The 54,155-nt window shown below is 65.2% G+C and carries 53 protein-coding genes; 32 read left to right on the forward strand and 21 right to left on the reverse strand.

Translation table 11 applies throughout. From position 1 onward, the window contains the following. Positions 1-325 precede the first annotated feature (325 nt). Both CLN94_RS05900 and CLN94_RS05905 read left to right on the forward strand, forming a co-directional pair. Entirely contained in the window at positions 326-4,018 is a 3,693-nt protein-coding gene (locus CLN94_RS05900; protein ID WP_096432097.1) for a vitamin B12-dependent ribonucleotide reductase, read from the forward strand. 95 nt (positions 4,019-4,113) lie between these two features. Further along, positions 4,114-4,359, forward strand: a complete 246-nt coding sequence (locus CLN94_RS05905) for a hypothetical protein (protein WP_096432099.1) — start codon at positions 4,114-4,116, stop codon at positions 4,357-4,359. Between the two features lie 133 nt (positions 4,360-4,492). On the opposite strand, the gene CLN94_RS05910 is transcribed toward CLN94_RS05905, so the two are convergent. Further along, positions 4,493-5,389: a LysR family transcriptional regulator gene (locus CLN94_RS05910; protein WP_096432101.1), complete on the reverse strand. Its 897-nt coding sequence runs from the start codon at positions 5,387-5,389 to the stop codon at positions 4,493-4,495. Positions 5,390-5,512: 123 nt separating this feature from the next. On the opposite strand from CLN94_RS05910, the gene CLN94_RS05915 reads away from it, so the two are divergent. The 4 genes from CLN94_RS05915 (at position 5,513) to CLN94_RS05930 (ending at position 7,822) form a co-directional block, all read left to right on the forward strand. Further along, positions 5,513-6,088: an NADPH-dependent F420 reductase gene (locus CLN94_RS05915; protein WP_096432253.1), complete on the forward strand. Its 576-nt coding sequence runs from the start codon at positions 5,513-5,515 to the stop codon at positions 6,086-6,088. A gap of 21 nt (positions 6,089-6,109) precedes the next feature. Beyond that, positions 6,110-6,532: a DoxX family protein gene (locus CLN94_RS05920; RefSeq protein ID WP_096432103.1), complete on the forward strand. Its 423-nt coding sequence runs from the start codon at positions 6,110-6,112 to the stop codon at positions 6,530-6,532. 60 nt (positions 6,533-6,592) lie between these two features. Continuing rightward, complete coding sequence (gene ygiD, locus CLN94_RS05925; RefSeq protein WP_096432105.1) at positions 6,593-7,417, forward strand: 4,5-DOPA-extradiol-dioxygenase; 825 nt, start codon at positions 6,593-6,595, stop codon at positions 7,415-7,417. 186 nt (positions 7,418-7,603) lie between these two features. Next, positions 7,604-7,822 (forward strand): hypothetical protein, encoded by a 219-nt coding sequence (locus CLN94_RS05930; RefSeq protein WP_143598880.1) that lies wholly within the window; start codon positions 7,604-7,606, stop codon positions 7,820-7,822. Positions 7,823-7,915: 93 nt separating this feature from the next. On the opposite strand, the gene ilvN is transcribed toward CLN94_RS05930, so the two are convergent. Then, a complete protein-coding gene (ilvN, locus tag CLN94_RS05935) occupies positions 7,916-8,476 on the reverse strand; it encodes an acetolactate synthase small subunit (protein ID WP_096432109.1) in 561 nt (186 codons plus the stop codon). A 74-nt stretch (positions 8,477-8,550) separates the two neighbouring features. After that, positions 8,551-10,296, reverse strand: a complete 1,746-nt coding sequence (locus CLN94_RS05940) for an acetolactate synthase 3 large subunit (protein WP_179300246.1) — start codon at positions 10,294-10,296, stop codon at positions 8,551-8,553. Between the two features lie 575 nt (positions 10,297-10,871). Between CLN94_RS05940 and CLN94_RS05945 the strand changes: the two genes are divergently transcribed. The 3 genes from CLN94_RS05945 (at position 10,872) to CLN94_RS05955 (ending at position 13,785) form a co-directional block, all read left to right on the forward strand. Further along, positions 10,872-11,441, forward strand: a complete 570-nt coding sequence (locus CLN94_RS05945) for a TRAP transporter small permease subunit (protein ID WP_096432113.1) — start codon at positions 10,872-10,874, stop codon at positions 11,439-11,441. Further along, positions 11,441-13,198, forward strand: coding sequence for a TRAP transporter large permease (locus CLN94_RS05950; protein WP_096432115.1), 1,758 nt, complete (start codon positions 11,441-11,443; stop codon positions 13,196-13,198). The genes CLN94_RS05945 and CLN94_RS05950 overlap by 1 nt, the downstream gene beginning before the upstream one ends. A 179-nt stretch (positions 13,199-13,377) precedes the next feature. After that, complete coding sequence (locus tag CLN94_RS05955) at positions 13,378-13,785, forward strand: GFA family protein (protein WP_096432255.1); 408 nt, start codon at positions 13,378-13,380, stop codon at positions 13,783-13,785. A gap of 67 nt (positions 13,786-13,852) precedes the next feature. Here the strand turns inward: CLN94_RS05955 and CLN94_RS05960 are convergent, their stop codons facing one another. From CLN94_RS05960 to CLN94_RS05975, 4 genes are all read right to left on the reverse strand, one after another. Beyond that, positions 13,853-14,956: a TRAP transporter substrate-binding protein gene (locus CLN94_RS05960; protein ID WP_096432117.1), complete on the reverse strand. Its 1,104-nt coding sequence runs from the start codon at positions 14,954-14,956 to the stop codon at positions 13,853-13,855. A gap of 208 nt (positions 14,957-15,164) precedes the next feature. Continuing rightward, a complete protein-coding gene (locus CLN94_RS05965; protein ID WP_096432119.1) occupies positions 15,165-15,995 on the reverse strand; it encodes an arginyltransferase in 831 nt (276 codons plus the stop codon). A gap of 142 nt (positions 15,996-16,137) precedes the next feature. After that, positions 16,138-16,614, reverse strand: a complete 477-nt coding sequence (locus tag CLN94_RS05970) for a DUF2852 domain-containing protein (protein ID WP_096432121.1) — start codon at positions 16,612-16,614, stop codon at positions 16,138-16,140. Between the two features lie 111 nt (positions 16,615-16,725). Beyond that, positions 16,726-17,193 (reverse strand): YbaK/EbsC family protein, encoded by a 468-nt coding sequence (locus CLN94_RS05975; RefSeq protein WP_096432123.1) that lies wholly within the window; start codon positions 17,191-17,193, stop codon positions 16,726-16,728. A 119-nt stretch (positions 17,194-17,312) separates the two neighbouring features. Between CLN94_RS05975 and CLN94_RS05980 the strand changes: the two genes are divergently transcribed. Both CLN94_RS05980 and CLN94_RS05985 read left to right on the forward strand, forming a co-directional pair. Further along, positions 17,313-20,087: a bifunctional [glutamate--ammonia ligase]-adenylyl-L-tyrosine phosphorylase/[glutamate--ammonia-ligase] adenylyltransferase gene (locus CLN94_RS05980; RefSeq protein WP_096432125.1), complete on the forward strand. Its 2,775-nt coding sequence runs from the start codon at positions 17,313-17,315 to the stop codon at positions 20,085-20,087. Between the two features lie 19 nt (positions 20,088-20,106). Further along, positions 20,107-20,373, forward strand: coding sequence for a hypothetical protein (locus CLN94_RS05985; RefSeq protein ID WP_096432257.1), 267 nt, complete (start codon positions 20,107-20,109; stop codon positions 20,371-20,373). On the opposite strand, the gene eda is transcribed toward CLN94_RS05985, so the two are convergent. Continuing rightward, complete coding sequence (eda, locus tag CLN94_RS05990; RefSeq protein ID WP_096432127.1) at positions 20,370-21,011, reverse strand: bifunctional 4-hydroxy-2-oxoglutarate aldolase/2-dehydro-3-deoxy-phosphogluconate aldolase; 642 nt, start codon at positions 21,009-21,011, stop codon at positions 20,370-20,372. The genes CLN94_RS05985 and eda overlap by 4 nt on opposite strands. Positions 21,012-21,115: 104 nt before the next feature. Next, on the reverse strand, positions 21,116-22,942 hold the full coding sequence (gene edd, locus CLN94_RS05995; RefSeq protein ID WP_096432129.1) for a phosphogluconate dehydratase: 1,827 nt from the start codon (positions 22,940-22,942) through the stop codon (positions 21,116-21,118). Positions 22,943-23,154: 212 nt separating this feature from the next. Between edd and CLN94_RS06000 the strand changes: the two genes are divergently transcribed. The 7 genes from CLN94_RS06000 (at position 23,155) to pgi (ending at position 30,105) form a co-directional block, all read left to right on the forward strand. Then, entirely contained in the window at positions 23,155-23,850 is a 696-nt protein-coding gene (locus tag CLN94_RS06000; protein WP_096432131.1) for a DUF6778 family protein, read from the forward strand. 62 nt (positions 23,851-23,912) lie between these two features. Next, a complete protein-coding gene (locus CLN94_RS06005; protein ID WP_096432133.1) occupies positions 23,913-25,127 on the forward strand; it encodes an RSP_2647 family RNA methyltransferase in 1,215 nt (404 codons plus the stop codon). Continuing rightward, positions 25,127-25,705, forward strand: a complete 579-nt coding sequence (locus CLN94_RS06010; protein WP_096432135.1) for an RSP_2648 family PIN domain-containing protein — start codon at positions 25,127-25,129, stop codon at positions 25,703-25,705. Before CLN94_RS06005 ends, CLN94_RS06010 begins: the two co-directional genes overlap by 1 nt. Further along, entirely contained in the window at positions 25,702-26,211 is a 510-nt protein-coding gene (locus CLN94_RS06015; protein WP_096432137.1) for a DUF2478 domain-containing protein, read from the forward strand. Before CLN94_RS06010 ends, CLN94_RS06015 begins: the two co-directional genes overlap by 4 nt. A gap of 141 nt (positions 26,212-26,352) precedes the next feature. Beyond that, the gene (gene zwf, locus CLN94_RS06020; protein WP_096432139.1) at positions 26,353-27,828 is read left to right on the forward strand and encodes a glucose-6-phosphate dehydrogenase; all 1,476 of its coding nucleotides are present in this window, start codon (positions 26,353-26,355) and stop codon (positions 27,826-27,828) included. Further along, the gene (gene pgl, locus CLN94_RS06025) at positions 27,825-28,496 is read left to right on the forward strand and encodes a 6-phosphogluconolactonase (RefSeq protein WP_096432141.1); all 672 of its coding nucleotides are present in this window, start codon (positions 27,825-27,827) and stop codon (positions 28,494-28,496) included. Before zwf ends, pgl begins: the two co-directional genes overlap by 4 nt. Before the next feature lies 1 nt (position 28,497). Beyond that, a complete protein-coding gene (gene pgi / locus CLN94_RS06030) occupies positions 28,498-30,105 on the forward strand; it encodes a glucose-6-phosphate isomerase (RefSeq protein WP_096432143.1) in 1,608 nt (535 codons plus the stop codon). Between the two features lie 2 nt (positions 30,106-30,107). On the opposite strand, the gene CLN94_RS06035 is transcribed toward pgi, so the two are convergent. The 3 genes from CLN94_RS06035 to CLN94_RS06045 all read right to left on the reverse strand — a co-directional run bounded on the left by CLN94_RS06035 (position 30,108) and on the right by CLN94_RS06045 (position 32,208). Beyond that, on the reverse strand, positions 30,108-30,698 hold the full coding sequence (locus CLN94_RS06035) for an HNH endonuclease (protein WP_096432145.1): 591 nt from the start codon (positions 30,696-30,698) through the stop codon (positions 30,108-30,110). A gap of 218 nt (positions 30,699-30,916) precedes the next feature. Next, a complete protein-coding gene (locus CLN94_RS06040) occupies positions 30,917-31,579 on the reverse strand; it encodes an alpha/beta hydrolase (protein ID WP_096432147.1) in 663 nt (220 codons plus the stop codon). Then, the gene (locus CLN94_RS06045) at positions 31,576-32,208 is read right to left on the reverse strand and encodes a DNA-3-methyladenine glycosylase family protein (protein WP_096432149.1); all 633 of its coding nucleotides are present in this window, start codon (positions 32,206-32,208) and stop codon (positions 31,576-31,578) included. Before CLN94_RS06045 ends, CLN94_RS06040 begins: the two co-directional genes overlap by 4 nt. Before the next feature lie 64 nt (positions 32,209-32,272). On the opposite strand from CLN94_RS06045, the gene CLN94_RS06050 reads away from it, so the two are divergent. Beyond that, the gene (locus CLN94_RS06050) at positions 32,273-33,499 is read left to right on the forward strand and encodes an MFS transporter (RefSeq protein ID WP_096432151.1); all 1,227 of its coding nucleotides are present in this window, start codon (positions 32,273-32,275) and stop codon (positions 33,497-33,499) included. A 112-nt stretch (positions 33,500-33,611) separates the two neighbouring features. Here CLN94_RS06050 and CLN94_RS06055 read toward each other — a convergent pair whose 3' ends face one another. The 6 genes from CLN94_RS06055 to CLN94_RS06075 all read right to left on the reverse strand — a co-directional run bounded on the left by CLN94_RS06055 (position 33,612) and on the right by CLN94_RS06075 (position 38,511). Beyond that, the gene (locus tag CLN94_RS06055; protein WP_096432259.1) at positions 33,612-35,084 is read right to left on the reverse strand and encodes a SulP family inorganic anion transporter; all 1,473 of its coding nucleotides are present in this window, start codon (positions 35,082-35,084) and stop codon (positions 33,612-33,614) included. A gap of 116 nt (positions 35,085-35,200) precedes the next feature. Further along, entirely contained in the window at positions 35,201-35,887 is a 687-nt protein-coding gene (locus CLN94_RS06060; RefSeq protein WP_096432153.1) for a DUF1638 domain-containing protein, read from the reverse strand. Beyond that, complete coding sequence (locus CLN94_RS13960; protein ID WP_179300247.1) at positions 35,884-36,042, reverse strand: hypothetical protein; 159 nt, start codon at positions 36,040-36,042, stop codon at positions 35,884-35,886. The genes CLN94_RS06060 and CLN94_RS13960 overlap by 4 nt, the downstream gene beginning before the upstream one ends. A gap of 101 nt (positions 36,043-36,143) precedes the next feature. After that, positions 36,144-36,842: a corrinoid protein gene (locus CLN94_RS06065; protein WP_096432261.1), complete on the reverse strand. Its 699-nt coding sequence runs from the start codon at positions 36,840-36,842 to the stop codon at positions 36,144-36,146. A 112-nt stretch (positions 36,843-36,954) separates the two neighbouring features. Continuing rightward, the gene (gene bmt, locus CLN94_RS06070; protein ID WP_096432155.1) at positions 36,955-37,971 is read right to left on the reverse strand and encodes a betaine--homocysteine S-methyltransferase; all 1,017 of its coding nucleotides are present in this window, start codon (positions 37,969-37,971) and stop codon (positions 36,955-36,957) included. Positions 37,972-38,199: 228 nt separating this feature from the next. After that, the gene (locus tag CLN94_RS06075) at positions 38,200-38,511 is read right to left on the reverse strand and encodes a DUF1476 domain-containing protein (protein ID WP_096432157.1); all 312 of its coding nucleotides are present in this window, start codon (positions 38,509-38,511) and stop codon (positions 38,200-38,202) included. A gap of 240 nt (positions 38,512-38,751) precedes the next feature. On the opposite strand from CLN94_RS06075, the gene purC reads away from it, so the two are divergent. From purC to CLN94_RS06105, 6 genes are all read left to right on the forward strand, one after another. Beyond that, positions 38,752-39,513, forward strand: a complete 762-nt coding sequence (gene purC, locus CLN94_RS06080) for a phosphoribosylaminoimidazolesuccinocarboxamide synthase (RefSeq protein ID WP_096432159.1) — start codon at positions 38,752-38,754, stop codon at positions 39,511-39,513. 14 nt (positions 39,514-39,527) lie between these two features. After that, a complete protein-coding gene (gene purS / locus CLN94_RS06085) occupies positions 39,528-39,767 on the forward strand; it encodes a phosphoribosylformylglycinamidine synthase subunit PurS (protein WP_096432161.1) in 240 nt (79 codons plus the stop codon). Positions 39,768-39,837: 70 nt separating this feature from the next. Further along, positions 39,838-40,506: a phosphoribosylformylglycinamidine synthase subunit PurQ gene (gene purQ, locus CLN94_RS06090; RefSeq protein ID WP_096432163.1), complete on the forward strand. Its 669-nt coding sequence runs from the start codon at positions 39,838-39,840 to the stop codon at positions 40,504-40,506. 132 nt (positions 40,507-40,638) lie between these two features. After that, positions 40,639-42,354, forward strand: a complete 1,716-nt coding sequence (locus tag CLN94_RS06095; protein ID WP_425439444.1) for a sensor histidine kinase — start codon at positions 40,639-40,641, stop codon at positions 42,352-42,354. A 3-nt stretch (positions 42,355-42,357) separates the two neighbouring features. Further along, positions 42,358-43,692, forward strand: a complete 1,335-nt coding sequence (locus CLN94_RS06100; RefSeq protein WP_096432167.1) for a sigma-54-dependent transcriptional regulator — start codon at positions 42,358-42,360, stop codon at positions 43,690-43,692. Positions 43,693-44,271: 579 nt separating this feature from the next. Beyond that, on the forward strand, positions 44,272-47,049 hold the full coding sequence (locus tag CLN94_RS06105) for an Rne/Rng family ribonuclease (RefSeq protein ID WP_096432169.1): 2,778 nt from the start codon (positions 44,272-44,274) through the stop codon (positions 47,047-47,049). A 42-nt stretch (positions 47,050-47,091) separates the two neighbouring features. Here CLN94_RS06105 and CLN94_RS06110 read toward each other — a convergent pair whose 3' ends face one another. Then, positions 47,092-47,319, reverse strand: coding sequence for a sulfurtransferase TusA family protein (locus tag CLN94_RS06110; RefSeq protein ID WP_096432171.1), 228 nt, complete (start codon positions 47,317-47,319; stop codon positions 47,092-47,094). 92 nt (positions 47,320-47,411) lie between these two features. Here CLN94_RS06110 and CLN94_RS06115 point away from each other — a divergent pair, with 92 nt between their 5' ends. Then, positions 47,412-48,164 carry a cytochrome c biogenesis protein CcdA gene (locus CLN94_RS06115; protein WP_096432173.1) on the forward strand — a complete coding sequence of 251 codons (753 nt, stop codon included), beginning with the start codon at positions 47,412-47,414 and terminating at the stop codon, positions 48,162-48,164. 145 nt (positions 48,165-48,309) lie between these two features. On the opposite strand, the gene CLN94_RS06120 is transcribed toward CLN94_RS06115, so the two are convergent. Continuing rightward, a complete protein-coding gene (locus tag CLN94_RS06120; protein WP_096432175.1) occupies positions 48,310-49,098 on the reverse strand; it encodes an enoyl-CoA hydratase in 789 nt (262 codons plus the stop codon). Positions 49,099-49,152: 54 nt separating this feature from the next. On the opposite strand from CLN94_RS06120, the gene CLN94_RS06125 reads away from it, so the two are divergent. Continuing rightward, the gene (locus CLN94_RS06125) at positions 49,153-49,569 is read left to right on the forward strand and encodes a PaaI family thioesterase (protein WP_096432177.1); all 417 of its coding nucleotides are present in this window, start codon (positions 49,153-49,155) and stop codon (positions 49,567-49,569) included. A gap of 6 nt (positions 49,570-49,575) precedes the next feature. Here CLN94_RS06125 and CLN94_RS06130 read toward each other — a convergent pair whose 3' ends face one another. Further along, positions 49,576-50,172 (reverse strand): LysE family translocator, encoded by a 597-nt coding sequence (locus CLN94_RS06130; protein ID WP_096432179.1) that lies wholly within the window; start codon positions 50,170-50,172, stop codon positions 49,576-49,578. Between the two features lie 233 nt (positions 50,173-50,405). Here CLN94_RS06130 and rplM point away from each other — a divergent pair, with 233 nt between their 5' ends. The 5 genes from rplM (at position 50,406) to pssA (ending at position 53,591) form a co-directional block, all read left to right on the forward strand. Then, the gene (gene rplM, locus CLN94_RS06135; protein WP_096432181.1) at positions 50,406-50,867 is read left to right on the forward strand and encodes a 50S ribosomal protein L13; all 462 of its coding nucleotides are present in this window, start codon (positions 50,406-50,408) and stop codon (positions 50,865-50,867) included. 2 nt (positions 50,868-50,869) lie between these two features. Further along, on the forward strand, positions 50,870-51,361 hold the full coding sequence (gene rpsI, locus CLN94_RS06140) for a 30S ribosomal protein S9 (RefSeq protein WP_096432183.1): 492 nt from the start codon (positions 50,870-50,872) through the stop codon (positions 51,359-51,361). 82 nt (positions 51,362-51,443) lie between these two features. Next, the gene (locus tag CLN94_RS06145; protein ID WP_096432185.1) at positions 51,444-52,061 is read left to right on the forward strand and encodes an FMN-binding negative transcriptional regulator; all 618 of its coding nucleotides are present in this window, start codon (positions 51,444-51,446) and stop codon (positions 52,059-52,061) included. A gap of 81 nt (positions 52,062-52,142) precedes the next feature. Further along, complete coding sequence (locus CLN94_RS06150; RefSeq protein ID WP_096432187.1) at positions 52,143-52,841, forward strand: phosphatidylserine decarboxylase; 699 nt, start codon at positions 52,143-52,145, stop codon at positions 52,839-52,841. 12 nt (positions 52,842-52,853) lie between these two features. Then, positions 52,854-53,591, forward strand: a complete 738-nt coding sequence (gene pssA, locus CLN94_RS06155; protein ID WP_096432189.1) for a CDP-diacylglycerol--serine O-phosphatidyltransferase — start codon at positions 52,854-52,856, stop codon at positions 53,589-53,591. The last annotated feature ends 564 nt before the right edge of the window (positions 53,592-54,155 follow it).

The following is a 54,155-nucleotide window of genomic DNA, read 5'->3' on the forward strand; positions in this document are numbered from 1 at the left end:
CTTCGCGCAGGGCGTCATCCACAGCCTCGATTGTGGATGAATCGAAGGGTTAATTCCGGGTTTTTCCACACCTCCCCCGTCAACCGAAAAAACCGGTTTTTCACTATCAAAGATTTGTTGACCCTCTTGTGAACCTACGTCAGGTTGTGGGGGTCAGCCATGAAGCCACCAGATATAGTGGCGAAGGTCGACGGGGGGACATACCCAGTATCCATACCGATTCTCGGATCGCACGGCTCACCTCGGACGCAACTCCGGGGCTCCGTATGTCTTTGCCCGTCCCATGGCTTTTGGGTTTTTGAGAAAGATTGACGGGACAGGGCAGATGAAAATCGAACGCAAGTTCACCTCGGCAGACAGCGGCGCCTATGGCGAGATCGAGTTTACCACCACCGCTTCGGAAATTCGTAATCCCGACGGCAAGATTGTGTTCCGCAACGACTCGGTTGAGGTGCCCGAAGGCTGGTCGCAGGTGGCCTCGGACGTTCTGGCCCAGAAATACTTCCGCAAGGCGGGGGTTCCGGCGGCGCTGAAGCGCGTCAAGGAAAAGGGCGTGCCCGAGTTCCTGTGGCGCTCGGTCCCCGATACCGCGGCGATGGCGGGCCTGCCCGAAGAGGCGCGTTTCGGCGGTGAAACCTCGGCCAAGCAGGTGTTTGACCGTCTGGCCGGTGCCTGGTGCTACTGGGGCTGGAAGGGTGGCTATTTCACCACCGAGGAAGACGCGCGCGCCTATTACGACGAGATGCGCTTCATGCTGGCCGAGCAGATGGCCGCGCCGAATAGCCCGCAATGGTTCAACACCGGCCTGCACTGGGCCTATGGCATCGACGGTCCGTCGCAGGGCCATTATTACGTCGATCATACCACCGGCAAGCTGACCAAATCGGCCTCGGCCTATGAGCACCCGCAGCCGCATGCCTGCTTCATCCAGTCGGTGCGCGACGACCTCGTGGGCGACGGCGGGATCATGGATCTCTGGGTCCGGGAAGCGCGCCTGTTCAAATACGGCTCGGGCACGGGCACGAACTTCTCGTCGCTGCGCGCCGAGGGCGAGGCGCTCTCGGGTGGCGGCAAATCGTCGGGCCTGATGGGCTTTCTGAAAATCGGTGACCGCGCGGCGGGCGCGATCAAGTCGGGCGGCACCACGCGCCGCGCCGCCAAGATGGTGATCTGCGACATGGATCACCCCGATATCGAGCAATTCGTGAACTGGAAGGTGATCGAAGAGCAGAAGGTGGCGAGCCTCGTCGCGGGCTCCAAACTCCACGAGCGCGAGCTGAACAAGATCTTTGCCGCGATCCGCCAGTGGGATGGCGCGAGCGAGGATTCGGTCGATCCGGCGAAAAACCCGGCGCTGAAAGAGGCGATCAAATCCGCCAAGCGCGTGATGATCCCGGAAACCTATGTGAACCGCGTGCTGCAATATGCGCGTCAGGGCTATTCGAGCATCGAATTCCCGACCTATGACACCGATTGGGACAGCGAAGCCTATGTCACCGTGTCGGGCCAGAACTCGAATAACTCGGTGCGCGTGACCAATGCCTTCCTGCAGGCGGTCAAGGACGATGCCGATTGGGAGCTGATCCGCCGCACCGACGGCAAGGTCGCGAAAACCGTGAAGGCGCGCGAGCTTTGGGATCAGGTCGGGCACGCCGCCTGGGCCTGTGCCGATCCGGGCATCCAGTTCCACGACACCGTGAACCAGTGGCACACCTGCCCCGAAGACGGCGAGATCCGCGGCTCGAACCCGTGCTCGGAATACATGTTCCTCGATGACACGGCCTGCAACCTTGCCTCGATGAACCTCTTGACCTTCTTCAAGAATGGCGAGTTCGACGCCGAGGCCTATGTGCACGCGACCCGTCTGTGGACGGTGACGCTGGAGATCTCGGTGCTGATGGCGCAATTCCCGTCCGAGGAAATCGCGCAGCGGTCCTATGATTTCCGCACGCTGGGTCTGGGCTACGCCAATATCGGCGGTCTCCTGATGAACATGGGTCTGGGCTATGACTCGGACGAGGGCCGGGCGCTTTGTGGCGCGCTGACCGCGGTGATGACCGGCGTGAGCTACGCCACCTCGGCCGAGATGGCGGCGGAGCTGGGCGCCTTCCCGGGCTATGCCAAGAACGCGGCCCATATGCTGCGCGTGATCCGCAACCACCGCACCGCCGCCTATGGCAAGACCGAGGGCTATGAAGGGCTGGACGTTAAGCCGGTCGCGCTCGATCTGGTGAACTGCCCCGATCCGACGCTGGTCGTGCTGGCCAAGCAGGCCTGGGACGAGGCGCTGGAGCTGGGCGAGAAACACGGCTACCGCAACGCGCAGGTCTCGGTGATCGCGCCGACCGGCACCATCGGCCTCGTGATGGATTGCGACACCACCGGCATCGAGCCCGATTTCGCGCTGGTGAAATTCAAGAAGCTCGCGGGTGGTGGTTACTTCAAGATCATCAACCGCTCGGTTCCTGCCGCGCTTGAGGCGCTGGGCTATGGCTCGGCCCAGATCGAGGAAATCATCTCCTACGCGGTGGGCCACGCCAGCCTCGGTAACTGCCCGCATATCAACACCACCTCGCTGATCGGCCACGGGTTCGGCGCGGCGGAGCTTGCGAAGGTCGAGGCTGCGCTGCCGACCGCCTTCGACATCCGCTTCGTCTTCAACCAGTGGACGCTGGGCGAGGAGTTCTGCACCAAGACGCTGGGCATCCCGGCCGAGAAGCTGAACGACCCGACCTTTGACATGCTGCGCCATCTGGGCTTCACCCGCGCGCAGATCGAGGCGGCGAACGACCACGTTTGCGGCACGATGACCCTTGAGGGCGCGCCCTTCCTGAAGGACGAGCATCTGACCGTCTTCGACTGCGCCAACCCCTGCGGCAAGAAGGGCAAGCGCTACCTCTCGGTCGAAAGCCACATCACGATGATGGCGGCGGCGCAGAGCTTCATCTCGGGCGCGATTTCCAAGACGATCAACATGCCGAACTCGGCCTCGATCGAGGAAACGCTGGCGGCTTACGAACTCAGCTGGTCGCTGGGCATCAAGGCCAACGCGCTTTACCGCGACGGCTCCAAGCTCAGCCAGCCGCTGGCCGCGGCGCTGATCGAGGATGACGAGGAGGCCGAGGAAATCCTGGCGTCCGGCTCGGCGCAGGAAAAGGCCGCGGTGCTGGCCGAGAAGATCGTCGAGAAGGTGATCGTCAAGGAACTGGTGCGCTCGCATCGCGAAAAGCTGCCCGATCGCCGCAAGGGCTACACGCAAAAAGCCGTTGTGGGGGGCCACAAGGTCTATCTGCGCACCGGTGAATATGGCGATGGCTCGCTTGGCGAGATCTTCATCGACATGCACAAGGAAGGCGCGGGCTTCCGCGCGATGATGAACAACTTCGCGATCGCGGTCTCGGTGGGCCTGCAATATGGTGTGCCGCTTGAGGAATTCGTCGACGCCTTCACCTTCACCAAGTTCGAGCCCGCGGGCATGGTGCAGGGCAACGACTCGATCAAGAATGCGACCTCGATCCTCGACTATGTGTTCCGCGAGCTGGCCGTCAGCTATCTCGACCGCACCGACCTCGCCCATGTGAAGCCGCAGGGCGCGAGCTTCGACGATCTGGGCGGCGGCAAGGACGAGGGCAAGCGCAACGTCGAGGAGCCCTCGGAGGCGGCCGCGTCTAAATCGCTCGAGGTGCTGCGTCAGATCTCGTCGAGCGGCTACCTGCGCAAGCGCCTGCCGCAAGAGCTGGTGGTGCTGCAAGGGGGCGTGGGCGCGACCGCGCTGCATGGCGCCGCCGATCCGATCGCCGCGCTGAACACGCTGGTGCCGGAAACCGCCAAGGCCACCGGCACGGTGGGCTCGACCACGGCGCTGGCCACGGGCTCGGTGTCGATGGACGCGCGCGCCAAGGCGAAGATGCAGGGCTATGAGGGCGAGGCTTGCGGCGATTGCGGCAACTACACGCTCGTGCGCAACGGCACCTGCATGAAATGCAACACCTGCGGGGCGACCAGCGGTTGCTCCTGAGGGACAGGGGCCCCGGCAGTGCCCGGGGCCCCGACGAATTCCGGGGTGACCCGGGGAATGACAGGGCCCCAGCGGGCCGAGGAACGGAGCGGATCGTGGAACTGATCGTCGGAAACAAGCGGGTCGTACCCGAGGCGTTGCACCGGATCGCGGGCGGCGTCGAGGTGGAACTGGCGGGCGAGGCGCTGACCTCGCTGCTGGATGCGACCTTTGGCGGCGGCGGTTCGATCGAGCTGTGGGGAGAACATGGCCCCGAGGCGCTCGATGTTGCCGACATCCGCATGGTCGGTCGCGCCACCACGGTGACGCTGCACGCGCGCAAGGCGCTGGCCCTGCACTGAGATCGGGGGCGGGTGCGCTCGCCCCAGACGCCAAGAAGGCCCAGGCAAAACGACGTAAGCTCGGGCGGTCAATGAACGAGCCTGATTGGCGAAACTGGCCCCCTCCGGCAAGGAGGGGGTCGCTTTCATTTCGTCACAGGATATGCGCGGTCTTGATGTCTTCGGCGGCGAACTCAATTAGCGCACGCAGCTTGCGGGGCAGGGCGCGCCCTTCGAGATAGACGGCGGCGAGGGGGGTGCTGGGGCCGTGAAACGCCTCCATCACCCGCACCAATCGGCCGCTGGCCAGCGCCTCGCCCAATGCGAAACGCGGCGCATAGGCAATGCCCTGTCCGTTCTCGGTCAGCTGCACCACCGCGCGGGCGGAATTCACATGAAACCGGCCCTGCACCTGCACCACATGCGGCGTGCCCTCGGCCTCCAGCGTCCAGCGCCGGGGCGCGCGCCGGTTGGTGTCGACGATGCAGGCGTGTCGGCTCAGCTCTTCAAGGGTTTCGGGCCTGCCCTGCGCGGCAAGATAGGCGGGGCTCGCCACCAGGATCGCGCGCGTGGCCCCAAGCTTGCGCGCCTTGAGCGAGAGCATCTCGGAGCGGCCCATGCGAAAGGCCAGGTCCAGCCCCTCTTTCGCCAGATCGTCATAGCGGTCGCTGAGGCGCAGATCGAAGGTCAGGCCCGGGTTTTCGCGCCCGAACCGATCCAGCATCGGCGCGACATAGGTCTCGCCGAAAGTCACCGGCGCGGACAGCCGGATCACGCCGGAAAACCCGCGCGAGCCCTCGGCTACCTCGGCCAGGAGCCCGTCCAGATCATCCAGAAGCGCCGGCGCTCGTGCGAGCAGGTCTTCGCCCGCGGGCGTCATCCCGACCCGGCGCGTGGTGCGCTGAAACAGCCGAACGCCAAGCCGCGCCTCCAGCTCGGCCACATATTTCGAGGTCAGCCGGTTCGATACGCCCAGCTGCTCGGCCGCGGCTGTGAACGATCCGGTCTGGGCAGTGGCCACGAAGGCGCGCAACTCGTCAACGATATCCATGCTTAATTGCGAACGTTTTGAAGATAGTCATTCAATAAAGTCGCCATTTTGTTGAAGGTCGTCAAGCGCTAGTTTCTTCTCATGACGAACAGGCCACAACGGGTGGCGCAAGAGGACAAAGAGATGAAAATCGCTGTTATCGGAAATGGGAACATCGGCTCTGGCCTCGCCAATGTTCTTGGGAATGCGGGCCATGACGTGGAGGCTTTCGGGCGTGACGCGGATATCGCCGCGGCGGTCGCCCCGGCAGAAGTGATCATCCTGGCGACGCCCTATGGCGCGGCTGCCGGGCTGGCGGAACAGGCGGATTTCTCGGGTAAGGTGGTCGTTGACCTGTCGAACCCGGTCACCGCGGATTTCAGTGGCTTGCAGGTTGGCTTCGATACCTCGGCCGCCGAGGAAACCGCGTCGCTGCTCAAGGGCGCGTCGGTGGTCAAGGCCTTCAACACGATCTTCGCCCAGCACTATGCCTCGGGGTTGAAGCTTGGCGGCGTGCCGCTGCAAACCTTCATCGCCACTGATGACGATGCGGCGCGTTCCACCGTCGTGGCTCTGGCCAGCGATATCGGGCTGGAGCCCGTCGATGCCGGCCCGCTGCGCAACGCGCGTTACCTCGAGCCGCTCGGCTTCCTCAACATCCAATTCGGCTATGCGCTGGGCAAGGGCACGGAAATCGCGCCGCGCCTGCAGGCCGCCTGACCCCATCACAGGAGAAACGACATGACCAACTACACCAAATCCGACTATGCCGCCCTTGTTCTGCGTGTTTCGAGCGGCGTGCTGTTCCTTGCCCACGGGCTGCTCAAGGTGAACGTGTTCACCATAGCGGGCACGGTGGGCTATTTCGAAAGCCTCGGCCTGCCGGGTATCTTCGCCTATCTCACCATCTTCGCCGAGCTGGCGGGCGGTGCGGCGCTGATCCTCGGGGTTGCGACGCGGCTGGTGTCGCTTGCGCTGATCCCGGTGCTGCTGGGCGCGACCTGGGTGCATGCGGGCAATGGCTGGCTGTTCTCGAGCGAGGGTGGCGGCTGGGAATTCCCGCTGTTCTGGGCGATCATTCTGGTGGCGATCGCTCTGCAGGGCGCGGGTGCCTATGCGCTGCGTATCCCGGTTCTGCAAAAGACGCTGGGCCAGTTCGCCTGATCCGAAACTACCGGGCCGCCCTTCGGGGGCGGCCCGCGTGCCCGACCAAGGAGGACCGACATGAGCACCCTTTCCGATCTGCACGCTCTGCGTGACCGGTTTTCGCCCTCGCAGCGGATGCCTTTGGTATTTCTGGGCCATGGCAGCCCTATGAACGCGATCGAAGACACGGCCTTTTCCCGCGCCTGGTCCGATCTGGGCCGCAGCCTGCCGCGCCCGAAGGCGATTCTCGTGGTCTCGGCGCATTGGATGACCAAGGGCACGACCTTGGTCGATGTGTCGCGGATGCCGCGCACGATCCACGACTTCTACGGCTTCCCCGAGGCGCTTTACGCGCAGACCTATCCGGCGCCGGGCGCCCCTGAACTGGCGCGCGAAGTTGCGACGCTTCTGGCCAGCCATCACGGTGCCGAGGACGACCGCTGGGGCCTCGATCACGGGGCCTGGACGATCCTCAAATTCCTCTATCCCGAGGCCGATGTGCCGGTGTTCCAGGTCTCGATCGACATGTCGCGCGGGCTCGAACACCAGCTGGAAATCGGGCAGGTGCTGTCGCAACTGCGCGACCGGGGGGGGTTGATCCTTGGCTCGGGGAACGTGGTGCATAACCTGCGGGCGATGCGCCCGGGCGGCCAGCCCCTTGATTTTGCGCTGGAATTCGACACGCTCTTTGCGGATCGGCTGGAGGCGCGCGACTTTGCGGCGCTGACGGATCGCGATAGCCTCGGTTCTCTGCTGCGGATGGCGCATCCGACCGTTGACCACTACCTGCCGGCGCTGACCATCGCGGGTGCCTCGAATGAGGGCGACGAGCTGCGTTTCATGACCGACGCGATTGATCTGGGGTCTGTGTCGATGCGCTCCTTCGTGTTTCACGCCGCCTGAGCGTAATTCTGCAGGGCTGCCCGCGGGCGGCCCTGTGTCTTTGGCATATCCCAATTGCGAAAAGCGCCGGACCTTGATCAAAGTCGTTCTGGCGCGGTGGTAATAATGGTAAACGGCTTCCATGACGCGCGGGTTTTCGGACTTGCGGCATGGCGTTTTTGACGATGCGCGGAGGACCCCGCTTCGATGATTTCAGTTCTCGTGATGCGTTCGGCACGTGGAAAAGTGTCGTTTGTGCAGGCCCGTGAACTCGGGCTTCTGGCGTGGCAGGACAAGCGCCGCCTCTCGCCCGATACCCCCGCGATTTCCGCTTTCACGCAGGATCTGCTGCGGGCCGAAGTTCGGCTGCGCCTCGATCTGCTGCATTGCCATCGCGCCTCGAGCGATCAGCGCGGGGTGGTGTGACGCCGGACCCGGCGATCTTCATCGCGGGCGGACATGAAAAAGGGCAGGGCGAAGAAGATCGCCGCTGCCCTTTTCTAATCTTTCGCTCGGGGCTCAGGCGCCGCGCGGCAGGGCGGCAACGCCGGTGCGTGCCACGTCCTTGAGGCCCAAGGGGCGCATCAGCTCGGCGAAGGCGTCGATCTTGTCGGGCGTGCCGGTGATTTCGAAGACGAAGCTTTCCAGCGTCGAGTCGACCACATTGGCGCGGAAGATCTCGGCAAGGCGCAGCGACTCGATGCGTTTCTCACCCGTCGCGGCCACCTTGAACAGCGCCAGTTCGCGCTCGACCGGCTGCGCCTCGGTGGTCAGGTCGATGACCTGATGCACCGGCACGATGCGGCCGAGCTGCGCCTTGATCTGGTCGATCACCGCCATCGTGCCGCGCGTCACGATGGTGATCCGTGAGCGGTGGCCCTTGTGGTCGACCTCGGCCACGGTGAGGCTGTCGATGTTGTAGCCCCGGCCCGAGAACAGCCCGATCACGCGGGCCAGAACGCCCGCCTCGTTGTCCACGAGCACCGCCAGCGTGTGCGAGCTTTCCACTTCCGAGTGGAAATCGCGCAGGTCGTAGGCCGAATGGCTGGTGGCGCCTTTCTTGATGTTCAGAGCGGCCATTGCCTCTCTCCTTTTCTGCGTCTTCCGACGTGTTCCAGTTCCTGCGGGGGGCGGGCGGGCCGCCCCCGATCCGATCACACGAGCGCCGCGCCCGACGAGAAGGCCGCAGCATCGGCCGCCAGCAGCATCTCGTTATGCGGCTTGCCCGACGGGATCATCGGGAAGCAGTTCTCGTGCTTCTCGACGAGGCAGTCGAACAGCACCGGCCCGTCGTAATTGATCATTTCCATGATCGCATCGTCCAGATCCTTCGGATCGCTGACCGAGATGCCCTTCCAGCCGAAGCTTTCCGCGAGTTTCACGAAATCGGGCAGGCTGTCGGACCAGCTGTGCGAATAGCGCCCGCCATGCAGCAGGTCTTGCCACTGGCGCACCATGCCGAGGCGTTCGTTGTTCAGGATGAACTGTTTCACCGGGGTGCAGAACTGGGTCGCGGTGCCCATTTCCTGCATGTTCATCAGCCACGAGGCTTCGCCCGCGACGTTGATGACCAGCGCGTCCGGGTGCGCGATCTGCACCCCGATCGAGGCCGGGAAGCCATAGCCCATCGTGCCCAGCCCGCCCGAGGTCATCCAGCGGTTCGGCGCCTCGAAGCCGAGGAATTGCGCGGCCCACATCTGGTGCTGGCCCACTTCGGTGGTGATGTAGCGGTCGCGGTCCTTGGTCAGGGCCTCAAGGCGCTGCAGCGCGTATTGCGGCTTGATGACCTTGTCCGAGTTGGTGAAGGCGAGGCAGCGCACCTTCTTCCATTCCTCGATCTGGGCCCACCACTTGGCCAGCCCTTCCTTGTTCACCTTGCGCCCGCGCGCCTTCCAGATCTTCAGCGCGTCTTCGAGAACATGCGCCACGTCGCCCACGATCGGCAGGTCGACGGGAATGATCTTGTTGATCGAGGAGGCGTCGATATCGACATGCACCTTGGTCGATTTCGGGCTGAAATCGGCGATGCGGCCGGTGATCCGGTCGTCGAACCGCGCGCCGAGGTTGATCATCAGGTCGCAGCCATGCATCGCGAGGTTGGCCTCGTAGAGACCGTGCATGCCCAGCATCCCGAGCCAGTTCTTGCCCGAGGCCGGATAGGCGCCAAGCCCCATCAGCGTCGAGGTGATCGGGAAGCCGGTGGCATCGACCAGTTCGCGCATCAGCTGGCTGGCGGCGGTGCCCGAGTTGATGACGCCGCCGCCAGTGTAGAACACCGGCTTCGCGGCGGTTTCGATCAGCTCGACGAGCTTGGTCACCGCCTCGATGTCGCCCTTCACCTTGGGCTGGTAATGATCGACGCGCGCGGTTTTCGGCTCGGTATAGCGGCCGTTAGCGAATTGCACGTCTTTCGGCAGGTCGATCAGCACCGGACCGGGGCGACCCGAGGTCGCCACGTGGAACGCCTGATGGATGGTTTCCGCCAGCTTGTCGGTGTCTTTCACCAGCCAGTTATGCTTGGTGCAGGGGCGGGTGATGCCCACGGTGTCGGCTTCCTGGAAGCCGTCGGTGCCGATCATGAAGGTCGGCACCTGGCCCGAGAACACCACCAGCGGGATCGAGTCCATCAGCGCGTCGGTCAGGCCGGTGACGGCGTTGGTCGCACCCGGGCCCGAGGTCACCAGCGCGCAGCCGGGTTTCCCGGTCGAACGGGCATAGCCCTCGGCCATGTGGATCGCGGCCTGCTCGTGGCGCACGAGGATGTGCTTGATCTCGTTTTGCTGGAAGATCGCGTCATAGATCGGAAGCACCGCGCCGCCAGGATAGCCGAAAATAACTTCGACCCCGTGGTCCTTGAGCGCCTGCACCACCATTTCCGCGCCGGTCATCTGCCGTGCCATGTCTTTCTCCATCCGATCGGTCGCACGCGCGACCCGCCTTCACTTCGCAACAAAAAGCCCTCGCGTTTTCGGCGAGGGCGCATGGGAACCATCATGGTCAACCGTTACCGGCCCATGCGCCAACTCCCAACTACGACAAGAATCGCATCCATCTCGGTGCCTTCTGAATTTGCGTTGCGGCGGACATTATGTGCCGGGGCAGGGGGCGTCAATGCCAAATGGGTGCATTTTATGTCGCAGGCGGGCAAAAAACCTTTCCGAAAGTTGCGCGACCCTCTTCTGGCGGGAAATATTCCGAAAATCGCAGGGCGGTTCTCCGCGTCGCGTGCCGGGGGTCTGCTAAACTGCCGGATTACCTCGCGTTTCGCTTTATTTTCAGGGGGTTTCCGCCTAGCGTGAGGAGGATTGCCAGAGGACGGCAACGAAGAAGAGGTGAGAAAATCACTGCGGCCTTTGGTAAGAAAACAGAACCAATAAGCCAAAAAGCTTGACCTCTACGCGAGGCTCGGCCAAGGAAAACTATCAGCCGCGCCCGTGACTGGGCGTGGGGAGGAAACGGGAAGGGGAGGAGTGAAATGGGGGCGTTGATTACCCTCTCGCGCCTGATTGACCGGATTACCGAAGTGATCGGAAAGAGCGTCTCGTGGCTCATTCTGGTTTCGGTGCTGGTCTCGGCCGCGAATGCCACTATCCGCAAGGTGTTCAACACATCGTCGAACGCCTGGCTTGAACTGCAATGGTATCTGTTCGGCGCGGCGTTCCTGCTCGCGGCGGCCTATACGCTGAAGCAGAATGAACATATCCGCATCGACATCGTCTATGGCGCGTTCTCGCGTAAGGTGCAGCACTGGATCGACCTGTTTGGGCATGTCGTTTTCCTGATGCCCTTCGTGGTGCTGATGCTTTGGCTGCTGGGCCCCTATGTCACCAAGTCGGTGATCTCGGGCGAGGTTTCGACCAACGCGGGCGGGCTGATCATCTGGCCAGCCAAGGCGCTGCTACTGGCGGGCTTCTCCTTGCTGTTCGCGCAAGGGGTCTCCGAGATCATCAAGAAGATCGCAGTGATGCGCGGGCTGATCGAAGACCCCCATCCGCAGACCGGGCATCATGGTCATGACATGATCGCCGAAGAGGAGGCGCTGTGATGATGGAGCTCATCGCACAGAACATGGCGCCGATCATGTTTGTCTCGCTGATCGTGTTCCTGCTGCTGGGCTATCCGGTGGCGTTCTCGCTTGCGGCGAACGGCCTGCTGTTCTTCATCATCGGGGTCGAACTCGCGCCGCTTTCCAATGGCTCGATCTTCCTCGACTGGGCGCTTCTGGGGTCGTTGCCCGACCGCTTCTGGGGGGTGTTGAGTAACGACACGCTTCTGGCCATTCCATTCTTCACCTTCATGGGGATCGTGCTGGAGAAATCCGGCATGGCCGAAGACCTTCTCGACACGATCGGCCAGCTCTTTGGCCCGGTGCGCGGCGGTCTGGCCTATGCGGTGATCATCGTGGGCGCGCTTCTGGCGGCGACCACGGGGGTGGTTGCGGCCTCGGTGATCGCGATGGGGCTGATCTCGCTGCCGATCATGCTGCGCTATGGCTATGACCGGCGGATCGCCTCGGGCGTCATTGCCGCCTCGGGGACGCTGGCGCAGATCATCCCGCCGTCCCTCGTGCTGATCGTTCTGGCCGACCAGCTCGGCCGTTCGGTGGGCGACATGTACAAGGGCGCGCTGATCCCGGGACTGGTGCTGACCGGCATCTACCTCGGCTATGTCGCGCTGATGTCGATCCTCAAGCCCAAGTCCATGCCCGCCCTGCCGCTTGAGGCGCGCACGCTGGGCTCGGGGGTGATGTCGCTGTTCGTCGCGCTGGGCGTGACGGTGGGGGTGTTCATCTTTGCCGAACGCTGGCTCGAAGCGAACCACGATCCGAACGACGCGGGCATCCTGGCTGCGGCGCTGGCGGTGATCCTGGTTTACACGGCGGCGGTGCTCGACAAGACGCTGAAGACCAATGTGATGAGCCGGCTGACGCAGCAGGTGATCATCGTGCTGATCCCGCCGCTGGCGCTGATCTTCCTCGTGCTCGGCACGATCTTCCTCGGCGTTGCGACGCCGACCGAAGGCGGTGCGATGGGTGCTGTGGGTGCGCTGTTCCTGTCGGCGGTGAAACGGCGGCTGAGCTTCCCGGTGGTGCGTGATGCGCTGGCGGCGACGACGCGGCTCTCGGCCTTCGTGCTGTTCATCCTGATCGGGGCGCGGGTGTTCTCGCTGACCTTCTACGGCGTGAACGGGCATCTCTGGGTCGAGCATCTGCTGACCTCGCTGCCGGGCGGCGAGATGGGCTTCCTGATAGTGGTGTCGCTGCTGGTCTTCTTCCTCGCCTTCTTCCTCGATTTCTTCGAACTGGCCTTCATCATCGTGCCGCTTCTCGCGCCTGCCGCGGAAAGCCTTGGCATCGACCTGATCTGGTTCGGGGTGATCCTGGGGGTGAACATGCAGACCTCGTTCATGCACCCGCCCTTCGGCTTCGCGCTGTTCTTCCTGCGCTCGGTGGCGCCCAAGTCGCCCTATGTCGACAAGCTGACGGGCAAGACGATGGAGCCGGTGAAGACCTCGCAGATCTACTGGGGGGCGGTGCCCTTCGTCTTCATCCAGATCATCATGATCGGCATCGTGATCGCCTTCCCCGGAATGGTGATGCATTACAAGGGGCCGGTCGTCGATGTGTCGAATGTCGAGATGAAGCTGCCGCAGATGCCGGGCTTCGGTGCGCCGGGCGGTGGCGGCGGCCTCGCCCTGCCGAACTTCGGCGGAGCCGCGCCGGGCGCGGCCCCGGGTGGAGCGCCAGCGGCGCCTGCCGCACCGGGCGGCCTGCCGCTGCCGAATTACGGCGGCAGCAACTGATCCGGACGAAACGCAAGACGGCGCCCTTCGGGGCGCCGTTTTCTTTTGGGCGCGGGAAATTCCAAATCGCTGCCGTCGTGCTACCTTGCAGGCCAAACCCGGAGGCGGGAGGGCCGCGCCTCGGGGATCATGACTGGGGGCGCTAAGCCGCTCTGTTTAAACGAATGAAGGCGAGAGAGATGAAACACCTGGCGTCAGGAAGCTGTCTGTGCGGAGCCGTGAAGTTCGAACTCGATGGTGTGTTCGAGCATTTCTTTCTGTGTCACTGCTCGCGCTGCCGCAAGGATAGCGGCTCGGATCACGCGGCCAATCTGTTTTCGTCGCAGGCCGGGATCAGGTGGATTTCAGGGCGGGACAAGGTGAAGACCTTTCAACTGCCTGAAACCCGGCATGCCAAGAGTTTCTGCAAGGACTGCGGTTCGGCTTTGCCGACGCTTCAGATGAATGGCGCCTTGCTGGTTGTGCCCGCGGGGGCCCTGGATACTGAGGTCGACATTCGGCCCGACGCGCGGATCTGTTACGCGAGCCGTGCGGGCTGGAGCGACCGGCTCGATACCATCAGAACGCTCGACGGCCTTCCCGGCTGAGAGTGCGTGTTGGTCATGCAAAAGGCCCCGGGTTTCCCCGGGGCCTTTCCCTGTCCGGTGTGCCGGATCAGAGGTTGCCGTTCGCCTGCTGGCTCATCATGAAGTAGTCGAAGTTGAACTCCGACAGCTGCCACCAGCCATAGGCATCCTTGCGGAACGCCATCTGCGAGTCATAGACCTTCTTGAACCATTCGTTCGAGGCGTTGATCTCGGCATAGACTTCGTTGGCCGCGTTAAAGCAGGCCTGCAGAATTTCCGGCGAGAACGGACGCAGCTGCGCGCCATTGGCCAGCAGCGATTTCAGCGCCTGCGGGTTCTTGTAGTCATAGGCGGCCATCATGTCCGAGTTGGCGGCCTGGCAGGCGGCTTCGAGCACGGTCTGGTACTCGGCCGGCAGCGCGTCATAGGCAGCCTTGTTGAACATGGTGTGGAGGCAAGCGCCGCCTTCCCACCAGCCCGGGTAGTAGTAGTAGGGCGCAACCTTGTAGAAGCCGAGCTTCTCGTCATCGTAGGGGCCGACCCACTCGGTGGCGTCGATGGTGCCCTTTTCGAGAGCCGGATAGATGTCGCCGCCAGCGATCTGCTGCGGCACGCCGCCGACTTTCGAGAGGACCGCGCCGCCGAAGCCGCCGATACGCATCTTGAGGCCGCTCAGGTCGGCAACCGTGTTGATCTCCTTGCGGAACCAGCCGCCCATTTGGGCGCCGGTGTTGCCGCAGGGATAGGCCACGATGTTATGCGTGCCATAGAACTCGTTCAGGAGGTCGTTGCCGCCGCCATAGTAGAACCAGGCGTTCTGCATGCGCATGTTGAGGCCGAAGGGCACCGCAGTGCCGAAGGCGAAGGTCGGATCCTTGCCCCAGTAGTAGTAGGATGCGGTGTGGCAGGCCTCGACGGTGCCGTTCGACACGGCGTCCATCGCTTGCAGGCCGGGGACGATCTCGCCGCCGGCGAAGACCTGAATGGTGAACTTGCCGCCAGTCATTTCCTTGACATAGCGCGCCATCGTTTCGGCGGCGCCGTAGATGGTATCAAGCGATTTCGGGAACGACGAGGTAAGACGCCAGGTAACGGTGGGTGCGTCCTGCGCGATGGCAGGCGCGGCGATCGAGGTGGCCGCGGCGGCGGCACCGCCAAGCGCACCCTTGCGGATGAAAGAACGACGATCCATGGATTTTCCTCCCAGTGATACTTCGAAGCCCGGCGGGCTGGTTTTTATGCCCCGCCGAAAGCTTTGGTCACTTTAACTATCCAGTTTGACCTGTCCAGCCATTCCTTGCGTCGATTTTGCCGCAGGAGCGCTTTTTTGCGGGTCGGCGTTTCGGGTGTCAAAAACTGCCGTAACGGCAAGCGTTTGCCGCTGTTTTGCGCAGGGCTGATCAGCCGAAACGGCTCTCGGGGAGCTGAATCCGCGCCACCTGCTCCGAGATCGGATCGACCGAGAGCGGGTGGGTTTCGCTGCAATGGTCTTCGGGGCTGCCCAGATCGACCCATTCACCGCCCTTGAAGATTTCGAGCGCCGAGAAATTCGCCTTGTAGCCCATCTTGCGCGAGCCGGGCACCCAATAGCCGAGGTAGACATAGGGCAGGCCCATGCCGCGCGCGATCTCGACATGGTCGAGGATCATGTAGGACCCCATCGAGTGCTTGTCGCGGTCGGGGTCGAAGAAGGAATAGACCATCGACAGCCCGTCATCGAGCACATCGGTCAGGCAGACGCCGACCAGCGCGCGCATCGAGTCGGGCGTGGCGTCGGTCTCGCGATATTCGACGACGCGGGTGCGGATCGGGGTTTCCTCGATCATCGCGGCGAATTCGAAGATGTCCATGTCGGCCATACCGCCATCGGCGTGGCGGGTGTCGAGATAGCGGCGGAACAGGGCGTATTGCTCTTCGGTGGCCCAGGGGCTGGTCGCGGTGCGCTCAAGGTCGCTGTTGCGGCGCGTCACCCGGCGCTGGCTTTTCGAGGGCTCGAAATCCGCCACCCGGATCCGCGCCGAGAGGCAGGCGGTGCAATCGGCGCAGGCGGGGCGATAGAGCACGTTTTGCGAGCGCCGGAACCCCTGCCGCGACAGCGCGTCATTCAGCCGTTCGGCGTCTTCTCCCTGAAGCGCCGTGAACAATTTCCGCTCGGCCCGCCCTTCGAGATAGGGGCAGGGTTGCGGAGCAGTCACGTAAAACTGCGGGGCAAGCGGGAGCGAATGACGCATGGGGGTGAGATGGGGATGTGGCCGCGGGTTTCCAAGGGAAGGCTAGCAAACAGTTCCAACCCCGCCAAGCCCTTACATGGTCTTGCCCCAACGGCAAGGCCCCCGCTGGTGCGGGGGCCGGGAAGGGGCGTGTCGGGTTTGCTCAGTAGGCGCCGGGTTTGCCGGTTTCCTCGGCGGGCTCGGTCGCCTCGGGCTCGGCCGGGGCGTCTTGTGCGGCGCGGGCGCGGTCGTCCATGTACTGGTCGAACTCGGCCTTGTCGCGGGCCTCACGCAGGCGCCCGAGGAAAGCCTCGAATTCGGCCTGCTCGCGTTCGAGCCGGGCGAGCGTATCGGTCTTGTAGCGGTCAAACGCCATGTTGCCGCTGGAGCGCGAGACATGCATGCGCATGCCGCAGGCCTGGAACCGCTCGGCGGTTGCGCGCCGGACCATCGCCCCGCGACGGCCAAAGCGGCCGGTCATCAGGATGAAGCCCAGAACCAGCAGCCCCAGCGGGCCGCCGAAGACGAAAGAGCCGACCAGCACGATGACCCAGGAAATTGGGCCGCGCTCGTCGAGCCAGTTGAGCGTGCGCGCCACCGGACCGGGGCGGGCGGGGAAAGTCTCATAGGTGGCAGACATCGGTGTTCCTCATCTAATGTGAATTGCTTTCACATAACGAAAGATGGGGAAGCTTTCCGTCGCCTTCAAGAGGTAATGTAAAACTTTTTCACATTATCGGCCGCGCACCGCTCATTCGGTGAAATCGGCGGGCTGGGCGCCGGTGATGTCCAGCAAGACACCGGGTTCGATCGCGAAGATATGGCGCGGCGTGCCGGCGGCGGCCCAGATGATTTCAAATTCCGACAGGCGCGGGTCGAAGAAGGCGCGCACCTTCGTCAGATGCCCGACCGGAGCCACGCCACCGATGGCAAAGCCCGTTTCGGAGCGCACCAGCGCCGCATCGGCCTTGCCGAGCGGTTCGCCCGCCAGCGCGCTGGCCTTGTCGGCGCAGACCCGATTTCCGCCCGCGGTCAGGAACAGCACGACATGGCCGCTGTCCTCGCCACGGAAAATGATGGATTTCGCGATTTGATCGACATCGCAATTGGCTGCTTCTGCCGCCTCGATTGCGGTGCGGGCCTGTCCGACCTCGCGGACCACTGCCGCCACGCCTGCCGCGTCCAATGCGGCTTCGACCCGTTCTACGGATGTGCTCATCGCCCCCTCCTGACGCTGACCAACACCCTATTTTACCGCTACGGCGCGGCGGGTGCAAAGTCTTTCCACCGCATCCGCTTGCCCATTGACCGCGCCTTGGCGGCGGCTAGTCTGGCGCCATGAGCTTTGCATCCCGCCTGACCCGCTGCCCCATTCCCTTTGATGCCGACCGCGGTCGCGATGCCGTCTCGGCCTTTGCCGATCTGCCGCCCGAGTTGCGCGCGCTGATCGAGGGCGTGGGCGGCTGTTCGCCCTATCTGTCGGAACTGCTGCGCAAAGAGGCCGAATGGATTCGCGGCCCGCTTTCGGGCGACCCCGAGGCGGCGCTGGCGGCGGAATTCGACCGGTTGCGCCCGGTGCCTCTGGACGATCTGCCCTCGGAACTGCGCCGGGCGAAGCGCCGTGTCGCGCTTCTGGCGGCGCTGGCCGATCTGGGTGGGGTCTGGCCGCTGGAGATGGTGACCGGCGCGCTGACCGATCTGGGCGATCTGGCTGTGGATCTGGCGCTGAAGCGCCTCGTGGCCGAGGAAATCCGTCGCGGCAAGCTGCCCGGCGCCACGCCCGACGATGCCGAGACCGCAGGCGGGATGGTCGCGCTCGCGATGGGCAAGATGGGCGCGCATGAACTGAATTATTCCTCGGATATCGACCTGATCTGCCTGTTCGACGAAACCCGGTTCGATGCCGACGACCGGATGGATGCGCGGATGTCTTTTGTCCGCGCCACGCGCAAGATGGCGGCGATGCTGTCGGACACGACGGGCGAGGGCTATGTGTTTCGCACCGATCTGCGGCTGCGCCCCGATGCGAGCGTGACGCCGGTCTGCATCTCGATGGCCTCGGCCGAGCTGTATTACGAGGCCGAGGGCCGCACATGGGAACGCGCCGCCTATATCAAGGCGCGGCCCTGCGCGGGCGACCTTGCGGCGGGGCAGCGGTTTCTCGACACGCTGCGCCCCTTCGTCTGGCGCAAGCATCTCGATTTCGCGGCGATCCAGGACGCCTATGACATGCGACTGCGCATCCGCGAGCATAAAGGGCTGGGCGGGGCGCTGTCACTGCCCGGCCACAACATGAAACTGGGGCAGGGCGGCATCCGCGAGATCGAGTTCTTCACCCAGACCCGCCAGTTGATCGCCGGCGGGCGCGACCCCGAGTTGCGCGATCGTACGACGGTTGGCGGGCTCGCGAAACTGGCCGAGAAGGGCTGGGTCGAGCCCGATGTCGCGCGCGAGCTGACCGACCATTACCGCGAGCACCGCGAGATCGAGCATCGCATCCAGATGGTCAATGACGGCCAGACCCATGACCTGCCCAACTCCGACGAGGGCATCGCGCGGATCGCGGCGATGATGGGGGCCTCGGATGTCGAAGCCTGGCGCGCGCGCCTGCTGGAGCGGCTGGCGCGGGTCGAAGACCTGACCGGCGCTTTCTTCGCCCCCAGTCAGGCGCAGGAACGCCCGCCCTTGTCCGATGCGGCCGAGGCGACCGTCGCGGGCTGGTCGAGCTATCCGGCGCTGCGCTCGGAACGTGCGCGCGCGATCTTCAAGCGGCTCGAACCCGAATTGCTGACCCGGCTGTCCAGCGCCGCCAATTTCGATGAGGCGCTGGGCCAGTTTGACGGGTTCCTGTCGCGCCTGCCTGCTGGGGTGCAGCTGTTTTCGCTCTTTGAGGCAAACCCGCAGCTGATCGACCTGATCGTCGATATTTGCGCTACCGCGCCGGGGCTGGCGACCTATCTGTCGCGCAATGCGGGCGTGCTGGATGCGGTTCTGGGAGGGAGTTTCTTTGAACCCTGGCCGGGTGCCAAGCCGCTGGCCGAAAGCCTCGGCGCCATGCTCGACGCGCAGCCCGATTACGAGAAAAAGCTCGATGCGGCGCGGCGCTGGGCCAAGGAATGGCGCTTCCGCGTCGGCGTGCATCACTTGCGCGGACTGATCGACGCGATGGAGGCGGCGCGCCATTATGCCGATGTGGCGAGCGTTGTGCTCGAATGCCTCTGGCCCGCGGTCGTCGCCGAATTTGCGCGCAAATACGGGCCTCCGCCGGGGCGTGGCGCGGTTGTGCTGGGCATGGGCAGTCTGGGCGCCGAGCGGCTCAATGCGTCGTCCGACCTCGACCTGATCGTGATCTATGACGCTCAGGGCGCCGAGATGTCCGATGGCCCCAAGCCCTTGGCGACCAAACCCTATTTTGCGCGTCTCACGCAGGCCCTGATCACAGCGATCACCGCGCAGATGCCCGAGGGGCGGCTCTATGAGGTCGATATGCGGCTGCGTCCCTCGGGGCGGCAAGGCCCGGTGGCGACCTCGCTCGAGGCATTCCGCGCCTATCAGATGGACGAAGCCTGGACCTGGGAGCATCTCGCGCTGACGCGGGCGCGGCCGGTGGCGGGCAATCCCGAACTGGCGGCGGATCTGGAGGCGGTGCGGCTCGAGGTGCTGCGCGCCAAGGGGGGCGACGCCAAGGTGATGCCCGATCTGGCCGAGATGCGCCAACGCATCTTTGCCGCCAAGCCCGCCGATGGCGAGTGGGAGGCCAAGATCGGTCCCGGCCGCCTGCAGGATATCGAGCTTCTGGTGCAAAGCTTCGCGCTGCGCGCGGGCGATCCTGCGCGCCGCGTCGAGGCGCAGCTGCGTGTCGGTCCTCGCTCCGGGCTGGTCGAAAAATCCGAAGCCGAGGCCCTCGCCTCGGCCTATCGGTTCTTGTGGCGGTTGCAGGCGGGCGGGCGGCTCCTGACCGATAAGCCGCTGGATATGGAGGCGATCGGCGCGGGCGGGCGGGCCTTCTTGCTGCGTGAGGTCGATCAGCTGGATCTGCCCGCTTTGGCGGAGCGTCTGGCGGAGGCCACCGGGCAAGTCGCGGCGATCGTCGATCGCGCGTTGGAGGGCTGAAAGGATGGGACGCAGGATGCTGGAACTGAAACAGGCCGACCCGAAGGGGCTGATCCGCGAAAGCTACCGGATCGAGGGGATCTCGGAGGCGGAATGCCGGTCGATCTTCATGGATTGGGCGCTGAGCCTCGCGCCCGGCACCAACACGACCGAGGCGATGCGCACCGTGCTCGCGCTCTATGAGGCGCCTGCCGACCACCCAATGAGCCTGATCCTGGCCGAGGGGCTGACCCGGCCCGCGCCGGGCACGCAACGCCGGGGCGGGGCCGCCGGGCGCCGGCTTTAACGCGGCAGCGCGGCCGCTTCACGCGCGAGCGCCTCGATCCCGGCCCAGTCGCCTGCCGCCATCAGCTCGGGCGGCGCAACCCAGCTTCCTCCCGCACAAAGAACGTTCGGCAAGCTCAGGTAATCATTCGCATTTTTTAGACTTACGCCACCCGTCGGGCAGAAGGTCGCCTGCGGCAGCGGCCCGCCGAGCGCCTTGATCGCCGCTGCCCCGCCCGAGGTCGCGGCGGGGAAGAATTTCAGCATGTCATAGCCCCATTCGAGCGCGCGCATCACCTCGGAGGCGGTCACTGCGCCGGGCAAGAGCGGCAGCGCTTCGTCTTCGGCGGCGCGCACCAGTCGTTCTGTCAGCCCGGGCGAGACGCCGAAACGCGCGCCCGCGGCCTTGGCGGCCTTCACGTCGGCGGGGGTGAGCAGCGTGCCCGCGCCGACCACGCCGCCTTCGACCTCGGCCATGGCGCGGATTGCATCGAGCGCGCAGGGCGTCCGAAGCGTGACCTCAAGCGCCGGAAGCCCGCCTGCCACCAGCGCGCGCGCGAGCGGCGCGGCATGGGCCAGTTCCTTGACCACGATCACCGGCACGATCGGCGCCATCGCGCAGATCGCGCGGGCAGCGGCGGATTGCTGTTCGGGGGTCATCGGGCTCTCCCTTGCTCGGATGGGGCCTCCGGCGCGCGTATTTGGGGCCAGGAAGAAGGCGCGGGGTTTCTTCTTGGCGCAAATACGCGCGCCGCAGGCAAGTCTCAGATCACCACGGCCGCGCCTTCGGGGGCGGGGCCGACATTGCGGCGGAAGGCCTCGAAGAGCTCGCGCCCGAGGCCGTGGGTGTTGGCAGAGAGGTCGGCCGTCGCGGGCGTGCGAGCCTCGAACCCGTCTTCGAGGCATTCGAGCCGCCCTGTCGTCGCATCCAGCCGCAGCCGGTCGCCGTCGCGCAGTTTCGCGAGCGGGCCGCCCGCGGCGGCCTCGGGGCTGACATGGATCGTGGCGGGCACTTTGCCCGAGGCGCCCGACATCCGCCCGTCGGTGACCAGCGCCACCTTGAGGCCGCGATCTTGCAGTACCGAGAGCACCGGCGTGAGCGAGTGCAGTTCGGGCATGCCATTGGCCTGCGGGCCCTGAAAGCGGACCACGACGATCGTATCGGCAGTAAACTCGCCGCGCTGGAAGGCCGCCTTGACCTCCGCCTGATCGGTGAAAATGCGGGCGGGGGCCTCGATGACATGGCGCTCAGGCGCGACGGCCGAAACCTTGATCACCCCGCGTCCGAGGTTGCCTTGCATCTGTTTTAGTCCGCCCGAGGGGGCGAAAGCATCGCCGCAGGGGCGCAGGATGCGGTCGTTCTCCGAGCGCGTGGCGCCCTCGCGCCAGCTGAGCTGGCCGTCCTCCAGCACCGGCTCGCGCAGGTAATCGGCGAGGCTGTTGCCGACCACGCCGCGCACGTCGCCATGCAAAAGCCCCGCGCCCAGAAGCTCGCGGATCATGAATTGCAGCCCGCCCGCGGCGTGGAAATGGTTCACATCGGCCAGGCCGTTCGGATAGACCTTGGCCATCAGCGGCGTGACCTCGGAAATCTCGTCGAAATCCTCGAGATCGAGCAGGATGCCGGCGGCGCGCGCCATCGCGGGCAGGTGCAGCACGAGGTTGGTCGAGCCGCCCGTCGCCATCAGCCCGACCAGCCCGTTGACGAAGGCGCGCTCGTTCAGGATCTCGCCGACCGGGCGGAAATCATTGCCGAGCGCGGTGATCTCGGCGGCGCGGCGCGCGCCCGCTTCGGTCAGGGCGCGGCGCAGGTCGGTGCCGGGGTTGACGAAGCTTGCGCCCGGCAGGTGCAGGCCCATCACCTCCATCAGCATCTGGTTGGTGTTGGCGGTGCCGTAAAAGGTGCAGGTGCCCGGGCCGTGATAGCTGGCCATCTCGGCCGCCATCAACTGGTCGCGCCCGATCTGGCCGGTGGCGAATTGCTGGCGCACCTTGGCTTTTTCGTCGTTCGGCAGGCCCGAGGTCATCGGCCCGGCGGGCAGGAACACCGCCGGGATATGGCCGAAGCTTGCGGCGGCGATGACGAGGCCCGGCACGATCTTGTCGCAGACACCAAGGTAAAGCGCCGCGTCGAAGCAGTTGTGTGACAGCGCGATGCCCGCCGCCAGTGCAATCACGTCGCGCGAGAACAGGCTCAGCTCCATCCCCGGCTGGCCCTGCGTCACGCCATCGCACATCGCGGGCACGCCGCCCGCGACCTGCGCGGTGGCGCCGACCTTGTGCAGCGCCTCGCGGATCAGCGCGGGGTAGGTTTCATAGGGCTGATGCGCCGAGAGCATGTCGTTATAGGCGGTGACGATGCCGATGTTGGGCGCGCGCCCCGCAGCCAGCGCGGGCTGGTCGGCGCCCATCGCGGCATAGGCATGGGCCTGATTGCCGCAAGACAGATGCGCGCGCGCCGGGCCTGCCTGTGCCAGCGCCCGCATCCGCGCGAGATACTCCGCGCGCGTCACCGCCGAGCGCTGCCGGATTCGCTCGGTCACACGTGCGATGGTGGCGTTGAGGGGCGGGGTAGTCTTTGCGTCGGGCATCGACTCGGGGCCTTTCCTTGGGCGGGCTGTTCAGGCCCGTATAGTCAGTTAGCGCTAACGGATCAATGGCCCGCCCACGAGATGTCCTGCGGCGATGGGACCCGGGGCAGGGGGATTTCCCCCGAAATGATCCGTAATTTGCCTTGTTCTGCCATAATTTATCGGCAAATTCGCCGCAACTGGAGAGACATCCGGATCGGAAGGGTCGAGCGATGAAGATGATGCAATCGGGGTTTCTGTGCGGGGCCGTCCTGCTGCTCGCGGCATGTGGGTTCAACGAACCCGCCTCGCGGGGGCTGACCGATCCTGTGCCGCTGAACCTTGCCGGGCCGGCGGCCACTGCGCAAGCCGAAGCCGAGACAGTTCTGGCCCTGCCGCGCTTTGCCGTGCGCTCGATTCAGGTGCGCGCGCCGCGCGAGCTGAGCGTTTCCGAGGCCAACAGCTACAAGCCGCGCGCCGATATCGTCTGGCGCGGCGATGCCTTTGGCAACCGCCATGCGCAGGTCGAGGCGATCGCGCTGGCGGGGGCGAGCCTTGGCACTGAGGAAATGCAGGCGGGCGTGCCGGTCGATCTTGAGATCGAGCTGCGCCGCTTTCACGCGCTGACCGAGAAGGCGCGCTATTCCGCGCCCTTCGGCACCGAGTTCGAATTCGAGGCGATCGTGACGCTGCGCGATGCCGAAACCGGCGCGATGATCGGTGCGCCGCGCTATGTGAAACGCGACTTCCCCGCCGCTTCGGGCCGCGAGGCGCTGGCCGAGGAAGCGCGCGGTATCACGCAGAAAACGGTGATCACCCAGAATTTCGGCCAGATGATCCGCGACGAGCTGTCGCGCCCGATCTGGATGACCGCCGAAGAGTTCGCCGCGCTTTCAGCCGTGCCCGCGCCCGAGAGCCCTGCGCTCTGAGCCTTTCGCACCATCGCCATTCGCGCTAGAGGGGGGCAACAGCCCCTTTTTCCGTGAGTGCGATGACCGACATCTCTTCCAGCCCCGCCACCGATCGTCCTGTCGTGCGCCTGCGCCCCAAGGCCGAGGCCCGCGCGATCCGGCACGGCTTCCCTTGGGTCTATGCCGATGAGCTGGTGACCGATCGGCGCACGCAAAAGCTGGCGTCGGGGGCCATTGCCACGCTCGAAGACGCTGAGCGTCGGCCGCTGGCGACCGTCACCGTCAATGCGAATTCCAAGATCATCGCGCGGGTGCTGGATCGCGACCCCGAGGCGGTGATCGACCGGGCCTGGCTGGTTGCGCGGATCGCGCGCGCGCTTGACCTGCGTGCGCGGCTTTTCGAGGCGCCGTTCTACCGGCTGATCCATGCCGAAGCCGACGGCCTGCCGGGCGTCATCATCGACCGCTTCGGCGGTGCGGCGGTGATCCAGCCGAACGCCGCCTGGTCCGAGGCGATGATCGACGATCTGGCCGGGGCGCTGGCCGAGGTGACGGGCGTCACCACCATCGTCAAGAACGGCTCGGGGCGCGCGCGCGGGCTTGAAGGCCTGCCCGAAGAGACGGTTCTGATGTCCGGCGTGCTTGATGGCCCGATCGAGGTGCCGATGAACGGCGCGATCTACATGGCCGACCTGATGGGCGGGCAGAAGACCGGGCTGTTCTATGACCAGCGCCCCAACCACGCCTTTGCCGCGCGGCTGGCGCAGGGGGCGCGGGTGCTTGACGTGTTCAGCCATGTGGGTGGCTTTGCGCTGGCCTGCCTTGCGAACGGGGCGCAAAGCGCGGTTGCAGTCGATGCCTCGGCTGCGGCGCTGGATCTGGCAGTGCGCGGCGCGGCGGCGATGGGGGCGGGCGCGCGTTTCTCGACGCGCCAAGGCGATGCTTTCTCCACGCTTGAGGCGCTGGCGTCGGAAGGTGCTCAATTCGACGTGGTGATCTGCGACCCGCCCGCGTTCGCGCCTGCGAAACCCGCGCTGCAGGCGGGGCTGCGCGCCTATGAGCGCCTCGCGCGCCTCGCCGCGCCGCTGGTCGCGCCGGGCGGTTATCTTGCGCTTTGCTCGTGCAGCCACGCGGCTGACCTCGTGCAATTCCGCGCGGCCTCTTCGCGCGGCATCGGCAAGGGCGGGCGGCGCTCGCAGCTCTTGCACACGGGCTACGCCGGGCCCGACCATCCGATGCTGCCGCAGCTTGCCGAAAGCGGCTATCTGAAATCGCTGTTCTTCCGGCTCGACTGATGAAGCTCCTGCTCGACGCCTGCGTGCTCTACCCGACCGTCCTGCGCGAGATCCTGATCGGTGCGGCGCGGGCGGGGTTTTATCAGCCGCTCTGGTCCGAGCGTATCCTTGAGGAATGGGCGCGCGCCGCCGCGCGTCTTTCCCCGCCCGATGAGGTGATCGCGCGGGGCGAGATCGCGCTTCTGAAGGCCGAATTTCCCGCCGCCTGCGTCACGCCCCGCGCGGGGCTCGAGGCGCGGCTGCACCTGCCCGATGAAAACGACATCCACGTGCTGGCCGCCGCGATCGCGGGGGGCGCCGAGGCGATCGTCACCGAGAACCGCGCCGATTTTCCGCGCGGGGTTCTGGCGGGCGAGGGGCTGGACCGGCGCGACCCCGACGGGCTCTTGTGGCAGTTCTGGTCCGAGCGCCCCGAGGCCATGGCCGCGGTGGTCGAGCGCGTGCGCGTCCGCGCCGAGGCCCTCTCGGGGCAGCCGCAGCCGGTGCGCGCGCTGTTGAAACGCGCGCGTTTGCCGCGTCTGGGCAAGGCTCTGGGCGCTGGACCAGGGCCTGCACGCGGGGGCATGAACGGGCGATGATCGGGTTTTTCACCACCACGCAAAGCGGACTTGCGGATCGGCTGATGGCCGATCTGGCCGACCGGCTTCTGGCCGAGGGGCGCCCGGTTCTGGGCATGGTGCGCGCCGAGATGCCGGTCGATGCTCCGAACCAGGGCATGTGTGAGATGTACCTGCGGCTTTTGCCCGAGGGGCGCATTCACGGCATCACCCAAGACCTTGGCCCCGGCGCCGAGGGCTGCACGCTGGATGCGGGCGCGCTCGAAGAGGCGGTGATGGCGGTCGGGCAGGGGCTTGAGGGCGCTCAGCCCGAGACGCTGGTGCTGTTCAACAAGTTCGGCAAGCAGGAGGCCGAGGGCCGTGGCTGTCGCGACCTGATCGCCGAGGCGGTGGCGCGCGGGCATCGCGTGCTGATCTCTGCGCCGCCGCAGACCCGCGCCGAATTCCTGGCCTTCGCGGGTGACTACGCCACCGAATTGCCGCCCGAGCCCGGTGCGCTGGCCGCTTTCGCATTTGCAAATCTTTGATCTGACACGATCTTGCCCCGGCTCCTGCGAGTGTTAGACTTGCCAGGTCAGACGACGTTCGGCCGTGATCGCGCCGAGCCGGTTCTGCCGCTGTCCGCGCGCTGAGGCTTCGTGCCCCGTGTGCCTGTTACGGAGCAAGAAATGGTCTCGCGCGTCATTCCGGTGGATCCTTTCGATCTGGTCGTCTTCGGCGCGACCGGCGATCTGGCCAACCGCAAGATTCTGCCGGGGCTTTACCGGCGCTTTTTCGCGGGGCAGATCCCCGAGAAATCCAAGATCATCGGCGCCGCCCGCTCCGAGATGGATATCGAGGCTTTTCGCGCGCAGGCCCGCGCCGCGATCACCGATCACGTCGGCAAGGCCAAGCAGGTGCCCGCCCAGATCGAGGCCTTCCTGCGCGTGCTCGACTATGTCGCGATCGACGCGCAGGGCGATGCGGGTTGGGATGAACTGGCCGCCAAGGTCGATTGCGCGCGGGTGAACGCGTTTTATTTCTCGGTGGCGCCGGCGCTGTTCGGGCCGCTGGCCGAGCGGTTGCATCGCTACCAGATGGCCGGCCCCGAGGCGCGGATCGTCGTCGAGAAACCCTTTGGTCGCGATCTGGCCACGGCGCGCGCGCTCAATGCCACGCTCGCGGCCCATTTCGACGAGCATCAGATTTACCGGATCGACCATTACCTCGGCAAAGAGACGGTGCAGAACCTGATGGCGGTGCGCTTCGCCAATATCCTCTTCGAGCCGCTGTGGAATGCGCAATATGTCGATCATGTGCAAATTACCGTGGCCGAAACCGTCGGCGTGGGCGGGCGCGGGTCGTATTATGATAAGTCGGGCGCGATGCGCGACATGGTGCAGAACCACATGATGCAGCTCCTGTGCCTGATCGCGATGGAGCCGCCCTATCACTTCGACCCGGATGCGGTGCGCGATGAAAAGCTCAAGGTGATCCGCGCGCTGCAACCCGTCCAGCCCGCCGATATTGTGCGCGGTCAATACCTCGCGCATCGCCATTGCGCCGACGAGGGTGCGCTGCGCGGATACCTTGAAGATGTCGAAAATCCGAACTCGCGCACCGAGAGCTATATCGCGCTGAAATGCCATATCGCGAACTGGCGCTGGCAGGGCACGCCGTTCTATTTGCGCACCGGCAAGCGGCTGCGCGCGCGGACCTCGGAAATCGCGATTACCTTCCGCCAGCCGCCGCATTCGATCTTTGACGAGACCGATGCCTCCTGGCGCGAGAACGTGCTGGTGATCCGGTTGCAGCCGAATGAGGGGATGAACCTCAAGGTGATGATTAAGGAGCCGGGGCCGGGCGGCATGCGTCTGGTGCAGGTGCCGCTCGACATGTCCTTTGCCGAGGCGCTGGGCGAGGACGGGGCCGATATTCCCGACGCCTACGAGCGGTTGATCATGGATGTGATCCGGGGCAATCAGACGCTGTTCATGCGCGGTGACGAGGTCGAGGCAGCCTGGGCCTGGACCGATCCGGTAATCGCGGGTTGGGACGAGCGCGGCGAGCGCCCGCAACCCTATGATTCCGGCTCGTCCGGCCCTGAGGATGCGCTGATGCTGATGCATCGCGATGGTCGTCGCTGGCGGGAGATTCGCGAATGAACCTCATCACTTACCCGGATCGGGAACTGATGATGATCGCCCTTGCGGACCTTCTGGCGAGTGAGCTGCGCGCCGCGATCGAAACGCGCGGGCGGGCGACGCTTTGCGTGCCGGGGGGCAGCACGCCGGGGCCGGTGTTCGACATCCTCTCGGGGCTCGATCTGGCCTGGGACAAGGTCGCGGTCTTGCTCAATGACGAACGCTGGGTGTCCGAGGCCAGCCCGCGCTCAAACACGCGCCAGTTGCGCGCGCGGCTCTTGCGCGACAAGGCCGCGGCGGTGGAGCTCTTGCCGATGTATGCGCCGACCGAGACCCCCGAGGAGGCGCTCGCGGCGCTGGCCGAGGGCATCGCGCCGCATCTGCCGATCGATGTGCTGCTGCTGGGGATGGGGGGCGACATGCACACGGCCTCGCTGTTTCCGGGGGCCGACCGGCTAGAGGAGGCGCTGGCCGATGACGCTCCGATCCTGATCGCCCTGCGGGCCGAGGCCGCGGGCGAGCCGCGCATCACGCTCAGCGCGCCGGTCCTGCGCGACGCGATGAACATTCATCTGTTGATTACGGGGCCGGAAAAGCGTGCGGCGCTTGAGCGGGCGGTCGACCTGCCCGAGACCGAGGCGCCGGTGCGCATCATCCTGAAATCCGCCACCATTCATTGGGCCGAATGACATGCACCTGTGGAACGAACTGATCGTTCGAGCGAAATCCGTCGAGGCGCGGCCAATCCTCGAGTTGTTCGAAAACCCCGATCGCGCCGCCGGATTCAGCGCGGAATTCGGGCCGTTCCTGTTCGATTACTCCAAGACCAACCTCGATGCCGAGACCCGCACGCTGCTCGTGCAACTGGCTGAGCATGCCGGGCTCGCAGCCGCGCGCACGGCGATGTTTTCGGGGGCGAAGATCAACGAGACCGAGGGGCGAGCGGTCTTGCACACAGCGCTGCGCAACCTTGAAACCGATGTCTTCGTCGATGGCGTGAATGTCATGCCCGAGGTTCGTGCGACCCATGCGCGGATGCAGGATTTTGTGCGCGATCTGCGCGCGGGGCGGATCGCGGGGCAGGGCGGGGCGATCACCGATGTGGTGAATATCGGCATCGGCGGGTCCGACCTCGGGCCGGCGATGGCCACGCTGGCGCTGGCGCCCTATCACGACGGTCCGCGCTGCCATTTCGTCTCGAATGTGGACGGGGCGCATATCCATGACACACTGCGTGGGCTGAACCCGGAAACCACGCTGGTGATCGTCGCCTCCAAGACCTTCACCACGATCGAGACGATGACCAATGCCGAGACCGCACGGGCCTGGCTGGCGGCGCGCGTGGCGGATCCGGGGGCGCAATTCGCCGCGATTTCCACCGAGCCCGAGCGCACCGCCGCCTTTGGCATTGCGCCCGAGCGGGTCTTCGGCTTCGACGATTGGGTGGGCGGGCGCTATTCGGTCTGGGGCCCGATCGGGCTGAGCCTGATGCTGGCGATCGGGCCCGAGCGGTTCGACGAGATGCTGGCGGGCGCGGCCGCGATGGACGCGCATTTCCGCGTGGCCCCGCTGGCGCAGAATCTGCCAGTGCTGCTGGCGCTGGTCGGGGTTTGGCACAACCAGTTCTGCGGCCATGCCACGCGGGCGGTTTTGCCCTACGATCAACGGCTTGCGCGGTTGCCGGCCTATCTGCAGCAGCTTGAGATGGAATCGAACGGCAAGCGCGTGGCGATGGATGGCACGAGCTTGCCTTACAATTCGGGTCCGGTGGTTTGGGGCGAGCCCGGCACCAACGGGCAGCACGCGTTCTACCAGCTTTTGCATCAGGGTACGCGGATCGTGCCTTGCGAATTCATCGTCGCCGCGAAGGGGCACGAGCCCGAGCTGGCGCATCAGCACCGGCTCTTGGTGGCCAATTGCCTGGCGCAATCCGAGGCTCTGATGCGCGGCCGGTCCCTGGACGAGGCGCGCGCCCGCATGGCGGCCAAGGGGCTCGAAGGCCCCGAACTGGAGCGTCAGGCCCGCCACCGCGTGTTTCCGGGCAGCCGCCCCTCGACCACGCTGCTGTACCCGCAGCTTACCCCCGAGGTTCTGGGTGGGCTGATCGCGCTTTATGAACACCGGGTGTTTGTCGAAGGCGTGATCCTCGGGATCAATAGCTTCGATCAATGGGGCGTTGAGCTGGGCAAGGAACTGGCGCTGGCCTTGGAACCGGTGCTGGCAGGCCGCGATCCGGGGCAGGGCAAGGATGGCTCGACGCTCGCCCTTGCCGCGCGGGTGCGGGGGCTGCAGGGCTAAGCTTAAGCCTCCAGCTCGGTATCCCAGTACAGGAAATCCATCCAGCTTTCGTGCAGGTGACCGGGCGGGAAGCGGCGGCCGGTGGCGTGCATTTGCGAGGCCGATGGTTCGCGCGCGGGTTTCATCAGCCGCAGCCCCGAGCGGTCCAGCGGCTTGTTGGCCTTTTTCAGGTTGCAGGGCGCGCAGGCGGCCACGACGTTTTCCCAGCTCGTCACGCCACCGCGCGAGCGCGGGATCACGTGATCGAAGGTCAGTTCGCCCTCGCAGCCGCAATACTGGCAGCGGAATTCGTCCCTCAGAAAAAGATTGAAGCGCGTGAAGGCCACGCGCTTCTGGGGTCGGACGAATTCCTTGAGCACCACAACCGAGGGGATCCTGATTTCCCGGCTCGGCGAACGGACGACCTCGTCATATTCCGCCAGGATCTGCACCCGGTCGAGACAGACCGCCTTGATCGCCTCCTGCCAGGGCCAGAGCGAAAGCGGATAGTAGCTCAGCGGCCGGAAATCCGCGTTCAGGACCAGCGCGGGGTAGCGTTTGAGCGCCGCCGGCTCGCGGGTGAACTGCGTTCGAAAATCGCCTTGGTCCAGCATGGGTGACTCCATCCTCGCCCTGTCGCTCCGGTTCCGAGCCAGGGGCGGGGTCCGCCCCTGCCGTAACTGAAACTATATATCGCGTTCGATCTCTGACAAGCCCCTTGATCTGGGATCGGCCTGTCAGGTCCAGTGCTGCCATGCGGATGCGACAAAGGTATGACGGCCTGCCTGAAATTCAGGCAGACGTGGGATGGAACGGGGTCGGATGGGGGCGGTCAGCCCGGCAGTTTCGCCTTGAGGAAGCCAAGCGCCGCCGAGAGCCCGTCGGGCGAGATGCCGTGGGGCGTGTTTTTCATGACATGGGCGTAGGTCTCGAAGCCCGCCGAAACCAGCGCGTCGCCCGCCAGCCCCATGTCGGCGAAGGGCACGACCGGGTCTGCATCGCCATGCGCCAGGAGGACAGGCGGCTTGCAGAGCGCCTCTTCGGCCAGCGCCTCGGGGCGCAAGAGCCGCCCCGAGAAGGCGACGATCCCGGCCACCGGATCGGCCCGGCGCGGAAAGGTCTCCAGCGCCATCATCGTGCCTTGCGAAAACCCAATAATTCCAAGTTGTGAATGGGTTAGCGCGTTTTCTTCAAGCACCTCATCGACAAAGGCATTGAGGTCGGCGACGGCGGCCTGCATTCCGGCAGCAGCCTCGGCCTCGCTCGAACCATCAAGCCACGGGATCGGGAACCACTGCCGCCCGAACGGGTTGCCGGTGCAGGGCTCGGGCGCGTCAGGGGCCAGAAACAGCGTGTCGGGCAGGTGCGGGCCAAGCGGGTCGGCAAGGCCCAAAAGGTCGTTGCCATCGGCGCCATAGCCATGCAGGAAAATCACCGCCGACTTCAGTTGGCCCGATTTCGGCCCCTTGCGGCCCACTTCCAGTTTCCGCGTCATGGCGCGACCCCTTCCCGTTGTTTGCGATAGGCGTAATAGGCCCAAAGTCCGCGTGCCGCAACCGCGCGCCAGGGCGACCAACTGGCCGAAAGCACGTTGAATTCCTTGCGTTTGGGCCGTTCGGGCAGGTCAAAGAGCATGCGCGCGCCCTCGGCCAGCGCGAGGTCGTCGACGGCAAAGACATCGGCGCGGCCAAGCGCAAAGATCAGATACATCTCGACCGTCCAGCGTCCGATGCCGGGGATCGGCAAGAGCGCCTCGATCACCGCCTCGTCGGGCAGGGCGCGCAGCCCCTCGAAATCGACGCCCGAGCCCGCAAGCGCCTGCAGGTATTTCACTTTCTGCCGCGACAGCCCGCAGGCGCGCAGCGCCTCGGGGTCTGCCCCGGCGATCACCTCGGGCGCGGCAAATCCCGCGTCCAGCACCTTGGCGCGGATCGCCTTGGCCGCCGCCACCGAGACCTGCTGGCCGATGATCGCATCACGCAGCGCCGCGAATCCGTCGTCGCGCCGGCGCAGCGGCCAGGGGCCGGTCAGCTCCAGCGCATGGGCAAAGCGGGGCTCGGCGCGTGCCAGCCAGTCCGCGCCGTCAAGGATGTCCTGTTCGGTTTCGATGATCCGTCCGTGCATGGGCGCAGACTGCCCGATCCCGTCGGCGCTTGCCAGCCTCTTCGGCGGGCGCTAGGGGTGGGCCATGAGCGATACCCTTGCCCCCTCCCGCCACACGCCGGTCTGGCGTAACGTGATCGTCCTTGTGCTGGCGCAAGCCGTGCTCGGGGCGCAGATGTCGATGATCTTCACCGTGGGTGGGTTGTCGGGGCAGATGCTGGCGCCGAACCCGTGCTGGTCTACGCTGCCCCTGTCGCTGATCGTGCTTGGCTCGGTGCTTTCGGCGCAGCCGATGTCGGAATTCATGGTGGCCTACGGGCGGCGCGCGGGCTTTATCCTCGCGGTGATCGCAGGTGCTGCGGGGGCGGGGATCGCCGCCTACGCGCTCTGGATCGGGTCTTTCGCGGTGTTCATGGCGGGCTCGTTCCTGACCGGCATCTACATGTCGGCGCAGGGCTTCTACCGCTTTGCCGCAACCGATGGCGTCCCGCCCGAGTTCCAGCCCAAGGCGATTTCCTATGTGATGGCGGGCGGGCTTGCGGCGGCGATCATCGGCCCGCAGCTGGTCAAGGTCACGAGTCAGGCGATGGTTGTGCCCTTCATGGCGACCTATCTGGCGATCATCGGGCTGAACCTCCTGGGGCCGATCCTGTTCTCGTTCCTGCGCATTCCCGCGCCCGGGCGCCGCGCCAAGGGCGCCGCGCACCCGGGCCGCACCCGCAAGGAGTTGCTGAAAGACCCGGTGATCGCGGTGGCGATGATCTGTGGCATGGTATCCTACGCGCTGATGAACCTGGTGATGACCTCGACGCCGCTCGCCGTGGTGGGCTGCGGCTTCGACGAGGGCGATGCGGCCAATATCGTCTCGGCCCACGTGCTGGCGATGTATCTGCCGAGCTTCTTCACCGGCCATCTGATCGCGCGGTTCGGGCGCGAGATGATCGTCGGCGTGGGCCTCGTGATCCTCGCGGCCTCGGGGGCGGTGGCGCTGATGGGGGTGGACCTCGAACAGTTCTACCTCGCGCTCGTGCTGCTGGGCATCGGCTGGAACTTCGGCTTCATCGGCTCGACCGCGATGCTTGCCTCGGCGCATAGCCCCGATGAGCGTGGCCATGTTCAGGGCATGAACGATTTCGTGGTCTTCGGCGGCGTGTTCCTCGCCTCGCTCAGCTCGGGCGGGCTGATGAACTGCTCCTCGGCAGGCGATCCGCAGGCCGGCTGGGAGGCCGTCAACCTTGCCATGCTGCCGTTCCTGACGCTCGCGGGGGCTGCACTGATCTGGCTGGTGATGCGCCCGCGCGAGATGCGCTGAGCGGGCCTTCTCCCGGACAAACGATACAAAAAAGGGGGCCACGCGCCCCCTTCATTTTGTCAGAAATATTCCGGGGGGCGCCCGGCACGGGCGGGAGGCAGAGCCCCCTTCCTCAGTGGCCGGAAGCGCCTTGCCCCGACAGCCGGTCGATGATCGTCTCGGTCGCGTGGTTCATGCCGACGACCTTCGCCTCGATCCCGTTCGCGCGGAACTTGGCGATGGCGCGATCCAGCGCCGCGACCGAGGAAATATCCCAGATATGGGCATGGGTCAGGTCGATCACAACGCGCTCCAGCGGCTCGCGGAAATCGAAGGCCTGATTGAAATCCTCGACCGAGGCGAAAAAGATCTGGCCCTTGATGAAATAGGTGCGCAGGCCCTTGTCGGCGTTGAGGCGCGAGGTGATCTCGGTCAGGCGCGCGATCTTGCCGGCAAAGAAGATGCCCGACAGAAGCACGCCGACCAGCACGCCGATGGCGAGGTTATGGGTGACCACGACAAAGCCCACGGTCGCCAGCATCACCACGTTCGAACTGCGCGGCAAGGTGCGCAGCTGCCCGATCGAGGCCCAACTGAAGGTGCCGATCGAGACCATGATCATGATCGCGACCAGCGCCGGCATCGGGATCCGCCCCACCAGGTCGCCCAGCACCACGCAGAACACCAGCAGCATCGCCCCCGCAGTAAAGGTCGAAAGCCGCCCGCGCCCGCCAGAGCGCACGTTGATCACCGATTGCCCGATCATCGCGCAGCCCGCCATGCCGCCGATGAAACCGGTGCAGAAATTGGCGATGCCCTGGCCATAGCACTCGCGCTGCCGCGACGAGGTGGTGTCGGTCATCTCGTCGACGATCTGCTGCGTCATCAGGCTTTCCAGCAGCCCCACCACCGCCACCGCGACCGAGTAGGGCAGGATGATTTCCAGCGTCTTCAGGGTAAAGGGCACGTCCGGGATCAGGAAGTTCGGCAGTTCCGAGGGCAGCTCGCCCATGTCGGCCACGGTACGCACCTCGGTCAGGCCAAGCCCCATCGTGATCGCCGACAGCACCACGATCGCGACCAGCGGCGAGGGGATGGTGCGGTTGAGACGCGGGAAGAGGTAGATGATCGCCAGCGCCAGCGCGACCAGCGCATAGGTCACCGGCGTGACGACGCGCGGGTCCAGCTCGGGCAGCTGCGCGAGGAAGATCAGGATCGCCAGCGCGTTCACGAAGCCTGTCATCACCGATTTCGACACAAACCGCATCACCTGCCCGAGGTTCAGCGCCCCGGCGGCCATCTGGATCACGCCCGCCAGCACCGTCGCTGCCAGCAGGTATTGCAGCCCGTGTTCGCGCACCAGCGTCCCCATCAGCACTGCCGTCGCCGCCGTCGCCGCCGAGATCATCGCCGGGCGGCCACCAAAGAAGGCCGTGATCACCGCGATCGAGAAGGAGGCATAAAGCCCGACCTTCGGGTCGACGCCCGCGATCAGCGAAAAGGCGATCGCCTCGGGGATCAGCGCCAGCGCCACAACCAGCCCCGAAAGGATATCGGCGCGGGTATTGCCCAGCCAGTCGCGCTTCAGTGCGGCCGTGTCGATCATGGTGTCTCCGAAAATGATGCGGCCCGCTTTTGGGGCGGGCCGGGCGTTCTTATTCGGGTCGGGCATAGCGCCGCAGCGCAGCAAATGGAAGCCTCAAGGCGGAATTTAAGGGGATTTCAGCCTTGCGTGGCCGATTTGCGCCCGGCCCCGGCCAGCGCGCTGGCCAGATCGCCATAGCCGGTGAAGCGCCGTTCATAGGCCAGCCCCAGCCGCTCGGCGGCTGTGCGGGCCTTGGCGTCCAGCGCCGGGTCGTCGGTCTGGGCCTGATAGATCAGCCGCTCGTAATTGCCGAACATGGTCGGGATCAGCTCGGGGTAGCGATCGAACCCCATCGGGCGCCAGACGAAGGCGTCGAACTGGCGCACGAGGAAGTCGGTGAGGTAGAAGGCGGTGATCTCGTCCTCGGCCTTGGCGGCAAAGGCGTCGTTGCCTTCGTAGAAGGAATAGCAATGCGGCCCGGCGATCATCTCGACGCCCAGCTCGGCGCAGCGCGCCTCAAGCTGGCCGCCGGTGCCGCAATCGGCATAGACGACGAAGGTGCTGTCATAGCCGGGGCCGCGGGTTTCCACGAGGCGGGTGACCTCGTCGGTGATCTTCTCAGGGAAGAGATGCAGCTTGGCGGGCAGGCAATGCAGGTCGAGGTGATCCCAGCCATTCGCGGATTTCAGCGCGAGGATCTCGCGCGCGAGGGCGCCGCATGCGACCAGCAACACGCGACCGGTGCCGCGCGCCGTCAGCCCGCGTTCGGCCAGAACCTCGTCGGAGGGCAGGGGGGGCGGGGACGCCTCGGGGGTGTCGGTCATTCGACGCGCGCCCAAAGCCGCGCGGCACCCGCCAGCCCCAGCCCCGCCAGCAGCAACAGCGGCAGCGGCAGGCCGGAAGCGGCCAAGGCCCAGACCGTGATCCCGGCGGCCACGATCAGAACGGCAATGAGCAACAGGAATTGCGGCAGCGTCATCCTTCCCTCCATTCCTCTGATAATGGGGCCGAAGCGGAAAAAGAAAAAGGCCCCGGACGCAGAATCCGGGGCCTTTTCGATCACATTCAGGCGTGTGGCGATCACGCGCCCATCTGGTTGTGGCGGCGCGAGACCAGCGTCTTCGCGGTTTCCACGGCCACGGCGGCGTCGCGGCAATAGGCGTCCGCGCCGATCGCCTTGCCGAATTCCTCGTTCAGCGGCGCGCCGCCCACGAGCACGATATAGGTATCGCGCTTGCCCTGTTCCTTGAGCGCGTCGATCACCGTTTTCATGTAGGGCATGGTGGTGGTCAGCAGCGCCGACATCCCGATGATATCCGCGCCTTCGCGCTCGGCCGCCTCAAGGTAGCTTTCCACGGCATTGTTGATGCCCAGATCGACCACTTCGAAGCCCGCGCCTTCCATCATCATCGCGACAAGGTTCTTGCCGATGTCGTGGATGTCGCCCTTGACGGTGCCGATCACCATCTTGCCCATGCGCGGGGCGCCGGTTTCCACCAGCAGCGGCTTGAGGATGGCCATGCCGCCCTTCATCGCGTTCGCGGCCAGCAGCACCTCGGGCACGAAAAGGATCCCGTCGCGGAAATCCGCGCCGACGATCGTCATGCCGGCGACGAGCGCCTTGGTCAGGATGTCGTAGGGCGTCCAGCCGCGCTCGAGCAGGATCTCGACGGCCTCTTCGATCTCTTCTTTGAGGCCGTCATAGAGGTCGTCCATCATCTGCTGGACGAGTTCCTCGTCATCGAGTTCCGACAGGATGATATCGTCTTCGTCTGCCATCGTCGTCTCCAAGAGCGTGCCGTTTTCCCCATTAGTGGCGAAATCGGCAGAAAGGTTTGGCGTTTTGCGACACGCGCCGCCGGAAAAACGGCGCGGAATAGGGAATTGCGGCTCAGCCGCGGCGGCGGGAGCGGCGTGCGCGGCCCGCGGCCTCGCCTTCGTCGCCCGTGCCGTCCGAATCCGAGGAGAACCCGCCGAGCTTCGCGGCGATCTCTTCGAGCGTCGGGCGCGGCCCGCGCGGGCGGGTTTCGAGCGCGGCGCGCATCGCGGCCAGGTGCACCGGCATGGTGCCGCAGCAGCCGCCGATGATCGTCGCACCCGCGTCGCGCGCGAGGCAGGCGTAATCCGCCATCAGCTCGGGCGTGCCATCGTAATGGATGTGGCCGTCGTGATATTTCGGGATGCCCGCGTTGCCCTTGGCGATGATCGGGCGCTCGGAGCCGGCGGCGGCGAAGCCCATGATCGTGCGCATAAGGTCCGAGGCGCCGACGCCGCAATTGGCACCATAGGCGAGCGGCGGGTTCGGCAGTTTCTCGACCAACGCGGCCAGCTGCGCCGAGGTCACGCCCATCATCGTGCGCCCGGCAGTGTCGAAGCTCATCGTGCCGCACCAGGCCATCCCGGCCAGGCGGCAGGCCTCGGCGGCGGCCTTGAATTCCTCGGGCGCCGAGATCGTCTCGACCCAAAGCACATCCGCGCCGCCCTCTTTCAGCCCTTCGGCCTGCTCGTGGAACATTTCCACGGCCAGTTCGTGGGTCATCGTGCCCATCGGGGCAAAGATCTCGCCGGTCGGGCCCATCGAGCCCGCGACCACCACCGGACGGCCCGCGGCATCGGCCACGTCGCGGCCGATTTCGGCGGCGAGGCGGTTGAGTTCACGCACGCGGTTCTGCGCGCCATGCAATTTCAGCCGCGAGGCGTTGCCGCCGAAGCTGTTGGTCAGGAACAGGTCCGAGCCCGCATCGACGGCAAGCGAATAGAGCTTCTTGATATTGGCGGGCTCGTCGGCATTCCACAGCTCCGGCGCATCGCCCGAGCTGAGCCCCATGTTGAACAGGTTGGTGCCCGTCGCGCCATCGGCCAGCAGCCAGTCGCGGGTCTCCAGGAGGCGGCTCAGTGCGTTGGTCATGTCGGGGCCTTTCCCTCGATCGTTCTTGGAATGGAGTTCGGGCCGCACGGGTCGGGCGGCCTGTCGGCGCCCCTCCTGCCACGCGCGGGCGCGAATGGCAAATTCCTTCTGCTCATGATGATCTTGAGCGCGCTTCAGCAGGGCAGCCGCGCGCGGCCGGTGCGGGGCACGAAAAAGCCCGCCCTGCGCGGGGCAGGGCGGGCCATCGGATCAGCGCGGATCAGGCGCTTATTCTTCCATGAGCTGGCGCTTGGCCTCGGCGGCGCATTCCACCCGCTTGGCGCGGATCGCGGCCTCGTCGGCCTTGCCGTCCAGATCGGCGAGCAGTTTGCGGACCACGTCTTCGTGCCCGGCCTCCTCGAAATCGGCCTTCACCACCGAGGCGGCATAGGCATCTGCATCGGCGCCGGTTTTACCCAAGAGCCCCGCGGCCCATTGGCCCAGAAGCTTGTTGGTGCGCGCATCGGCTTTGAACTGCAGTTCCTCGTCATGGGCGAACTTCGCCTCGAACCCCTGTTCGCGTTCGTCAAAGGTGGTCATTTCTCGCCCCTCCCCTCGTTAGTAACTCCTCACCTTCATCATATGCCCCCGCCTGCGGGCCGGGGCAAGTGCCGTTAGCGTGCAAACTGTGCGAAGTTTGCGATTCCATGACGCTGGCGCGCCTTTGCCTTGCGGCGCGGGATGCCTTGCCCTATAGGGGCGGGAAATGGGCCAGCGGTCTCGCGGGCTCGACCGGCCCCGCGCGCGGGGCGCGCACTCACTTTCCGGACGGAGCGGCCCATGGCACCTCGGCGCAAGAAAATCTACGAAGGCAAAGCGAAGATTCTGTACGAAGGCCCCGAGCCGGGGACTCTGGTGCAGTATTTCAAGGATGACGCCACCGCCTTTAACGCGCAGAAGAAAGCGACGATCGAGGGCAAGGGTGTGCTGAACAACCGCCTGTCCGAGTTCTTCATGCAGGGCCTCACCAATATTGGTGTGCCGAACCACTTCATCCGCCGCCTGAATATGCGCGAGCAGCTGATCCGTCAGGTCGAGATCGTGCCGCTGGAAGTCATCGTGCGCAACTTCGCCGCCGGGTCGATCGCCAAGCGTCTGGGCCTCGAAGAAGGCACGCCGCTGCCGCGTCCGATCGTGGAATACAGCTACAAGAACGACGAGCTGGGCGACCCGCTCGTGCCCGAGGAATATATCATCGCTTTCGGCTGGGCGAACCAGCAGGACCTCGATGACATCGTCAGCCTCGCGCTGCGCGTGAACGATTTCCTCTCGGGCGTGTTCTTTGGCGTCGGTATCAAGCTGATCGACTTCAAGATCGAGATCGGCCGGGTCTGGGATGGCGATTTCATGCGCCTGATCGTCGCCGACGAGATCAGCCCCGACAGCTGCCGTCTGTGGGATGTGAAAACCGGCCAGAAGCTCGACAAGGACGTGTTCCGCCGCGACCTCGGCAGCTTGACCGACGCCTATACCGAAGTGGCGCGCCGCCTCGGGCTGATGCCCGAGAACACCGGCACGTCGAAACCGACCCTGATCAACTGAAAGGACCGCCCGCGATGAAAGCCCGCGTTCATGTGATGCTCAAGGATGGGGTTCTGGACCCGCAAGGCGAGGCCGTGCGCCACGCGCTGGGTCACCTGGGTTTCGGCGGCGTCGAGGCCGTGCGTCAGGGTAAGGTGATCGAGCTCGACCTGGCCGGTACCGACAAGGCCGCGGCCGAGGCCGAGGTGCGCGAGATGTGCGAGAAGCTGCTCGCCAACACCGTGATCGAGAAATACACGATCGAGATCGCCTGATCCCGGCGGCCGGGGGCCTTGCCCCCGGACCCCCAGCGTATTTGGTCCAAGAAGAAGCAGGAGCCTTCCGATGAAAGCCGCCATCATCACTTTCCCCGGTTCGAACTGTGACCGTGACCTCGCGATGGGCTTCGAGAAAGCCGGGGCCGAGGTGGTGCGGGTCTGGCACAAGGATACCGAGCTGCCGGCGGGCGTCGATGTGATCGGCGTGCCGGGCGGGTTTTCCTATGGCGACTATCTGCGCTGTGGCGCGATTGCGTCGCGCAGCCCGATCGGGCAGGCGGTCAGCGATTTCGCGGCCAAGGGCGGTTATGTGATCGGCATCTGCAACGGCTTCCAGATCCTGACCGAGATGGGGCTGTTGCCGGGCGCGCTGATGCGCAATGCCTCGCTGAAATACATCTGCCGTCCGGTGACGCTGAAGGTCGCGACGTCGGACAGCGCCTATACCGCGCCCTATGGCAAGGGCGCCGAGGTCGTGTTCCCGATCGCGCATCACGACGGCAATTTCCAGATCGACGCCGAAGGGCTGAAGGCGCTGCAGGGCGAAGACCGTGTGGCCTTCCGCTATGCCGAAAATCCGAACGGTTCGGTCGATGATATCGCCGGTGTGCTCTCGGCCAACCGCCGGGTGCTGGGCATGATGCCTCACCCCGAGCGCGCGATCGAAGATGCGCAGGGCGGTGCCGATGGGGCGGCGCTTTTCCGCGCGCTGGCCGCGATCGGCGTCGAGGCCTGAGCGCTTTCGCTTGTGAGCGCGGGGCGGCGTGGGTAGATTCGCGCCATGCCCGAGCGTGATCCAATCTCTACCGGACCGATGATGGCGGCGCGGGATCGCCGCCGCCGCTCGCCATGGCCTTTGCGCCTGACGATGGTGGGGTTTGTCGCGCTGGCGATCGGGGTGATGTGGATCACCAACCTCTGGCTGACCGAGCGGTTCACTGAAACCACGCGGGTGCGCGCCGAGCTGCGACTGGCGCTCTACTCCGGGAACATCATTTCAGAGCTTCAGCGTACCTCGGTGGTGCCGCTTTTGCTGGCGCGCGACCCCGAGCTGACCAATGCCTTGGGAAGCGGCGATTTTTCGCGCACCTCGGCGCGGCTGATCACGGCGCGCGATGAGATTGCCGCCGCCTCGATCCGGCTTGTGGACCTGAGCGGGCGGGTGGTGGCAGCGACCAACCGCAACCTGATCGGCACGCATTATTCAAGCAATCCTTTCTTCGTCGAGGCGCTGCGCTCGCGCGATACGGTGTTTACCGCCGCGCAAAGCGACACCGGCGGGACCGAGTTCAACTATTCGCGCGCGCTTCTGGCGGGGGGCAAGCCCGCTGGGGTGATCGTCGTCGAGGCGGAACTGTCGAAATTCGAACGTTCCTGGGCGGGGATTTCGGATGCGGTGGCGGTGCTCGACAGCGAGGGGCGGATCATCCTGACCACCGAGCCGAAATGGCGCGGCCTGACGCTGAGCGAGGCGCTGAGCGTGCGCTCGGTGCCTTCGGCGCTGGAGCGGGCGTTGCAGGCGACGGCGGATTGGGCCAACGAGGCGCCCGACGCCTATCTGCGCGGCCAGGCGGTGATGCAGACCGAGACGCGGATCCCGTTCCGGGGCTGGCGGATGATCGCCTTTACCTCCTATGCCTCGGTGCGCGAGCGGGTGAATGCGGTGCTGGCGCTGGAAATCATGGGCTTCGCGATCCTGCTCGCGGTCGGGTTCTACTGGCTGTCGCGGCGCGCGCGGGTGCAATCGGCCGTTTACCGCGCGGAATCCGCCGAGCTGCGGGCGCTGAACGCGCGGCTGTCGCGCGAGATCGCCGAGCGTGAGCGCGTGCAGAAGGACCTTGCCGTGGCCGAGCAGACGCTGGAGCAAAGCTCCAAGCTGGCGGTTCTGGGCGAGATGTCGGCGGCGGTCAGCCATGAGCTGAACCAGCCGCTGGCCGCGATGAAGACCTATCTGGCGGGGGCGCGACTGCTGTTGCAGCGCGGCCGGCCCGAAGAGGCGCTGTCGTCCTTCCAGCGGATCGACGACCTGATCGAACGGATGGGGGCGATCACCCGACAGCTCAAATCCTATGCGCGCAAGGGCGGCGAGGCCTTTGAGCCGGTCGACCTGCGCGCCTCGATTTCGGCGGCTCTGGCGATGATGGAGCCGCAGCTCAAGCATCGCACTGTGGCGATCACGCGCACCTTGCCGCGCCAGCCGGTGAAGGTGATGGCGGACCGTGTGCGTCTCGAACAAGTGATCATCAACCTGTTGCGCAATGCGCTCGATGCGACGAAGGCAGTGGCCGAGCCGCAGATCGAGATCCTGCTGACGGCCGGCGAAAGCGCGGTGCTGACGCTGCGCGACAACGGCCCCGGGATCACCGATCTGGAGAAGCTTTTTGAGCCGTTCTGGACGACCAAGAAGCCGGGCGAGGGGACGGGGCTGGGGCTGGCCATTTCCTCCTCGATCGCGACGGATCTGGGCGGGCGGCTCACGGCCCATAACGCGGAGGGCGGCGGCGCGGTGTTCGAACTGCAACTGCCGCTCCTGACCGAAGACACGAAAACGCCGCCAAAGCGCGGCATCAGAGCAGCGGAGTAGACCATGGCGGGGATGATCAAGGTAGCGATCGTCGATGACGAAGAGGACATGCGGCAATCGGTCAGCCAATGGCTGGCGCTGTCGGGCTTCGACACGGTGACTTTCCCTTCGGCCGAGGAGGCGCTGCGCGAAATCGGCGCCGACTGGCCCGGCGTGGTGATCTCAGACATCCGGATGCCGGGCATGGACGGGATGGCCTTTCTGAAGCGGCTGATGGGCCTTGATAGCGGGCTGCCGGTGATCATGATCACCGGCCATGGCGACGTGCCGATGGCGGTCGAGGCGATGCGCCTTGGCGCGATGGATTTCCTTGAAAAGCCCTTCGATCCCGACCGGATGAACGAGCTGGTCAAGCGCGCGACCCAGGCGCGGCGGACCACGCTCGACAATCGCGCGCTGCGCCGCGACCTCGCGCAGGGCGAGCAGGTGATGGGCAAGCTGATCGGCACCTCCGATCCGATGGAGCGGCTGCGCGAAGATATCCTCGATCTCAGCCAGGCCGATGGCCATGTGCTGATCGACGGCGAGACCGGCACCGGCAAGACGCTGGTTGCGCATGCGCTCCATGCCACCGGCCCGCGCGCGGGCAAGAAATTCACCGTGATCTCCTGTGCGGCCTTCACCGATGACGCGCTGAGCGCGCGGCTTTTTGGCCCGGTCGAGGAGGGCGGGCTTCTGCCGCTTGTCGAGGAGGCGCGCGGCGGCACGCTCTGCCTTGAGGATGTCGAGGCGCTCAGCCCCGCGCTGCAGGCCCGCCTCGTGCAATTCATCAACGATCAGGGCGCGCCGGCCGAGACCCGGATCATCGCGATCTGCAATACCCATGGCGAAGGCCGCACCGTCGAGGACGCGCTGCGCCCCGACCTCTACTATCGTCTCGCCGCGCTCAAGATCACGCTGCCGCCGCTGCGCAGCCGTGGCGAGGATGTGCTCACGCTCTTCAATCGCATGGCCGAGCAATTCGCCGATGAATACGGCTGCGACGTGCCCGAGATCACCGCGCAAGAGGCCGCGCAGCTCTTGCAGGCGCCCTGGCCGGGCAATGTGCGCCAACTCATCAACGTGGCTGAGCGCGCCGTGCTGCAAGCGCGCCGCGGCACCGGCTCGATCGCGTCCTTGCTGATGAACGACGATGAAGACGCGGGCCCGCCCGCGATGACGACCGAGGGCAAGCCGCTCAAGGAATATGTCGAGAATTTCGAAAAGATGTTGATCGACAATACGATGCGTCGTCACAAGGGCTCGATCGCGGCGGTGATGGAGGAGCTGTGCCTGCCGCGCCGCACGCTGAACGAGAAAATGGCGAAATACGGGCTGAGCCGCTCGGATTACATCTGAGGGGCAGGGGCTCCGCCCCCTTTGCCTTGCGGCAAATTCCCCCGGAGTATTTGTGGCTCGATGAAAGGCCAGCTTTCATTTTGCCCGAAATATCCCGGGGGTGAATGGCGAAGCCAGAGGGGGCAGGGCCCCCTTGCCCCTCCGGGCTGCGGCGTTCGTCAACCATGCCTTGACGAAAAACCGATTGTCTTCGCCCTGATTTCCCCGCTATTGTCGTGCACAGTCGGCAGAAGGCTGCGCTATTTCGCGCCCCTGCCCACCGAAATTCGCTGATTGCCGGGCGTTTGGACCTCTGAGGACATGTCCCGCTCTGGATCAACCGATTGGTCGAAAGACCGCCGCCTTGCCCGGCTTTCCCTCGGGAAACGGGTGAAACTTTGGGCGCAGCGCCGGACCCCGGTGTGAGCGCTTGGGAAAGAACCGCGATGACGCGATGCGCAGTTGCGAAGATGACGATGGGCGGGCCCTTGGCTTGCGCCCCGATCACGCATGCGCGCGTCTCCGCCTCAACGACAAACCACGACCGGACCGCCGCCTCTTCGGGGGACAGGCGCACCCGTGCGTGGGGAAACAGGATCAATGGCAAAGAAGATGCTTATCGATGCCACGCACGCGGAAGAAACCCGCGTTGTCGTGGTGGACGGCAACAAGGTCGAAGAATTTGATTTCGAGACCATCAACAAGCGGCAACTCGCTGGCAATATTTATCTGGCAAAAGTGACGCGGGTGGAGCCTTCGCTCCAGGCCGCTTTTGTCGATTACGGCGGCAACCGTCACGGGTTCCTCGCCTTCGCGGAAATCCATCCCGATTACTACCAGATCCCGGTGGCCGATCGTGAGGCGCTTCTGGAAGAAGAGCGCCGTCTGGCCGAGGCCGAGGAGCAGGAAGAGCGCAGCTCGCGTTCGCGCCGTCGCAAGCGGGGCGGCTCGAAGCCCGAGGCGGCGAATGCCGACCCCGAGGTGAAATCCGACGCGATCCCGGGTATGGAACTGCTCGACGCCGAGGATGAGGACGAGGCCTCCGAGGCCGAGGTCGTCGAAACCGTCGAAGCCGCGGATCTGGTCGAGGGTGACGTCGTCGCGACCGAGACCCAGGAGCCGGGCGAAGCCACTGAGGCCTCCGAAGAGGCCGAGGACGAAACCCACGATCACGACCATCACGTCCACCCGACCGACGAGAGCATCGAATCGGTCGCTGACGAGGATGTCGAAGAAGAGATCCGCCCGGTCCGCAAGCCGCGTCCGCGCCGCTACAAGATCCAGGAAGTGATCAAGGTGCGCCAGATCATGCTGGTGCAGGTGGTCAAGGAAGAGCGTGGCAACAAGGGCGCCGCGCTGACGACCTATCTGTCGCTGGCGGGGCGCTATTGCGTGCTCATGCCGAACACGGCGCGTGGCGGCGGCATCAGCCGCAAGATCACCAACGCGGCCGATCGCAAGAAGCTCAAGGAAATCGCGGGCGAGTTGGAGGTGCCGCGTGGCGCCGGGCTGATCATCCGCACGGCAGGGGCGCAGCGCACCAAGACCGAGATCAAGCGCGACTACGAATACCTGATGCGGCTTTGGGAACAGATTCGCGACCTGACCATGCAGTCGGTCGCGCCCGCGCCGATCTACGAGGAAGGCGACCTGATCAAGCGCTCGATCCGCGACCTCTACTCGAAGGATATCGACGAGGTTCTGGTCGAGGGCGAGCGTGGCTACCGTCTGGCCAAGGACTTCATGAAGATGATCATGCCGTCCCACGCCAAGAACGTGCGCCATTACACCGAGCAGCTGCCGCTCTTCGCGCGCTTCCAGGTGGAAAGCTACCTGAGCGCGATGTTCAATCCGGTCGTACAGCTGAAATCGGGCGGTTACATCGTCATCGGCGTGACCGAAGCGCTGGTCGCGATCGACGTGAACTCGGGCCGGGCCACGAAAGAGGGCTCGATCGAGGAAACCGCGCTCAAGACCAACCTCGAGGCGGCCGAAGAGGTCGCCCGCCAGCTGCGCCTGCGCGACTTGGCCGGTCTGATCGTGATCGACTTCATCGACATGGAAGAGCGCAAGAACAACGCCTCGGTCGAGAAGCGCCTGAAGGAAAAGCTCAAGACCGATCGTGCGCGCATCCAGGTCGGCCGCATCTCGGGCTTCGGCCTGCTGGAAATGAGCCGTCAGCGCCTGCGTCCGGGGATGATCGAATCCACCACGCAGCCCTGCCCGCATTGCCACGGCACCGGCCTGATCCGCTCGGACGACAGCCTTGCGCTGAGCGTTCTGCGTGCGATCGAGGAAGAGGGCACGCGCAAGCGCTGCCGCGAGGTGCTGGTCAAGGTGCCGGTCGCGGTCGCGAACTACCTGATGAACGCCAAGCGCGAGCATGTCGCCCAGATCGAGGCCCGCTATGGGCTGTCGGTGCGCATCGAGGCCGATCCCTCGCTGGTGTCGCCCGATTTCTCGATCGAGCGCTTCAAGACCGCGACGCGGGTGATCCCCGAGGCGCCGCATCTGGATGTGGTTTCGGTCTCGGCGAGCCTGATGGCCGAAGTCGACGAGGACGTGGTTGAAGAGGATGAGGACGAGGCCGAAGAGGTCGAGGTGTCCGAGGCTTCTGACGCGGGCGAGGCTGGCGAGGCTGGCGAGGATCAGCCCAAGAAGAAACGCCGTCGTCGCCGTCGTCGCAAGAAGAAGACCGGCGAAGACGGGATGATCGACGGGGATGATACCTCGGATGATGACGGCGAGGATGGCGATGAGAACGCCTCTGACGAGTCTGTCGAGAGCGAGACCGAGGCTGGCGAGACGGAGGCATCGGCGGAAGCTGAAGCGCCCGTCGTGGAAGAAAAGCCGAAGTCCACGCGCAGCCGCTCGCGCAGCCGCAGCAAGAAGGCCGAGGTCGAAGCTGAGGTTGCGCCTGCGGAGGCCGAGGTGTCTGAAGCAGGTGAGCCCGTCGAGGCCGAAGCCAAGCCGAAGCCCTCGCGCAGCAAGACGAGCTCCAGCTCGCGCTCGCGCAAGAAGAAGGACGAGGGTGACGCCGCGGCTCCGAAAACGACCAGCTTGCGTTCGCGCAAGCCCAAGGAAGACCCGGTTGCCGAAGCGGCCCCGGCGGAAGCCGTCGCAGAACCCGTTGCCGAAACGGTTGTTGCGCCCGAGCCGGTGATCGAGGCTGCGCCTGAGCCGGTGGTCGAAGAGGTCGCCGTCGCGGCGCCGGTCGCCCCGGTCGCCCCGGTCGCGCCCGAGCCCGTCGAGGCGGTTGCGGTCGAAGAGGTGATCGTGGCCGAACCCGCGATCGAACCCGCCGCGCCCGAGGCGCCGGTGGAGGCTTCTCCGGAGGAGCCCGCCAAGCCCAAGCGCACGGGTTGGTGGTCGCGCTGATCAGGGAAAGCCGGGCCTTGCGCCCGGCTTTTTCATTCCGGATCAGCCCTTGCGGATCAGGTAACTCAGGCGCCCGTCCTGGTCGCTGGCGTCCAGCAGGTCATGCCCGGCCTGCGCGCAGAAATGCGGCACGTCGATCCAACTGGCCCCATCCGACGCCAGAAGCCGCACCACCGCGCCGACGGGCTGCGCCTCAAGCACCTTGCGTAGGCGCAGGACGGGCAGGGGGCACAGCAGTCCGATCGCGTCGATTTCGGTGGTGATCTCCATGGTTCTGGGCTAGCCGCCCCGCGCGGATTTGTCCACGAGGATGTGAGCAGGCGGCGGGTGACGGCGCGCCCGTGATCGGCTATGGCTGAGCGATGTTCGGAATCGACCTCATAGACGCCAGCTTTCTGCCTGCGGCCCTTGTGGCGCTCGCGGCGGGGCTGCTTTCGTTCCTCAGCCCCTGCGTGCTGCCGATTGTCCCGCCCTACCTGGCGTACATGGGCGGGGTATCGGTGTCTGAGATGTCGACGCAGGCTTCCGCGCGCGGGCGCGTGTTTCAAGCGGCGTTGTTCTTCGTCATGGGGCTTTCGACGGTCTTCCTGCTGCTCGGGTTCGGGGCCTCGGCGGCCGGGCGGGCTCTGTTGGCCTATCAGGATTATCTGACCAAGGGCGCGGCCGTGTTGATCATGGTGTTCGGGGCCCATTTCATCGGCATTTACCGGATTGGCTTCATGGATCGCGAGGCCCGCATCGACACGGGAGACGCGGGTGGGTCGGTCTTCGGGGCCTATCTGCTCGGGCTGGCCTTCGCCTTTGGCTGGACGCCCTGCCTGGGCCCGGTTCTGGGCGCTATTCTTGGCCTTGCGGCGAGCGATGGCGACATGGCGCGTGGAACGGCGCTTTTGGCGGCTTATGCGCTTGGGCTTGGTGCTCCGTTCCTGCTGGTCGCGGCGTTCTTTCCCCGTCTGGGCGGGTTCATGGCCTGGATGAAACGCAACATGGGCCGGATCGAAAAGATCTCGGGGCTTTTGTTGTGGACGGTGGGGCTGATGATGCTGACGGGCCAGTTCTCGGCGTTCAGCTTCTGGCTGCTCGAAACCTTCCCGGGGCTCGCGGAATTCGGCTGAGCTGAAAAGGGGCGCGGCCCCTCTGGCCTGACGGCCATTCACCCCGGGATATTTCCGGCAAAATGAAAGCCGGGCTTTCATCGAGCACAAAATACTCCGGGGGGAGCCCGGAACGGGCGGGGGGCAGAGCCCCCCTTTGCGCAGGTTATTCCGCCCAGTCGGGTTTGCGTTTTTCGATGAAGGCCTGCACGCCCTCGGCGGTGTCGCGCGCGAGCATGTTGGTCACCATGACGGCAGCCGCGTGTTCGTAGGCGGCGGCGGTGTCGAGCATCATCTGGTCGTAGAAGGCGCGTTTGCCTATTTTCACCGCGAGCGAGAGTTTCGAGGCGACGGTGTCGGCGAGTTTCGCGGCCTCGGAGTCGAGCTGGTCATGGGGCACCACGCGGTTGACGAGGCCGACCTCGTGGGCGCGGGCGGCGTCGATGAATTCGCCGGTGGTGAGCATCTCGAAGGCGACCTTGCGCGGCACGTTGCGGGTCAGCGCGACCATCGGCGTCGAGCAAAAGAGCCCGATATTCACCCCGTTCACGCCAAAGCGCGTGCCCTCGGCGGCGACGGCCATGTCGCAGCTGGCGACGAGCTGGCAGCCCGCCGCGGTGGCGATGCCATGGACTTCGGCGATCACCGGCTGGGGCAGGGCGGGGATCATCTGCATCACCTCGGCGCAGCGCGCGAAGAGATCGGTGAAATAGCCGCGGCCTTTGTCTTCCGCTGCGCGCCCGGCCTGCATTTCCTTCAGGTCATGGCCCGCGCAAAAGGCCTTGCCCGCACCTTTCAGCACCACGGCCTTGATTTCGTGATTTCCGGCGATCTCGGTGAAGCGCGCCTTCAGCGCCGCCAGCATCCCGTCCGAGAGCGCATTGAGCGAGCCCGGCGCGTTCATCGTCAGATGTGCCACCGCGCCGCGGCGCTCGAATTCCACCAGATCGGTCATTGAATTTCCTCCCATTTGTTCGAAGTCTAGGGGCAGGGAGCGTGTGGAGGGAAGATGCATTTCAAAATGGACGCTACGTCACTTTCGGAGTTTCTGGCGCGGGAATTCCCGCAGGTGGCCGGGGATTTCGCGATCGAGGGCGTGGGCGAAGAGCTGGTCGTGCGCCTGCGTGTGCGCGAGGATCACCTGCGGCCCGGCGGCACGGTTTCGGGGCCGAACATGTTCGCGCTGGCGGATGTGGGGATTTACCTCGCGATCCTGCAGCGGCTCGGGCCGGTGGCGCTGGCGGTGACGACGAATGCGAGCATGGATTTCATGCGCAAGCCAGAGGCCGGGCGCGACCTGATCGCGCGGGTGCGAATCCTGAAGCTCGGGCGGGTGCTGGCGGTGGGCGATGTTCTGATCTTTTCCGAGGGCGACACCAAGCCTGTGGCGCGTGCCTCGATGACCTATTCTATTCCGCCGCAGTAGCGCGTTTCAGGATGCCAGCATCCAAAGTGCGACCAGCGCCAGAACCATGCCAAAGAAGCGGTTGAGATACACCGCGTGGCCGCCGCTGCGGAGCCTGCGCGCCGCGCGGTCGCCCAGAAGCGTCCACAGGGTAAAGGCGATCAGGTTGTTGAGTGTGAAGATCGTGGTGATCCGCAGCACATCGGATGTGCCGCCTGACGACGGGTGCGGAAGGAACTGCGAAAACATCAGGGCGATGCTCACATAGGCCTTGGGGTTGAGCAAAAGCAGCATGGCTCCGTCGCGCAGGGTCGGTGGAGTTGCAGAGGTTTCGGCGCCCTGGATGCTGCCGGCATTGAAGAGGCCCCACGCGATCCACAGGACGTAAAGGCTCCCTGCAAGTTTCAGCGCAAGGAACACGTTGGGTGACAGGCTGAGGGCTGTCAGCGCGCCCCCTCCCAAAGCGGCGGTCACCCCCCAGGTGGCGATGTGATACCCCGCGCTTGCGCGGAGCGTTGCCGGGATGCCAAAACGTGCGCCGTTCGCGGCGAAGAACATATTGCCGGGGCCGGGGCTGTAGGCGAGCGGGAAGAGAAATGTGATAAGCGCGATCGTGTCCTGCATCCGGGGCCTCGAGATCAATCCTTGCACCAAGCAGACGGTTCTTTGGTCGCAGGGCGACCCGAAAGCTGCGCAAAACGGTGGTGGAGGCACGGATTTGTGGGGTATTTTGATACCTATTTTTTAACGCATTGATTTTACGATTTAAATTTGCGCGCAAGGCCCTTGAAAAGCGCTCTGGAATCGCGCAAAAGCCCGCAATCTGAATTCCACAACCCTTCAAAGGGCGATCTGCAATGAAAACCTACACCGCGAAACCGGCGGAGATCGAAAAGAAGTGGATCCTGATCGACGCCGAAGGCGTCGTTCTGGGCCGCCTCGCTACGATCGTCGCCATGCGCCTGCGTGGCAAGCACAAGCCGACCTTCACCCCCCACATGGACATGGGTGACAATGTCATCATCATCAACGCCGACAAGGTGCAGATGACCGGCAAGAAGCGCGACGACAAGACCTACTACTGGCACACCAACCACCCGGGCGGGATCAAGTCGCGCACCGCGCGCCAGATCCTCGAGGGCAACCACCCCGAGCGTGTCGTAATCAAGGCCGTCGAGCGCATGATCTCGCGCAACCGCCTTGGCCGTGCCCAGATGTCGAACCTGCGCGTCTACGCCGGTTCGGAGCACCCGCACGAAGCCCAGCAGCCCGAAGTTCTGGACATCAAGGTCCTGAACAAGAAGAACACCCGGAGCTAATCATGTCCGATATCAAATCCCTCGATGATCTGAAGTCGGCCGTTTCGGGCACCGCCCCGGCTGCCGCCGAAGTCGCCGCCGCTCCGCGTGAGCCGATGCGCGATGCGCAGGGCCGCGCCTATGCGACCGGCAAGCGTAAAGACGCGGTCGCCCGCGTTTGGGTCAAGCCTGGCTCGGGCAAGATCACTGTCAACGGCAAGGAAATGCCGGCGTATTTCGCCCGCCCCGTGCTGCAGCTGATCGTGAACCAGCCCTTCGGCGTGGCGAACGTGGAAGGCCAGTTCGACGTGACCGCGACCGTGACCGGTGGCGGCCTCTCGGGTCAGGCCGGTGCGGTCAAGCACGGCATCTCGAAAGCTCTGCAGCTTTACGATCCCTCGCTGCGCGCTGCTCTGAAAGCCGCTGGCTTCCTGACCCGCGACTCGCGCGTCGTCGAGCGTAAGAAATACGGTAAGGCGAAAGCCCGCCGCTCGTTCCAGTTCTCGAAGCGCTGATTTCGACTGGACAATCTGTTTGGGAAAGGGCTGCCTGCGGGTGGCCCTTTTTTGTTGCGGGGCGGCGTAGTGAGGTGCTGGCATGTATTCCCCCGACTGGTTCGTTCTGGATGATCCCGCGCGGATCGCGCAGCTGATCGAAGCCGCGCCGCTTTGCACGCTGGTGGCGCAGGGGCCCGAGGGGCTGGTCGCCAATCACCTGCCGGTTCTTGTCGAGGGCGATCGGGTGATCGGCCATGTTGCGCTGGTGAACGATCTGCATCGGATGCTGCCCGAAGGTGCCGAGGTGCTGGCGATCTTTCAGGGCGCTTCGGGCTATATCTCGCCCGACTGGTACCCGACCAAGGCCGAGCATCACCGCCACGTGCCGACCTGGAATTACGAAGTGGTGCATCTGCACGGGCGCATCCGCTTTCGGCATGACGACAAGGCCAAGCTCGCGGTGGTCGGCAAGCTGACCCGGCATTTCGAGGCGAAGACCGGCACCGGCTGGCGGATGGCCGATGCGCCGCGCGACTACCTGGAGCAGATGCTGGCGGCGATCGTCGCCTTCGAGATCGAGGTCACGCGGGTGCAGGCCAAGGCGAAGCTCGGGCAGAACCGGGAGCCAGTCGATCTGGACGGGGCAATTACCGGGCTTGAAGGGCAGGGCGGGGCGGCTCTGGCGCGGGCGATGCGCGACGCGCGCGACGCCGACTAGGCGGCGCCGGGACAGAAGCGCGCGCTTCCCAAGAGGGCCGGCTTGGTCTAGGAGAGTCCCAACAGAATAAAAGGGGGCTCCATGTCCGTTTCGATGCTTTCCACCTTCGTGAAGCCGATGCACCCGGAGGGGCGCAAGTTCGTCGCAATCGCCGCTGCGATCACCGTGGTGCTGTTCCTGCTGTGGGAGCCGCTGGGCTGGGTCGGCGCGGGGCTGACGGTCTGGGTCTATTACTTCTTCCGCGATCCGGTGCGGGTGACGCCGACGCGCCCGGGGCTGATGGTTTCGCCCGCCGATGGCGTGGTGTCGCTGCTGGAACCCGCCGTGCCGCCCTCTGAGCTCGGCCTCGGCGATCAGCCGATGACGCGCGTGTCGGTCTTCATGTCGGTGTTCAACTGCCATGTGAACCGCCTGCCCGCCGAGGGCACGATCACCAAGGTCGCTTATCACGAAGGCAAGTTCCTCAATGCCTCGCTCGACAAGGCCAGCGTAGACAACGAGCGCAACGGCATCGCCGTCGAGCTGGCGGACGGGCGCCGTTACGGCGTCGTGCAGATCGCGGGTCTCGTGGCGCGGCGCATCCTGTGCTGGTCGAAAGAGGGGCAGAAGCTCCAGACCGGCGAGCGTTTCGGCCTGATCCGCTTTGGCTCGCGGCTCGACATCTACCTGCCCGAAGGCGTGCAGCCGCAGGTCTGCATCGGCCAGACGATGATCGCGGGTGAAACCGTGATCGCCGATCTTCTCTCGGACGCGCCCGCCTGCGTCGGCGGCATTCGCTAATCGGAGGCGCAGATGGCCCAGGACCCTCAGAACCGCGACCGGATGCCCTTCCTGCATCTTCTGCCGAATCTGGTGACGATCGCGGGGATGTGCCTGGGGCTCACCTCGATCCGCTATGCGATGGCGGAGCGGTTCGAGACGGCGGCGCTGCTGATCCTGCTGTCGGCACTGATTGACGGGCTCGACGGGCTGATCGCGCGGCGCCTGCATGCGACCTCGGACTTCGGGGCCGAGCTCGACAGCCTCTCGGATTTCCTGTGTTTCGGCGTGGCGCCCGGTGTGCTGGTCTATCAGTTCGCGCTGAGCGGTACTGACAGTCTCGGCTGGATCTTTGTTCTGGTCTTCGCCGCCTCGACCTGCCTGCGGCTTGCGCGGTTCAACGTGATGCGCGGGGATGAGACCGGCGGCACGCGCCATTTCATCGGGGTGCCCGCGCCGGCGGGGGCGATGCTCGGGCTGTTTCCTGTCTTTGTTAGTCTCGCCAATATTGTCGACCTGCGCGAACTGCCTGTGCTGACGGCGTTCTGGCTCGGCGTGGTGGGGCTGCTGATGATTTCGCGGATCAAGACCTTCTCGCCCAAGACCCTGCGCGTTCCGCGCCCGATGGTTGGGATTCTGCTGATGGCGACGGTGATCGGGATCGGGCTGATCTTTTCGCGGATCTGGCTGTTCCTGGCGCTGGTCGACCTGATCTATGTGGTTTTCCTGATGCCCGAGATCCTGCGCAGGCGCGGACGGCTTTTCGCCTGACACCCGAATCCCGCGTTTCGACGAATCTTTGGAACCCCGAGTCGCCCGACTCGGGGTTTTTTCGTCGCCAGCGCGGGTGAATCGCCGGGTGCCGTAAGGGCAGGAAAGAAAGAATCCGGGGCTGCGAGTCGTGACTCGGGGGCGCCGAGGGCAAAAACAGCCCGGATTTGGGGCAGGGGCCCTGCCTCTTCTTCGATTTCTTCTGCGCGTTTCCCCAGCAAAAATTGGGCGGAATGAAAAAAATGACAGTTTCACGAAAAATCCTCTTGCGGACCCCGGCCGGGATGCGTAGAACGCCCCTCACCGAAGCGGAACACACCGCAACGGGGCGCCGGAAGCGCCGGGACGGAAACGGACCGAGGCAGACGGTGAGAAAAACTTCTGAGGTGAGCGGCCCGAAGCGCCATAGGAATGGCGGTTCTGGTTCGTTTTTGCCTCGCGCTCTTTGACATTGATAGATATCTGAAGAGATATGTGGGCGGTTTGGTCATTCGACACAGCCGACGCATATCGGCTCTCTAGCTTCGGCGATGATGAGAGTGTCAGCTTCACTGTTTGGCGGTT

This window comes from Pseudothioclava arenosa, from assembly GCF_002358085.1.
Lineage (GTDB): Bacteria > Pseudomonadota > Alphaproteobacteria > Rhodobacterales > Rhodobacteraceae > Pseudothioclava > Pseudothioclava arenosa.

Coding starts and splice junctions, on each gene's coding strand:
- CLN94_RS05900 (WP_096432097.1), top strand. CDS start 326: ATGAAAATCGAACGCAAGTTCACCTCGGCAGACAGCGGCGCCTATGGC.
- CLN94_RS05910 (WP_096432101.1), bottom strand. CDS start 5,389: ATGGATATCGTTGACGAGTTGCGCGCCTTCGTGGCCACTGCCCAGACC.
- CLN94_RS05915 (WP_096432253.1), top strand. CDS start 5,513: ATGAAAATCGCTGTTATCGGAAATGGGAACATCGGCTCTGGCCTCGCC.
- CLN94_RS05920 (WP_096432103.1), top strand. CDS start 6,110: ATGACCAACTACACCAAATCCGACTATGCCGCCCTTGTTCTGCGTGTT.
- ygiD (WP_096432105.1), top strand. CDS start 6,593: ATGAGCACCCTTTCCGATCTGCACGCTCTGCGTGACCGGTTTTCGCCC.
- CLN94_RS05930 (WP_143598880.1), top strand. CDS start 7,604: ATGATTTCAGTTCTCGTGATGCGTTCGGCACGTGGAAAAGTGTCGTTT.
- ilvN (WP_096432109.1), bottom strand. CDS start 8,476: ATGGCCGCTCTGAACATCAAGAAAGGCGCCACCAGCCATTCGGCCTAC.
- CLN94_RS05940 (WP_179300246.1), bottom strand. CDS start 10,296: ATGGCACGGCAGATGACCGGCGCGGAAATGGTGGTGCAGGCGCTCAAG.
- CLN94_RS05945 (WP_096432113.1), top strand. CDS start 10,872: ATGGGGGCGTTGATTACCCTCTCGCGCCTGATTGACCGGATTACCGAA.
- CLN94_RS05950 (WP_096432115.1), top strand. CDS start 11,441: ATGATGGAGCTCATCGCACAGAACATGGCGCCGATCATGTTTGTCTCG.
- CLN94_RS05955 (WP_096432255.1), top strand. CDS start 13,378: ATGAAACACCTGGCGTCAGGAAGCTGTCTGTGCGGAGCCGTGAAGTTC.
- CLN94_RS05960 (WP_096432117.1), bottom strand. CDS start 14,956: ATGGATCGTCGTTCTTTCATCCGCAAGGGTGCGCTTGGCGGTGCCGCC.
- CLN94_RS05965 (WP_096432119.1), bottom strand. CDS start 15,995: ATGCGTCATTCGCTCCCGCTTGCCCCGCAGTTTTACGTGACTGCTCCG.
- CLN94_RS05970 (WP_096432121.1), bottom strand. CDS start 16,614: ATGTCTGCCACCTATGAGACTTTCCCCGCCCGCCCCGGTCCGGTGGCG.
- CLN94_RS05975 (WP_096432123.1), bottom strand. CDS start 17,193: ATGAGCACATCCGTAGAACGGGTCGAAGCCGCATTGGACGCGGCAGGC.
- CLN94_RS05980 (WP_096432125.1), top strand. CDS start 17,313: ATGAGCTTTGCATCCCGCCTGACCCGCTGCCCCATTCCCTTTGATGCC.
- eda (WP_096432127.1), bottom strand. CDS start 21,011: ATGACCCCCGAACAGCAATCCGCCGCTGCCCGCGCGATCTGCGCGATG.
- edd (WP_096432129.1), bottom strand. CDS start 22,942: ATGCCCGACGCAAAGACTACCCCGCCCCTCAACGCCACCATCGCACGT.
- CLN94_RS06000 (WP_096432131.1), top strand. CDS start 23,155: ATGAAGATGATGCAATCGGGGTTTCTGTGCGGGGCCGTCCTGCTGCTC.
- CLN94_RS06005 (WP_096432133.1), top strand. CDS start 23,913: ATGACCGACATCTCTTCCAGCCCCGCCACCGATCGTCCTGTCGTGCGC.
- CLN94_RS06010 (WP_096432135.1), top strand. CDS start 25,127: ATGAAGCTCCTGCTCGACGCCTGCGTGCTCTACCCGACCGTCCTGCGC.
- CLN94_RS06015 (WP_096432137.1), top strand. CDS start 25,702: ATGATCGGGTTTTTCACCACCACGCAAAGCGGACTTGCGGATCGGCTG.
- zwf (WP_096432139.1), top strand. CDS start 26,353: ATGGTCTCGCGCGTCATTCCGGTGGATCCTTTCGATCTGGTCGTCTTC.
- pgl (WP_096432141.1), top strand. CDS start 27,825: ATGAACCTCATCACTTACCCGGATCGGGAACTGATGATGATCGCCCTT.
- pgi (WP_096432143.1), top strand. CDS start 28,498: ATGCACCTGTGGAACGAACTGATCGTTCGAGCGAAATCCGTCGAGGCG.
- CLN94_RS06035 (WP_096432145.1), bottom strand. CDS start 30,698: ATGCTGGACCAAGGCGATTTTCGAACGCAGTTCACCCGCGAGCCGGCG.
- CLN94_RS06040 (WP_096432147.1), bottom strand. CDS start 31,579: ATGACGCGGAAACTGGAAGTGGGCCGCAAGGGGCCGAAATCGGGCCAA.
- CLN94_RS06045 (WP_096432149.1), bottom strand. CDS start 32,208: ATGCACGGACGGATCATCGAAACCGAACAGGACATCCTTGACGGCGCG.
- CLN94_RS06050 (WP_096432151.1), top strand. CDS start 32,273: ATGAGCGATACCCTTGCCCCCTCCCGCCACACGCCGGTCTGGCGTAAC.
- CLN94_RS06055 (WP_096432259.1), bottom strand. CDS start 35,084: ATGATCGACACGGCCGCACTGAAGCGCGACTGGCTGGGCAATACCCGC.
- CLN94_RS06060 (WP_096432153.1), bottom strand. CDS start 35,887: ATGACCGACACCCCCGAGGCGTCCCCGCCCCCCCTGCCCTCCGACGAG.
- CLN94_RS13960 (WP_179300247.1), bottom strand. CDS start 36,042: ATGACGCTGCCGCAATTCCTGTTGCTCATTGCCGTTCTGATCGTGGCC.
- CLN94_RS06065 (WP_096432261.1), bottom strand. CDS start 36,842: ATGGCAGACGAAGACGATATCATCCTGTCGGAACTCGATGACGAGGAA.
- bmt (WP_096432155.1), bottom strand. CDS start 37,971: ATGACCAACGCACTGAGCCGCCTCCTGGAGACCCGCGACTGGCTGCTG.
- CLN94_RS06075 (WP_096432157.1), bottom strand. CDS start 38,511: ATGACCACCTTTGACGAACGCGAACAGGGGTTCGAGGCGAAGTTCGCC.
- purC (WP_096432159.1), top strand. CDS start 38,752: ATGGCACCTCGGCGCAAGAAAATCTACGAAGGCAAAGCGAAGATTCTG.
- purS (WP_096432161.1), top strand. CDS start 39,528: ATGAAAGCCCGCGTTCATGTGATGCTCAAGGATGGGGTTCTGGACCCG.
- purQ (WP_096432163.1), top strand. CDS start 39,838: ATGAAAGCCGCCATCATCACTTTCCCCGGTTCGAACTGTGACCGTGAC.
- CLN94_RS06095 (WP_425439444.1), top strand. CDS start 40,639: ATGGTGGGGTTTGTCGCGCTGGCGATCGGGGTGATGTGGATCACCAAC.
- CLN94_RS06100 (WP_096432167.1), top strand. CDS start 42,358: ATGGCGGGGATGATCAAGGTAGCGATCGTCGATGACGAAGAGGACATG.
- CLN94_RS06105 (WP_096432169.1), top strand. CDS start 44,272: ATGGCAAAGAAGATGCTTATCGATGCCACGCACGCGGAAGAAACCCGC.
- CLN94_RS06110 (WP_096432171.1), bottom strand. CDS start 47,319: ATGGAGATCACCACCGAAATCGACGCGATCGGACTGCTGTGCCCCCTG.
- CLN94_RS06115 (WP_096432173.1), top strand. CDS start 47,412: ATGTTCGGAATCGACCTCATAGACGCCAGCTTTCTGCCTGCGGCCCTT.
- CLN94_RS06120 (WP_096432175.1), bottom strand. CDS start 49,098: ATGACCGATCTGGTGGAATTCGAGCGCCGCGGCGCGGTGGCACATCTG.
- CLN94_RS06125 (WP_096432177.1), top strand. CDS start 49,153: ATGCATTTCAAAATGGACGCTACGTCACTTTCGGAGTTTCTGGCGCGG.
- CLN94_RS06130 (WP_096432179.1), bottom strand. CDS start 50,172: ATGCAGGACACGATCGCGCTTATCACATTTCTCTTCCCGCTCGCCTAC.
- rplM (WP_096432181.1), top strand. CDS start 50,406: ATGAAAACCTACACCGCGAAACCGGCGGAGATCGAAAAGAAGTGGATC.
- rpsI (WP_096432183.1), top strand. CDS start 50,870: ATGTCCGATATCAAATCCCTCGATGATCTGAAGTCGGCCGTTTCGGGC.
- CLN94_RS06145 (WP_096432185.1), top strand. CDS start 51,444: ATGTATTCCCCCGACTGGTTCGTTCTGGATGATCCCGCGCGGATCGCG.
- CLN94_RS06150 (WP_096432187.1), top strand. CDS start 52,143: ATGTCCGTTTCGATGCTTTCCACCTTCGTGAAGCCGATGCACCCGGAG.
- pssA (WP_096432189.1), top strand. CDS start 52,854: ATGGCCCAGGACCCTCAGAACCGCGACCGGATGCCCTTCCTGCATCTT.